Raw genomic sequence first — 56,900 nt, forward strand, 5'->3', positions numbered from 1 at the left:
GGGTTCAGGTCGTACTTCACCGCCTGGCTGTTGAGCGCGCTGACCGTCGTGGATACCGACGCGATGCCCGTCGAGGCCGAGGTCGACAGCGAGGTGACGTTGCTGTTGGTGGTGGAGAGGCCCGTGGACAACGAACTCACACCAGTGGACAGCGAGCTTGCCGTCGTCGAGGTCGAGGTGGACAACGACGCCACATTGCTGTCCGTCGTGCTCAGGCCCGTGGACAGCGAGGCGACGTTGCTGTTCGTGGTGCTCAGCCCTGTGGACAGCGAACTCGCCGTGGTCGAGGTCGACGTGGACAGCGACGCCACATTGCTATCGGTCGTCGACAGACCCGTGGACAGCGAACTGATGCTGGTCGAAATCGAACCTGTCGCAGTCGACAGCGACGCCACGTTGCTGTTCGTCGTGGACAGCCCCGTCGATAGGAAACCAACGCCCGTGCTCAAGGATGCGATGCCGCTTGCGGCTGTAGACAAGCCGGTCGAAGTCGAAACGCTCAGCGAATTGACGTTACTGTTCGTCGTTGACAGGCCGGTACTCAGCGACGAAATGCCGGTTGACGCGGAAGTCGAAAGGGCATTTACCGCAAGATTCGTTGCGTTGAGTTGCGAACCATTAATGGCATCCGTGCTTGTTGCGCTGATGCGGCCAGCGGCCACATTCGTGATCTGACGTTCCTTGCCCGCGCTACCCACGCTTACCACGCTGGTCGGCGCCGTTCCTGCGAACGCATACGTCACACCGCCGATTACTGCACTTGTTGTCGGGTTTGCGGCCGCCGTGACCGAACCGTTTCCTAGTGCGACGCTATCGGCATTCGCAGCAGTCGCGGCGTTACCAAATGCCATCGAATTCGCGGCTGATGCAACTGCGCTCGTGCCAATTGCAACCGAATTTCCTCCCACTGCAGAAGCGGCATTGCCTAGAGCGATGTCATTGACGATCGTCGTGCTGCCGCTCACGCCGGCTACCGCACTCGATCCGCCCGCAAATGAATTTGTGCCATAGGCAGTCGAATTCAAACCATTCGTCAGTGAACGATCACCGATCGCCTTAGAGCCGCCCCCAACCGCCGTTGCAAAATCACCGCTAGCGCTGGCACCTGTGCCGACGACCACCGCGTTCACTCCAGAAGATTGGGCAGCGTTCCCAATTGCAATCGAACTTGTGTTACTCCCAACGGCGGAACTGCCGATTGCCATTGCACCGGAGCCGGTTGCTTTCGAATACGAGCCGATAGCCGTGCCGTTTGCACCGGAGGCGAGAGCGGTGGTTCCGAAGGCAGACGAATTTTGTCCGCTGGCCGACGCCGCTGCGCCGAGTGCCATACTCGCGGTTCCACTTGCAATCGCCGTATGCCCGAGCGCGATGGCATTTGTGTTCGATGCCGTCGAATCGGAGGCGAGAGCAATCGAATATCCGCCAGTTGCCGAAGCGGCATTTCCGAGCGCAACGTCATTGACGATTGTAGTGCTGCCTGCGATGCCTGCTATTGCGTTCGTGCCGCCCGCGAAAGAATTGACGCCGTTTGCGGTTGCGCCAAACCCTGCTGCCATAGCGCCCGCGCCTGAAGCAGTGGCCGATTCGCCCAGCGCAGCGGAATCGTCCGCCGCAGCATTTGCCAACCTACCAACGGCAGTGCTGCTGGTTCCGTCAGCCGCTGCATTCGCCCCCAGCGACGACGCGAAATTGCCGGTCGCGTGCGCTCCTGCACCCACAACCGCGGTAGCTTGGCCCGAAGCAGTTGAGAAAATTCCAAACGCCGCCGCATTAGCGCCGGAAGATGTGGCACGCGCGCCAAATGCCGCCGATCCCGTCACCCCTGACGCTACGGAGCTTGTTCCGACAGCCACACCATTAGCCGAAGATGCGTTTCCTAAAATCGCAATAGCGTTGGTGCCAGAGGCTACCGCGCCAGCGCCATACGCAGCGGACGAGTCGCCAGAAGCAAGGGCCGAAAATCCGACTGCTGTCGAGTGATCACCGGAGGCGGTCGTGAGACAGCCAATTGCTACACCCGACACGGTGCTCGCGAAGGCGTTGTTGCAACCTGAAAGTTTGGTTGCTGCTTGCGCGAACGCCACATCTGGCGCACTCAGCCCGGCGGCAACGGCGACTGCCGCGACGGTTATCACACGGAGTGCCGGCATGCCGTCCAAGAAGCCAGCACCCATGGCACCGATACTTGTACCCGGTGAACTGGTGACGACACTGCCGCCACTTTTGCCGCGCGCTGAGTCTAATTCAGACACAGCGACCCACGCGCCGAGAGCATCATTCCATATGGATCGATAGTTTTTATTCATTCTCTGATTCCTGTTGACGAAAATTGCGCGCGAACAGCAATGCGCCCCGGTTCTCTCCCCTGTACCCACGTCGCGCCAGCCGCTTTCGCTGAAGCGAATTGCGATTCCGACTGCACGCCCTCAACGACAACCGTATCGGCAATCGAAGCCGCCATCGAAACAATCCGCTTCAATCTGGCCTGTGCAGAAGCGTTGCCGTCGGCGGCAGTAACAAACGAGGCGTCGATTTTGATGATGTCGGGCGAACGAATTTCCATTGCCGTATCGACGCCATATCCGGCTCCGAAATCGTCTATCGCGACGAGACAGCCCGTCGCGCGCAATCGGTCGGCGAACACCCGCGCGCGGCCGCGCGCGACGGGTTCGGTTTCGGTAATTTCAACGACAAGCCGCGCGGCGATCGAAGGCTCGAAAGCGAGGCAGAGAAGCGCCGCTTCCCATATCACGTCCAATACGGCGCTGCGGCCCGAAATGTTCACGCCCAGGCGAATAGCCGCGGTTGACCGCAGCAGACCGATCACACGCCGCACGACATAACGGTCGTACGCACGAATCAGATCGAGCCTCTGCAATGCCGGCACAAAGGTCATGGGATCAATACGTCTACCTGTTGCATCGGTAACGTCAGTCAGGCATTCGTGGTAGAGCACCACGCTGCCGTCAACCGCGGAACAGACCGGTTCGAACCTCAATCTCACCCGGTCTTCTCGCATTGCGGCGAACACCGCTTCTGCCACTTCCGTGTCGGTCATTGCCCCCTCCGATTTATCCGACGCCACTCGTCCGCCTGCACTCACGGATGCTGTCAAAGCTCTTCTTCGGGGCGGACAAAAGGGAACCCTTGTGCCAAATTGCTAAAAAACTTGTTTCAAGACGTGAAAGCCATACTGGGCCGGGAAAGGAAGCGGTGAGAAAGGACCGGACAAAAGGGTTCCTTTTTGTCTAGTAGAATGCGACCAATCTTGCGATGTCTGACACTTTGCAATTCATGCCGCAAGCCAGAGACAGTCGACCTTCGAAACAAAAAACCGGTCGCTAGCAACCAATACAGTCGAGTTCCAGGAGCACGCTTTCCTTTCCGATAGGCGAAACGAAAACGGCTCATGGACAGCAAGCCCGAAACGCCTCCGAATGGCACGGATGCAACGCCACTCATGGTGTCGCCAACAGCACTCCCGGACTTATGCCGTACTGCATGCTTCTTTTTTTTCTTGATCGCGTAACCGCTCAACGGAACGGCAGCGGCTCACGTTCCTGTTCTGAAAGTGATTTTTTTTACTATCCGTACAATGTGCCGCCCAACACGAGGAGTCTTCTGTGAAAGTCGGATACGCGCGTGTTTCGACGGAAGAACAGAATCTGGCGCTCCAGAAAGACGCGCTAATGCGCGCCGGATGCGACAAGCTCTTCGCGGATCAGGGGATATCAGGCGCACAATTTTGCAGGCCGGGGCTGAACAAGGCACTGGCCACGATGTCTGCGGGAGATACGCTGGTGGTATGGCGGCTCGACCGTTTGGGGCGATCGCTCGGCAAGCTCATCGATCTGATCGGACAATTGGGGAAGCGAAAAATCGGCTTCATCTCCCTGAACGAATCGATCGATACGACATCCGCAGGCGGAGTGCTTATGTTTCACATGATGGCCGCGCTCTCCGAATTCGAGCGGCGCCTGATCAGCGAGCGCACGCGCGCGGGAATGGAAGCAGCGCGGGCGCACGGCAAGAACTTCGGTCGCAAGCCATCGCTTACGCCGGCGCAACGTAGTCAGGCCGTGGCATTGTTCGAGACGACGCCCATTAGCGAAATCGCGCGGAAGTTCAACGTGCATCCCCGCACCGTCAAGCGAGCCATAGAAACCAGCTCGGCAAGCGCCCCGAAGTCGCAATGCAACAATTAGGCCGTGGTGAACTTTTTGAACACCATCGACATGCGCCGATCGCAATGAGAAGTGAGAAACCAGATCGGCCGTTTACAAGCACGAACGGAGCATGGAAGATTGCGTTTTTTCTGGAGATAGGTCGATGAGCTCGTCCACGGTTTTGAGTTACTTCGTTGAGCGTTCGCCGCACAGCTACGCAAATCACCGGGAATACGCGTTAGCCAACGGATACCGCCATGAAGTCGTGGACGCCAGCGAGGGCCCCAGGGGCCCGCAGGTTCAGGCGTTGCACAAATACGAGGCATTGCTCGAAGCATTGCTGCGTGCCGAAGAGGGTCACTTCGTTTTGCTTCTCACCGAAAACGCCGCAATCGTCGACCCGGCGCCACTCGCGAATTTGATGAATGAGCGAGAGTACCTGCTTGTGAGTACATCAAGCGCATTGCCGCAGACCGACGCGCAAATCTGGCGCAGTAGTACGTGTTCGCGCGCTACGGTCCACGATCTCGTCAAGCAGTGCAAGCTTGGGGGAACGCCGTTTCCGGGGGAGGCCGAGGTGCTGGCTGCCCACGCATTCCAACCTTGGCACTCGCTCGTCAATGGAATGTGTCCGGTCATGCACACGGGCCCGAACGTCGACCCGCGCTGGAGTCTTGCCCCAACTTTTGCCATCAGCATCGACAAATCGACACATTCGCCGGTTGAAATGGGCATCGTGCCGGACTTTCGCAATGCGCTCTTTCGGCATGTGAACCATTGCAAGCAACGTGGAAAACGCTTTTTTTCCTTTGCCGATTCGCGTGCCGAAAGTCAGGGCACGCGGAGTTCGTTCAACCCCGGAAAGTCAATCGCGTTTGTCACCCTCTATACGCCGGAAATAGCGGCGTATGGCCGCATCGCCGAGCGCAATTTCAGGGAATATTGTGACCGGCACGGCCATACGCTGTACGTGCACCGCGAGATTCCGCCAGAAGTCGGACTGCGCGGCACAGGGAACTGGCTCAAGCCGTGGCTGCTGCATGCCTATTTGAACGATCACGACTGGATCGTCTGGCTCGACGCGGACGTTCTCTTTACCGACATGGCACGCCGTATCGAGCCGCTTCTGGAGCGTCGCGACCGGCTGTTGGCACGCGATGTCGGGCAGTGGCCATTCAACTCCGGCGTCATGGGTTTTCGCAAGACAGAAGCCAACGCCTCGATGCTCTACGGTCTGATGCAACGCATTGCCGGCCTCGCCGACCGGTCAACGGTTTATGCCGGCAATGGAGACCAGTTTCATTTCATCAATGCACTCAATGAACACGGCCTGCTTGCGGAGGCTGAGATTCTCAACCCGATGATTATCAACACGCCCTGGTTTCTGCGCCGTCCAGACAGCTTTGTCGTGCATTACCTCGGCATGTGGACCGAGATGCGGGCACTCATGATGGACCGCGATGAACGCGAGCGTATCGCCGGCACCGAAAAAAGTGATGACGACCTTGCACTTTCCGTGGAGCACATCCTATAGTGCCGCCCGGCAACTGCGCGGCATGTGCCGACAGTTCAGCCAGTTGCTGCGCCAGGGTTACCCTGGCGCTCCGGCTCCGTCAAATACGCTCTCTCTCGAGCTTTTCCAAACGATAACCGTAGCCGTAGATGGGCATGATGCAATAGCCGTTTTCGGGCCTCAGACGAAGCTTCACTCGTACCGCGGACATGTGAGTATCTAGCGTACGAGTCGGAATGTCCGCCGAGTGTTTCCAGATCGTCTCCAGAATATGCGCGCGGGAGAGTGGTCTCGCCAGGTTACGGAACAACAGAAGCGCCAGTTGGAATTCCTTTTGCGACAATGCAATTTGCTCGTCGCTCAAAAATACCCGCCCAGCCTGAGGTTCGAAAAGATAGTCGCCAAATTGCTGAGTGGCGGCAGCCGCATCCTGCCGATAGATTCGTTGCAAAAGCCGGTTGACGCGAGCGAGCAGAATGGGTGGGGGAACAGGCTTGACCAGGTAGTCGTCCGCTCCGGCATTGAGTGCATGAACAATGTCTGATTCGCGCCCCCGACACGTCATGAATAAAACCGGCAGATTGGCGTCGTAATTTTCGCGGATCCACGCAAGCACAACGTCGCCCCGCACGTCCCCGACATTCCAGTCGAGCGACACAAGATCGAACGTCTCTCGCTGCATTTTACGAATGAGCGCACGCCCCTCTTTGAATAGATAGCAAGTGTGCCCGGCCTGCGTCAAAACTGCATTAATGAACTCCGACTGCTCTGGGTCGTCCTCAAGAATGGCGATGCGCATGAAAAAATCCTGACATTGGATAATAGGAAGCCACATCTCCTATCAGGAAATGACTTCCCCTCTGCTCTTCCATATTGGAGCTACGGCGATTTAATAGACGGCCGCATTCCTCCTTGAGGAGGATCGCCAAATGACTAAAGAGCCGGTGCTTTTGCTATTGATCACATGTTTCATTCGATCAGCTTCAATCGACTAACGCATTGCAGTCATCGGATGATCCGCCGCTGCAAGCGTTCTTCCTACCAAACTTGCCAGCATTGCCGGCCTCGTGGGCCGCTGCGGGTTACATTTTTTAACATTCTAGCAGCACATCTTTCAACTGTCATACGATGTCACATTAATTATCATTAATCGTAATTGGGGCAGATACAAATCGTATTGCGTTACCTCAAGGTCCGAGGCACCTAGCCTCTGAAGAGAGCAACGCACTTCTTCTCGCGACAGCCGCTATCAATTCGAGTTGGGAGCACGTGCCGCGGTGAGAGCTTCGCGCCGTCTCTTCCTCGGTGAACCTCTACCCGGCTTAGGTTGTTGCTAATGCGGCCCATGGGTTTCGTTCGTACAGAGGTGTAATTGAAACTCAATAGCGCTCTGTCACTCGCCGTCGCGTGCTACGCGCGCGATGCCAAAGTTGAGTCCGAAGCCGAAAGTGCGGCCGTGATCGCAGCATCAGCGTTAATCGACGGTGCCCGCGCTGCCTTGTTTAGATAGCGCCGAAGCGTTCGAGGGTGAACGCTGAAGCTCTTCGCGACGAACGCCTGGGAGTGGTGCTTCAGCATACTGCGCGCCTGTTCGCACTGGTGAGTGCTTAACGCACCCGGTCGCCCGATACTGCTGCCGCGTTCACGTGCCGCGGCCATTCCGGCACGCGTGCGTTCGCCAATAAGGCCACGCTCGAATTCCGCAATCGCCGCCAGCATGTGAAAGGTAAAGCGTCCGCTCGACGAGCGCGTATCGATGTATTCCGTGAGCGAAACGACGCGCACCTTCCTTTTGTCGAGGTCACCGATAATGCTGGCGAGATGTCGCAAGGACCGCCCCAACCGGTCCAGCCGCCAGACAACCAACGTGCCGCCCTGCTGGACCGCCTCCAATGCCTGCTTCAAACCGGGCCGGTCGAAACGCGCGCCCGATAAGCCCTTGTCTGAAAAGATGTGGCTACAGCCGTAACTCTCCAGCGCCTTCAACTGCATATCGAGGTGTTGCTCGTCGGTTGACACACGTGCGTACCCGACCTTGATCTTCTCGAATGGCATTTCTTTCCCCGTAAAGCCTGTTGCTATCTTTTCCGCTTGCGAAACGTTATCGACGAAGTCGTGGTGTCTGGCGACTCGCGATGTACGGATACACGATCACGAAGAACCCCTTTCGCGGAGTCGAGGCGGTAACGAGTACCTGTATCGCAGGCTCATTCGACGTCATGTTCATCGCGCTACCGCCGGTCCTTTCACCGAGACTGGAACGGATTGTGTGGCACCCGGAATAAAGACAATGTCAGAGAAGGTCATGGTCGTACGGCATTTTTTTCGAATTTTTTGGCTAATTTGATAAATGAAATTTTCATATTTGCACGGCTATCATCGTTTTGCATGGAGCGGACGCGGCGATAGTTGTGCATGTCGCGAGTGAGCCGTTACGCGCCGCGGCAGGCACACATTTCCGGTAATGCACAAGGAAGAAAGCCACGTGAGCTTCAAGCAGCCCGGAGAGATGTTCGTCGACGTGGTAATCGATAGCGTTTAACGCTTCGACCATTCGCCGTGTCGCCCGCGCTCACTTCCTTCCTGACAGTCCCTGACCATTGCCATTTATGAACTATCGGAAAATCCGTACCAGGTTGGGTGGCCGCATCATCATCGCGGCAACGTTTACTGAGAACTTAAATAAGAACCGTCCAGGCTAACGATTGGCATTGGATGTCGATATACGTCCCGGTCTGTCGAGGAACCATCGCTCATGCACATCGCCATTTTTAATAATGATCCGGCCGAATTGCGTTTCGTAACCGACACGCTCATGTCAGCCGGTTATAGCTGTCAAACCTTTTCGGAAGTGAGATCGCTGCTTCACGCTTTGCAGCACGGGACTTTTGATCTTGCGATCTTCCGTTGGGACGCTGATATAGAAGTGGTCGCCATGCTCGCAGGCATTCGCCATCATTGCGACACGGAGCTCCCGATACTGGTTATCTCATGTCATTTGCGCGAGCGTGATGTCGTCGACGCGCTGAACGCCGGCGCCGACGACTTTCTCGTTCAACCAATTGCCGCTCCGATTCTCCTCGCCCGAATCACCACGCTGCTACGCCGCTGCGGTCAGCGCGCATCGGCCGTCGCCAGGCAGCAGCAGTTCGGCGAATATCGCTTCGATCTCCAGGAAGGCCGCGTATCCTGGCGGGGCGAGCGCATCGCTCTTTCACAGAAGGAATTCCGGGTCGCCTTGCTGCTATTTCAGAATCTCGGCCGGCCGCTTTCTCGTGCCAGTCTCATCGAGAGCGTGTGGCGACATTCGGCAGACGTGCCCTCCCGCACGCTCGATACACACGTTTCCTCGGTGCGGACGAAACTGCATCTGCGTGCGGAGAACGGATATGTGCTTATTTCGATCTACCGCTATGGGTATTGTCTTCAGGCGGCCGCGGAGGGTGCGCAACGATCGTCGGTTCATAGCGGCCAATGCGGAACGCGCGCTAACGGAGAACATCTTGCGGAAGTCGCCGCCGCATAAACCTGGTTCTGTCGCGATGTGGAGAGAACCAGGCGGACGAATCAATTGCTCGCAATGCCGTAGCGTGACCCTATACGTGAGCGCTTGAAGAGTAGGCGCCCTCCTTTCGTATGACGTAGGTTGGATTGCGCAGGAAACTGCCATCTCATCGCAATCTCGTGCAGGTGCAAATTCAGGCGTATGATACTGTATGCATATACAGTGTTCACGCTCATGTCGTCTGTCACCCTCCCTACCGCCGATATCCACCTATCGCTCTGGCACGCAACCCGGCTTGCCCGCGTGAACAGCGCACTATCGGCACCGGCTCTCCACCGTAACCGCGCTGCTCAAAAAGAGCAGCGCGGGTTCCCGCACGGCCTGTCCGGATGACGCGCAATGGACACGACTTTCACCGCGCTACCGGCCTACGCCGAGCTGTTCTGCTTTTCGAACTTCACGTTCCTGCACGGCGCCTCGCATGCGGAAGAACTCGCCGCACGCGCGTCGCAACTCGGTTATGCGGGGCTCGCCGTCACCGATGAATGCTCGCTTGCGGGCGTCGTGCGCGCGCACGTCGCGGCGAAGGAAATCGGGTTGCCGCTCATCATCGGTTCGTATTTTCAACTGCGCAATGCCGACGGATCACCGGCGTTCGGCTTGATCCTGCTCGCGCAGAATCGCGAGGGCTACGGCAACCTGTCCGAATTGATTACGCTCGCGCGCACGCGCGCGCCGAAGGGCGAATATCGTCTGACGCCGCACGATCTGTCGCGCCCCGATCGCGACTACGCGCATTTGCGCGGCATGCCCGATTGCCTGGCGATCCTGGTGCCCGAATTTCCGGCAAAAGAAGAAACGCTCGAAGCGCAACTCGAATGGCTCGACGACACGTTTCCCGCGCGCGCGTGGTGCGGCCTCGTGCTGCATCAGCGGGCAATGGACGACATCCATCGCGGCGCCGTCGAATACACCGCTGAGAGGCATGGCATACCGGTCGTCGCGCTCGGCCACGTGGTGATGCACGTGCGCTCGCGCAAACCGTTGCAGGACACGTTGACGGCCATCCGCGTCGGCAGGCCGGTGCATGAATGCGGCTACGACCTCGCGCCGAACGCGGAGCAGCATCTTCGCTCGCGGCTGCGGCTCGCGAACCTCTATCCGGAATACGCGCTTCGCGAGACCACGAACATCCTCGCGCACTGCACGTTCTCGCTGGATGAACTCCGGTACGAGTATCCCGATGAACTGGTGCCGAAAGGCTTCACGCCGGCGACTTATCTGCGGCAGGAGACGTACATCGGCGCGCAGCGACGCTTCCCGTCAGGCATTCCGTGCAACGTTCAGACGCAGATCGAACACGAACTCGAACTGATTGCGGACCTGCAATACGAGCCGTACTTTCTCACCGTTTACGACATCGTGCGGTTTGCGCGCAGCCAGCACATTCTCTGTCAAGGCCGCGGCTCGGCCGCCAATTCGGCGGTCTGCTATTGCCTGGGTATTACGGAGGTCGACCCTGCGCGCGGCAACATGCTGTTCGAGCGTTTCATCTCCAGGGAGCGCGGCGAGCCGCCCGACATCGACGTCGACTTCGAACACCAGCGGCGTGAAGAGGTGATCCAGTACATCTACTGCAAATACGGCCGCGATCGCGCGGCGATTGCCGCGGCCGTCTCCACCTATCGTGCGCGCGGCGTGCTGCGCGAAACCGGCAAGGCGCTCGGTGTCGACATGCAGATAGTCGATGCGGTGGCGAAATCGCATCACTGGTTCGATAACAGCGCGGACCTGCTCAAGCGCTTCGAGGAATCGGGGCTGAATTCGCAGACGCCCATCATCCAGGCGTGGGCGTCGCTGGCCGCGCAACTGTATGGCTTTCCCCGGCACCTGTCGCAGCACTCGGGCGGCTTTGTCATCAGCAGGGGAAAACTCACGCGCCTCGTGCCTGTTGAAAACGCCGCCATGCCGGAGCGCAGCGTTATCCAGTGGGACAAGGACGATCTCGAGTCGCTGGGGCTGCTCAAGATCGACGTGCTCGCGCTCGGCATGCTGTCCGCTATCCGCCGCGCCCTGGACCTCGTGTCGGCGCAACGCGGCGAGCGCTTCGAGATGCAGGACATTCCGGCGGAAGACGCCGCGACCTACGAGATGATTTCGCGCGCGGACACCGTGGGCGTGTTCCAGATCGAATCGCGCGCGCAGATGTCGATGCTGCCACGGCTGAAGCCACGCATCTTTTACGACCTCGTTATCGAGGTCGCCATCGTCCGCCCCGGACCGATTCAGGGCGGCGCCGTCCATCCGTACCTGCAACGCCGGCAGGGATTCGAGCCGGTGACTTACCCCAGCGAGGCGCTGGAAACCGCATTGGGCCGCACGCTTGGCGTGCCGATTTTCCAGGAGCAGGTCATGCAGGTCGCCATCCTGGCGGCGGGCTTCTCGGCCGGCGAAGCGGACCAGTTGCGAAGAGCAATGGCGGCATGGAAGCGCAAAGGCGGCCTTCAGAAATACTACGACCGCATCGTCAACGGCATGCTCGAACGTGGGTACGACAGGGCATTCGCGGACGGCATCTTTCAGCAGATTCTCGGTTTCGGCGAGTATGGCTTTCCGGAAAGTCATGCGGCCAGCTTCGCGCTGCTCGTGTACACAAGCAGCTGGCTGAAGTGTCATGAGCCGGAAGCGTTTCTCGCCGCAATGCTCAACAGCCAGCCGATGGGCTTCTATTCGCCGTCGCAACTCGTTCAGGATGCGAAGCGCCACGGCGTTCAGGTGCTGCCGGTGGATGTCACGATAAGCGGCTGGGATTCGTCGCTCGAACAGATCGACGGTGCGGCGCGGCCTGCTGTCAGACTGGGTTTGTCGCTGCTTCGAGGCATGCGCGACGGCACCGCCGAACGTATCGAGAATGCGCGAGCCGTGCGTCGATTCACGGCCGTGTCCGACCTCGCGCGGCGCGCGCAACTGGACCGTCGCGACCTGCAGGTGCTGGCCGCGGCCAACGCCCTGTCCTCGCTTGCCGGCAACCGGCGCGAGGCGCTGTGGCAGTCGGTCGCGTCCATACCTGACAAGGACATGCTCTCGATCGCGAAAGTCGAAGACGAAACGCCTGAACTGGGCGCGCCGTCCGAGGCGGACGATATCGTCGGCGACTACCGGTCGATGGGACTGACACTGGGCCGGCATCCCCTCGCGCTACTGCGCCGACATTTGCTGGCCGGCAAATGGATGCCGGCATCCACGTTGCAGACCTACCGCAACGGCCGCCTCGCGCGCGGCTGCGGCATTGTTACGGTGCGCCAACGGCCCGATACCGCGAAGGGCGTCATCTTCATCACCATCGAGGACGAGACCGGCAATGTGAACGTCATCATCTGGCCCAAGGTGCTCGAACAGCAGCGCCGGGAGGTGCTTGGCGCGTCGTTACTCGGCGTGCTCGGGGTGTGGCAGTGCGAAGGCGAGGTGCGCCATCTGGTGGCGCATCGTCTTGTCGATATGTCGCATCTGCTGGGCGGGCTGGTGACGGCGAGCAGGAATTTTTGTTGAGTCATTCACGTTGAAGCGTCATGAAGTGCGTCTCGCAGCGACGCGTGTGCGCCGAGGATTCCGTTTGGCTAAACGCGCGGCGGGAGGGCCGCGGCAAAAAAGTCCGTCACGCGACGCACGCGTGCCGGTACAAACCGACGCCTTGGCCAGATGACGCTGATGTCTCTCACGTCGCCTATAAAGTCCTCGAGAACGGCGATCACGTCCGGATGCCGGAGTTCGTCCGCAAGCGACACTCGGGCAAAGAGGCCGATTCCAACGCCGTCCAGCACACCCGCCCGGATCGTTTCGACGCTGTTCGACGAAAGATTGCCGCGAACGGCCACGCTGAATGGACCGTCCGGCCCAACGAACGGCCAGTTCGCCGACTCCGTCAGACCGCCATATAAAAGGCAGTTGTGGTCGACGAGCTCGGCGGGTGTCCTGGGTATGCCGTGTTGCTCGAAGTACCGACGCGATCCGACGCACACGAGCGGCGTGGTCGCCACGCGCCTGACGACCGCATCAGGATCGTTGACGGGGCCTACCCGGATCGCCAGATCGATCCGGTCTTCCACCATGTCGCGCACGAGGTCCGAAAGAACGAGATCGACCTGAAGGCCGGGATTGAGCGACAACAACTCAGGGATGAGCGGCAAGACGTGAAGGCGACCGAACGTGGACGCTACGGCGATCCTGATCAAACCGGAGACATCGAGCGTGCTGCTCGTCAGTTCGCTGTCGGCTTCATCCATCTCATCGACGAGCGGCCTGGTCCGATCGTAGTACCGCTGCCCCTGATCCGTGAGGGTCACGTTGCGCGTGCTGCGGTTGAACAACAGCACGCCAAGGCGCTTCTCCAGCGTCCCGATGGCCTTGCTGATGGCGGATTGCGATTCTCCCGTTCTACGCGCCGCAGCCGAAAAGCCACCCGCCTCGGCCACGGCGATGAAGGCGTTCAATTCGTGAAACCGGTCCATTGCCGTCGTCCCCAAGCGTTCCAGCTATTCCCCAAGAGAATAGATCTTATGAAAATTCCCCGCATTATCATTCCCGCCGGCCGCAATTACCATCGTTCTGTCATTCACGAACAGATACAAGGTTTCGATGTCCACTCTCGCAGGCAAGACCGCCGTCATTAGCGGCGCAACGACCGGTATCGGTTTGGCGATCGCCCAACGCCTGGTGGCCGAAGGCGCGCATGTCTTTATCTTTGGTCGCCGGCAGGCGCAGCTCGACGAAGCCGCCCGACTGATCGGCCGCAACGTCACCGCTATCCAGGCTGACGCCGCGAACCTCGATGATCTCGATCGCGTCGCTGCAACAGTCAGGGAAGTAAAAGGTGCCGTCGACATCGTCGTGTCGAACGCGGGCTTTACGGAGCAGGCTTCGATCGACACCCTCACGCCCGAGCATTTCGACAAGGCCTTCAACCTCATGGCTCGCGGCCCGGTCTTCCTGGTTCAGAAGCTGTTGCCGCTGATGACAGCGGGCGGATCGATCGTTCTGGTCTCCTCGGCCATGCACGGCATGGGCATTCCCGGCCATACGGCCTACGCGGCGACCAAGGCGGCGCTACGTTCCTATGCCCGCACGTGGGCCGCGGAATTCAAGGATCGCGGCATTCGCGTCAACCTGCTCAGCCCTGGCGTCACCGATACTCCCATTCTCGATTCTCAATCGGCGACGCGCGAGGAACTGGTGAACATGTACCAGAGCATGATCCCGATCGGTCGACTCGCGCGGGCCGAGGAAATGGCCAATGCGGCGCTCTTCCTCGCGTCCGACCAGAGTTCCTATGTGACGGGTGCGGATTTGATGGCCGATGGTGGTGTCGGTCAGGTCTGAGAAGCGACGCTCGCTGACTCGATCTCCACGCATACGGGCCAACGACGCCAACGACGCCTCGGGGCGGAACGTCACCGGCACGATTGAAAGCATCGCGTTTCAGACCAATATTCTTGCGCTTGATGCTGAAGTGGAGGCGGCACGAGCGGCAGAGGAAGGACGCGGCCTCGCCGTGGTCGCCTCTGATTCGTATGCACTCAATCAGTGATACGTCGTCGTCGACGACTGCAGCTTCGTCAGCACGCCGCGCTTGAATCGGAACCAGCCTTGCGAGCCGTGCATCACGACTTCATCGCCTTGCCAGAACACGCGCCTGACCGTCATGCGAATACCGGAGCGCTGCACAAGCGGCGGACGGCGGCGAAAGTCGTACAGCACCGGGCCGGAATCGGTCTGCACGAGCGTGCGCGTGACCGTGTCGTTTGCGTGGCCCACGTCATCGAAATGCGTGAGCGTGTTCGCGCCGAAGCGATCGAAAACCTCGTTGTCGAGCATCGCCGTCCAATCGTGGTCGGCGCGCACGAATTGCAGTTGGCCCGAGGGCGTGCCGAGCGGGCCGGACGCGTTGCTTTGCGCATGAACGCAAGTCGCGAAAGAACTCGCCGCGAGCGCTGCGACGAACAGTCGTCCGAGGTTGCCTTTCAGGTTCAGCGGCGTCTGCCGCAACGAAGCGCGACCCGCCATCGTTCGTTGGAACATTGTCATCGATCTGGTCCACACCGTCATTGTTATTAACGAAGCGGCGATGGTACTTCACCCGGCAATCGAAGGCGACGCGAAGCGGCTACTACCCCACTCCTACTCCGCCCCCATCCGCGTCCCGTCCACGAATCTTTCGGTGGCGTCGTCGATCCGGCGCCCTCGGCGTCCCGTCGGCCCATAGACATAAATCGATTTCACGTCGACCCGCTCGTCCGTCACGGCGGGCGGAGGCGACATGGCATAACGCACCATGCGTGCGTGGTCGCCGAGTTGCAATCGCGGATCGAAAACGGAATCGAATTTCCACAACATCCGCACGAAGTTGGTCTGGCCGCGCAGCAACAGCTTGCACGCCTGCCCCGTCGCGCCCCGCAATGCGGTCCAGCCCAGGTGCTTGCGATTGAGTACCTGCTGCGTGCGCACCAGTTCCGTGTAGAACTCATCGAGCGGCAAACGGGTCGGCAAAACCGCATGCTGTATGTCATACAACCGATAATCCAGGCTGGTCAGCCTGCGTTGCTCGCGCAGCCAGATTTCGGTGCCGGGATAAGGCGTGTTGACGCTGATATTGACGATCTCCGGTATCTCCAGGCACCAACGCCGGATGGTTTCGAAGCGCTCGCGGTCCCAGTCGGGGTCGGCAATCAGATTGATCGCGACGGTGATCCCCAGCGAGCGGGCAAACTCCAGCGCCTCGAAGTTTTTGTCCAGCGTGATGCGTTTGCGGAACGCCTTCAGGCCCTCCGCATCGATCGCCTCCATGCCGATGAACATGTACTCCAGTCCGAGGCGGCGCCAGAATCGAAACACGTCCTTATTGCGCAACAACACATCGCCGCGTGTCTCCAGGTAATACCTCTTTCGAATTCCCCGGCGCTCGATCGCCTCGCCGATCTGCATGCCGTGCTCGGCATGAACGAACGCCACGTCGTCGACGATGAATACGCCCGGCTCGCGTATCGTCGCCAGTTCGGCGACGACCTGTTCCGGGTTGCGCGCGCGGTAGCTGCGGCCATAAAACGTCCACGCGCTGCAAAACGCGCAATCCCAGGGGCAGCCTCTCGCAAACTCGATCGAGGCGCAGGGGTCCAGCACGCCGATAAAATATTTTCTCCGATGCCGCAACAGATCGCGCGCCGGGCGCAGCGTATCGAGCGACTGCGCGAAGCACGGCGGCGGCCCTTCGCCATCGCGCGTGACCACGCCGGGCACACGCAGCAGATCGCCGCCGCGGGCAACCGTCTCCAGCAAGGCGGCGATCGAGGCCTCGCCTTCGCCGCGGAGCACGCAGTTCACCGCGCCATCGGCATGCCGCAGCAGATCGGCCGCGACAAACGAGGCGCTGTGTCCGCCGACCAGCACGAAACACTGCGGCAGCGCAGCCTTGATCGCTTTCGCGAGATCGATGATTTCGGGGATGTTGGCGAGGTAGTTGCCCGAGAAACACACCGCGTCGGGTTGCCAACTTCGTATCATGCGGTGCAGGTCGCGGTGCGTCTCGGCCTGCAGGTCGATGAGGCGGACCTCGTGGCCGGCGTCCCGCGCGACGGCCGCCACATACTCCAGTCCAAGCGGCTCCAGACGCAGGAACACGCGCGTGTACATCAAACCGCTGGGATGAACCGCAAGCACCTTCATGAAAATCTCCCGCAAGAGATAAACCAGCGGTATTGCGCCCCCAGACGGCCGCGCGCGCCCTCAAGCGTGCGTACCCGCCCCCGCGGATCTTCGATCATCACGCGCCGGTTGCGCGGCACGCGGCTTTGCCGATCGCCGCGGCAATCCCGGCCAGCCCCGATCTCGACGATGCCGCGCGCGCCACGCTCGTCGCCGGCCAACGAGACGTCGCCGGCCGGGCATTCACGATTGCCCAGCCCCGCGCAGATGCTTGATAAACAGGATTGCCGCGGCCGGCACATGAACAGTGCCGAACGCGACGACGAACACAAGCCACCGGGACTCCGCGAGTCCCGGCACCAACACGCTGACGACACCGCAAGCACCGCCCACCAGTATCAGGACGCCATGCGCGATTACCCTGTGCCCGGCGCCGCGGGTGAACATCGGGATTGCGTAATGCACGTAACAGACGACGCCGATCAGAACCAGGCCAATAACGAGCATCGGCGCCACGCCGCGCCTCCCGGAACCTGCATCGCGCCGCGCCGGCGCGACTCCGATCCCTTACTGACTGGCGCCCGAAGCAGGCGCCATCGCCGCCGGACCGCTCGCGGCGCCCGGCACGCCGGCGGTATTGTCAGCCCGCTTGCAACCCGCCGCACCGAGTATCGTCGCTGCAATCAACGCGCCCATCCAGAATCTCTTGGTACCAGGCTTCATCGCTCATCTCCTGTTTTGCCGCTGAGGCGCCTACCCGCTTGCATGGTCCGTACCCAGTGACGCGCGACTCACGTCCAGCCTGCGTTTCAGGCAGGTATCGCCACGCCGTGGCGTCGCGGATTGCTGCAATGCCCCCACGGGCAACCGTTCGGAATTTGTAGTTGTTGCCTACCGGCTTGCACATCTGACCGATGCGTGAACGCCCGCGCGACGGCAAGCCACTCCGGTACGCAGCATGGAACGCACGATGCTTGCCACAAGGGAAATGGCCGGTCACTGGCCTTCACACTCCAGCGAGTTGTGGCAATACGCGAGGCCTGCTTTATGTCATCGAACCCGTCATCGAACCCGTCATCGAATCCGTCATCCAATTCGTCATCCGATCCGCCGATCCCCGATCAACCCGCGATTCCCGATGCACCGAGCCCGGGCAAGCCCACTGATGTACCCGACGTCGGCGCGCCTGAACCGGAGCCGGATCAGACACCCGACTCGGCCCGGCGCGGTTAGGTTAATAACGCAGGCGGCGAATCTGGACGACCGGGTCGCGCGCGGGGTGCGCGCGGGGTGAGCGATAAGCATGACGCTGTCGCGGTAATGGCGCTAATGGCCCTAACGCCGCGTTCGAGTGCAACCGGTCATTCAATGTGGAAGCGCACACCATGCAGTTGCAAGCTTCGGTGCTCGCCGCCTGCATGGCGGCGGTTGCGGCGGCTGGCGCCGCCTGGCTCGCGGTGCGATGGCGACAGCTCAAGCACACCCCGGCGCTGACCGAAACAAGCCGCCGCGCCGGCATCGACGGTGGCTACGTGCAAGCGGGAGCGTTCCGCATGTTCTACCGCTTTCATCGCGGACCGCCGGATGCCGCGAACCATGCGCCCGTGGTGCTGGTTCATGGCCTCGTCATTTCGAGCCGCTACATGGAGCCGCTCGCCGGCGTGCTCGGCCGCCGGTTCCGGGTATTCGCGCCGGATTTGCCGGGCTTCGGCGAAAGCGCGCGCGTTCTGTCCGCGCGCCGCCGTGCGCTGTCGATTGTCGAACTCGCCGACGCGCTGCATGCATGGATGCACGCCTGCGGGATCGAGCGCGCGATGTTCATCGGCAATTCGTTCGGCTGCCAGATCCTCGCGGAATTCGCGATCCGCTTTCCCGAAGCCGTCGAGCGGCTGGTCATGCAAGGGCCGACCACCGATCCGCGTGCGCGCACCTTGCCGATCCAGGTTTGGCGCGACTTGCGCAACGGTCGCCGCGAACAGCCGCGCTCGCCGGCCCCGATCGGGCGCATCGACTATGCGAAAGCCGGTCTGCCGCGTGCGATCGCGACGATGCGCATCCTGATCCGCGACCGGATCGAAGAGCGGCTGCCGCGCGTCGCGGCGCCGACTCTGGTCGTGACCGGCACGCGCGACCCGGTCGCACCCTGCGCCTGGGCGGCGCGCGCCGCGCGGCTGCTTCCGCACGGCACGCTGCTCATCGTCGACGGCGGCACGCATACGCTGAACTACGTGTACCCGCACGCGTTCGCGCTACTGATCGCGCCGTTCCTGTGCGGCGACGCGAGACCGGTCGCGCGCGATCTGGAGAACGCTCGATGAACCGACCCCCGCGCGGCCTCGCCCGCTTCGATTCCGCCGCCGGCATGGCGCTCGCGCTGGCCGACTATCTGCACGGCCGGCCGTTCACCAGCCCGAGCCAATCGCCGCTGCTCGACCATGTGATGCCCGCGTTCAATCTGCTGCCGCGCCGCGCGCGCGAATGGGCGTACTCGATCGGCGGGATGACCGAAGGCATCGACGCGCGGCGCGCGCGCCACTTCGATATGGAACGGGTCGCCGAGTGGCTCGTCGGGCTCTATCCCGAACGGCCGTACCCGGCGGTGTTCGTCGGCTCGTCCAACGGCGCGCTGACTCATCTGGCCGCCGCGCTCGGCGTGCCGTGGCTGCCGCAGACGTTCCTCTGCCCCATACGCGCGCCGTTCAGCGATCCCGACGACGCGCAGCGCGGCTTCGAGCAGGGTCGGCCCATTGTCGACGCGCTGCTCGCGGCCGACAGCCGGATCGCGGTGCATCACATGCAGGATCCGAATCAGGACCGGCTGATGTTGCGTTCGATGAGCTATTTCCGGTTGAAGTACCGCGCGCTTCCGCTCGGCTACCGGGAGTTTTTGCTACGCAATCTCCCCACGCGGCGCAACGATCTACGTCGACGCCTGTTCGCGTTCGTGGCCGGTCACGCGCACGAGCGAACGATCGGTGTACCAGTTCGGCGCGACGGGCGGCGCGACCGAGGACGAATACCTGCATGGCGGCGCGCGCGTGCGCGAGTATCTGGCCCGCTACGGCCGCGCGCGAACGCACTGGCGGCCGCCCGAGCCGAACGACGTGTCGCCTGAGGCGGAGTGGGGATTCGACACGGCGCTAGCCGACGACGTCGCCGCGCTCGCGCGGCAGATGGACTGGCGCGTCGTCCGAATCGACTTTTACGAACCCGAAGCGTTGAGCTTCGCCGCCGCCGCCATCCATCGCGAGTGGTATCGCGACGCGGAAATCCGGCCCACGCGGCTCATCGTCGATTCGTTTCTGCTGATGGACCCGCTGACAACGCTCGAACTGCACGCACTGCCGTTCTGGCTGCTGTTCTGCGTGGAGCCGTCGGCCGATGCGCTGCAACGCTTTCTCGATGCCGAAGGACCGTTCGACGAGATCGACCTGATGCTCTTCTCGCACGGCACCGAAAGCATCGGGCTCGCATCGATCGAACGATGGCGCGCGCTGCTGGACAAGGCGACCCGCAGCGGACGTTTCATTGGCGTCGATACCGCGCGCTATCCGCGGGACTTCGCGACGTTCGTTCAGTTCGGCCGCGCGCTTGCCCGAATGCAACCTCGCTCGGCGGTGCCGCCGGCCATGACACTGGCGCGCTTCGAAACGTTGCTGCGGCAGCATGGCCCCGCGTATGCCGTGCATTGCGCCGAGCTTGCGCCAAAAACGCGCGTGCCGACATGAGGGGGCATTCGGAATGCTCGTGAGTGAACAGGCTTGTCAACGGACGCAAAGGAGGCAACATGAGAGCGCTTTTACGATCTATCGCCGCTGCCGCGCTTGGCGCAGCGGCAATGTACTACCTCGACAACAACTCGGGCCGCCGGCGCCGGGCCATGTTGCGTGACAAGCTCGGCTCCACCGGCAGGCGGATCGTGAAGCGGTCGCGCTCACAGGCGAGGCGGGTGGCCGGGTCCGCCTACGGCATGCTGCATCACGCGGTATCGAGCGCGCCGACTTCCGATCAGCAATTGACCGAGCGCGTGCGCGCGCGCCTCGGTCGGACCGTACGCACGCCTGGCGCGATCGACGTGACGGTGGACGGCCATGTCGCGTGCGTCGGCGGCCATGTGCTGGCCGACGAGCACGACAAGGTGATTCGCGAGATACGCGGAGTGCCGGGCATCGAACGCGTCGACGACCGCTTGTGCGTGCATCAGCAGCCGGGCAACGTGCCCGAGCTACAGGGCGCGGTAAGGCACTAATAGGAGCGACGCGCCATTCGCGCGTGCGTGCGAAGGTCGGCACGACGCGCGACGCGTACTCGATCGATCACGCGGTGTTGGCTCGCGCTCGGGCTTCACCGCGCATCCCGTCGGCGGGCGGCGTGCATCGAATAGCACGTCGACGCCGCGCTCCGATCCACTGAAATTCGATCCGCGTGACGGCGACCGGCTCGCTTGCGGCCCCATGCCGAAATCCTTACAAATCCATTAATCCATCCGCACGGTTATTCAATAGCCGGCTTCATGAATGAATTCCCGACTCTCGGCAATCCGCCTCGGCCCACTTCATGGGATGGAATTGAAATTCGTAAAGCCATGCGCTTTCTAATTGCAGCAATTGTTAAACATAGCAATGCTCGGTCCTGACCTAGGGGTTTTAGTAGACAAACCAAAAACCATATGCGAGAGTTTCGCTTAACACTTACTGGAACTTTCCGGCTTGCGCCAAGTCAAGAAACGCCCACTTCGAGGTCAAGATTTGCGTGGTCGGTTCACCCGGTGCGGAACATGTTCGGAACAGAAAAAAATGGCGCCGGGAGCGCATGCATGGGCGTTTTCCATGTAGCGCCGGCATGATCGCAGCACTTCATTGGGGCCGGTCACTATGAGCATTCCGGGTAGAACAATTCAAGGAAAACGTTTGGCACGCCAACGACCCCGCTCAGCCAGGCAATTGACGCCCCTTCACGCAATTGACATCAATATGCCGTTGCCTCTCGGACCTTCATAAGCTGATGGTCCGCCGCATTCCGCATCGCAATGCGAATGCAGAAAAAATAGAAACTGTCTAGCCGTTTTTTATCCATACCTTCCTTCTGTGAATTTAACAGTCAGGAGGATGGCGCACGTCCGCTTTTAGCATCTCCAAGCATCAAATATTGAATAAATAAATACAGCTCCCGTTAATAACGCGACGCAGCGCCGAGGTCTTTTCTTTCGATTCATGCATGTCCTCATTCGAAAGGAAGGTGGAAACGCGCGGGCGCAAAACATCGAACAGGAAAAACATGAACAAGGCATATCGGACCATCTGGAACGACGCATTGGGCAGCTTCGTGGCCGCGTCGGAATTCGGCAAATCGCGCGGCAAGGGGAAATCGGGTGCCGGGGCCGCCGTCTGTGACGGCCGTGACGGCCGTGACCTACATGACGGGCGAAGCAATCAGCGCGACAGGCACGGCGCCAATCCGCGCGCCGTCACTTTATTGTTGTTGATGGGCCTGGGTGGATGGGGTGTACAAGCGCAGGCGCAGGTGAGCTGCTCTGGCGCACCCTACTACTTCTTTAGCGGCAGTGCGTCGTGCATGGGCGTTCAGTCCTCAGCGACCGCCGGCGGGGCCACTGCGGTAGGTTATGGCGCCAGCAGTAGCGGACTCAATGGCGTCGCCGTCGGCTTTCAAGCCATTGCCTCCGGCGTCAACTCGATTAACGTGGGCGCGCGCACCGCTCCGGGTACCGGCGCGACCGCACAGGCGGCGATCGCTATCGGTACGGACGTCACCGCTAACGGTTCGTCGGCCATCGGTATCGGCCTGCAAGCCGTCTCTAGCGGCAACGTGTCGACTGCCGTCGGCCCCTCGGCGAAAGCAACCGGAGACAACAGCGTTGCACTGGGTGCGAGCGCCAGCGCTGCCGCGTCGGGCGCGGTGGCACTGGGCAGCGGAGCCATAGGTTCGCAAGCCAACGGTTTAGCCGTGGGTTCGGGAGCCAATGCCACGGGTGTCAACGCCATTTATCTGGGATCGCGCACCGGCGCGGGCACCGGTTCGTCCGGCACGTCGTCCATTGCGATTGGCACCGACGTCACCTCCAACGCCGACTATGCCAACGCGATCGGCTTTCAGGCGGTGGCCGGCGGGCCCGCCTCCATCGCGATGGGTTATACCGCCAACGCCTCCGGCACACATGCCGTCGCGCTCGGCTTTCAGGCCATCGGCAGCGGCCTCAACTCGGTGTATCTGGGCGCGCGTACCGTCGCGGGCACGGGCGCAACGGCGGACGGGGCCGTGGCCGTCGGCACGGATGTGAAGTCCAGCGGGCTCTCCTCGCTGGCCGCGGGCACGATCGCCGTCGCCTCGGCGCAGAATGCGGTGGCGCTGGGGGCGGGAGCCCACGCCACCGGCCTCAACGCGCTCGGCATGATGGTCGGCTCCAGCGCCAGCGGCGCAAACTCCATCGCGCTGGGTGGGTCCGATTCCGTCGCGGAAGGCGGTTCGTCGGCGCCAGCGGCGGTGGGCGGCGCGGCGGCGGCGGGCATTCGCGCCATTGCGATTGGCGCGGGCGCCAGTTCGGCGGGGGCCTCGTCCATCGCGATCGGCGATTCGGCTCAGACGGGAGCCAATCCCAACGCCATCGCCCTGGGCACGAATGCAACCGCGTCGGCAGGCAGCGCCGTCGCGTTGGGCAATCAGACGGTTGCGAGCAACGGCAATGCGACGGCGGTTGGCTTCACGTCGCAAGCCCTCGCGGCGTCGACCGTGGCGATCGGCGACAGCAACACGGTCGCAGCCGCAGCCGGCGCGGGTTCGTTCGCCGGCGGACAGAACTCGCAGGTGCTCGGCGGCACGGGCGCTGTGGCGCTCGGTCAGGCGCAAACGGCGAGCGGCAACGGCGCGGTCGCGATCGGCGATCCCAATAGCGCGGTCGGCAACGGCGCAATCGCAGTGGGCGCGAACAATACGGCGACAGGCGATGGCGCGGTGGCCGAAGGCAACGGCAATATCGCCAACGGCCAGGGCGCGGTCGCGCTCGGCAACGCCAGCAACGCGAGCGGCGCGAGCGCGCTGGCATTCGGCGATACGGCGGTGGCGAATCAGGCCAATGCGATCGCGCTGGGCGCGGGCGCATCGGCCGGCAATGCGAACGCGGTGGCGCTCGGCTCGGGCAGCACCACGGCGACGGCGGTGGGGACGAGCAGCATCACGGTGGGCGGCATCACGAGCGCCGTGGCGGGCACGACGCCTGGCAGCACCGTGAGCGTGGGTTCGGTCGGCAGCGAACGCACGATCACCAACGTCGCGGCGGGCCGCGTGAGTTCGGGCAGCACCGATGCGGTGAACGGCAGCGAGTTGTATGCGACGAACCTGGCCGTCAACAACCTGACCAACGGCGCCACCGGCCCGTTCGTGTCGAACAATTCGGTGACGTCGGTACAGCCCGTATCGTCGGGCGCGAACGCCGCCGCCGGCGGCTTCGGCGCGTCGGCGACGGGCGCCGCCTCGCTGGTGGTCGGCAATCAGGCAACGGACAATGGCGTCGCCAACTCCACCGTGCTGGGCCAGGGCGCGAGCATCGCGAGCGGCGTGAGCGGCTCGAACGTGGCGCTGGGTCAGGGCTCGTCGGTCACCACCGCCGCGGTGCCGACGGGCAGCGGCGTCATCAACGGCACCACGGTGACCTACGCGGGCGGCACGCCCGCCGGCACGGTCAGCGTCGGCACGGCGGCCGCGCCGCGTCAGATCACCAACGTGGCGGCCGGCCAGGTGAGCGCGGCGAGCCTGGATGCGGTGAACGGCTCACAGCTCTTCGCCACCAATACGGCGATCACGACGGTCGGCACTCAGGTCACGAACCTGGGCAACAGCGTGGCGTCGAGCCTCGGCGGCGGCAGCACCTACAACAGCACGACGGGTGCGCTGACCACCAGCCTGAGCTACGGCGGCAACACCTATACGTCCGTGCAGAGCCTCGTCAACGCGTTCACCGGCGGCGGCACGACGCCGGGCATCAAGTATTTCCACGCGAACTCCACCGCGCCCGACAGCCAGGCGCTCGGCGCCGACAGCGTCGCGATCGGCCCGAATGCGGTTGCCAACAACGCAGGCGATATCGCGTTGGGCTCCGCCTCGCAGACCACCGCGGCAACGCCCACCCCGAGCACGACGATCAACGGCACGGTCTACGGCTTCGCGGGCGCCGCGCCGACCAGCGTGGTGAGCGTGGGCGCGCCAGGCGCCGAGCGGCAGATCCAGAACGTCGCGGCGGGTCAGGTGAACGGAGCCAGCACCGATGCGGTGAACGGCTCGCAGTTGTACGCGACGAATCTGGCGGTGGACAACCTCGCCAGCGTCGTGACGGCCAACAAGACGCACTACTACAGCGTCAACGACGGCGGCACGCCAGGCGGCAACTACAACAACGACGGCGCCAGCGGCAGCAACGCGCTGGCGGCCGGCATCGGCGCGACCGCAACCGGGGTGAGCAGCTTCGCCGGCGGCAACGGCGCTGCGGCGCAGGCGGACAACGCGCTCGCGCTGGGCGCGCTGTCGAACGTCTCGGTGACCGGCGGGGTCGCGATCGGCTCCGGCGCGATCTCCGATCGCGCGGTGCTCTCGGGCGTCGGCTCGATCGCCAACGGCACGCACGCGATTCCGTTCAACACGTCGGATCAAACCTTGCTCGGCGCCGTGTCGTTCGGCAGCGCGGCGGGCAACACCTATCGCCAGTTGACCAACGTCGCGGACGGCACGCAGGCGCAAGACGCCGTCACCATCAGGCAGCTTGCCGGCGCGCTGTCGTCGTTCGCCGTGACCGGGCAGTTGTACTTCCACGCGAACTCGGCCGCGGCGGATTCGCTCGCCGTGGGTGCGGAGTCGATCGCCGTCGGTCCGACGACGGTGGTCAACGGCGACAACGGCGTGGGCATCGGCAACGGCGCGATCGTCGATGCGACCGCGCCGGGCGGCGTCGCGATCGGCCAAAGCGCGAACGCGGCGCAGGCGGACGCGATCGCGCTCGGCAGCGGCTCGATCGCCAGCGGCGCGCAATCGATCGCGCAAGGCGCGAGCGCGAGCGCGGCGAATGCAGGCGGTATCGCGATCGGCTCGGGCGCGCAAAGCAGCGCGATCGACGCGCTCGCATTCGGTTCGGGCGCGCAGAGCAGCGCGACCGGCTCGGTCGCGCTCGGCTCGGGCGCGAGCGCGTCGATGGCGAACAGCGTCGCGCTGGGTGCGGGATCGGTGACGACGGTCGGCGCGTTGAGCAATTACATCGCGTATGGCTTGAGCAGTCCGCAGTCGTCGGCGGGCGAGGTCAACATCGGCAACCGGCAGATCACCGGCGTCGCGGCCGGCAAGGCCGGAACCGATGCGGTGAACGTGTCGCAACTGGATGCCGTCTCGACCCAGTTGACCTCGCTGATCAACCAGCGGACCAGCAATACCGGCGGCAGCTTCACGTCCACGCCGGGCACGCCGGCGCCGCCGGCCTCCAGCGGCTCGAATTCGTCGGCGGGCGGACAAGGCGCGACGGCTTCCGGTTCGAACAGCACGGCGGTCGGCAACAGTTCGCAAGCCAGCGCGACCGGCGCGACCGCGGTCGGCGTGGGCGCGGCCGCTACCGGGAATAACTCGGTGGCGCTCGGCGCCGGCAGTACCGACGAGGGCCGCAGCAACGTCGTATCCATCGGCTCGACTTCCGATCCGCGGCAAGTGGTGAACGTGGCCGCGGCAACCCAGGGCACCGACGCGGTCAATCTGAATCAGCTCAATGCCGGGCTTGCGCAAGCGAATGCCTATACCGATCAACGGATCAATCAACTGCAATCGGGCGTGAACTCGGTCGCGCGCAACGCCTATTCCGGCATTGCCGCAACCACTGCCTTGACGATGATTCCCGAGGTCGACAAGGACAAGACCTTGTCGTTCGGCATCGGCACGGCGGGCTTCCGGGGTTATCAGGCGGTGGCGCTCGGGGGCACCGCGCGCATCACCGAGAACATCAAGATGAAAGCGGGTGTCGGCATGAGCCCTGGCGGCACCACCTTCGGCATGGGTGCGGCCATGCAGTGGTAACGCGCGGACCGTCATCGCTCGAATGCGAACGCGATCGTGCGTTCGCAACGCAAGCACGAAACAACAAGTGTGGAGAACAACATGAAGCAGCTTTCTGGATGGGGCTTATCGCTGAGCCTTGCTTTTCTTGCCGGATGTTCGGCTGCCTCCGGGCCGACCTTCAACGCTTATACCCTCACGGCCGAGGACGGTTCGAAGCTTCATCAGGTCGAATGTCATGGTCTTTTCGAGGGGCCCGCGACCTGCATGAAGGTGGCTCAAAAGATCTGCCGCGGAGAACCGGTTCGCGCGGTGCAAAAGGTGGGGGCCCTGCAAGCGGACAATGAGGAAACCGATGTCACGCGGCGACTCACCTTCGCGTGCGGTGCCGCGCCGGGTGCCGCGCCCGCTGCGGCTTCGCAGCCCGCCGCAGCCGGGCCGCAAACGGTCGCCCGCTTCGCCTTGCAAACCGATGCGCTGTTTGCCTTCGGACAGTCGAGCCTCGCTTCGATCTCGCCTGGCGGAGCGGCAGGCCTCGAACAGGTCGTCACGCGTATCAAGCAGTTGAAAGGGGTGGAGTCGATTTCGGTCGTGGGCCACACGGATCGCATCGGGCCCGAGACGGTGAATCAGCGGTTGTCGCTGGCACGCGCCGAGACGATACGTGAATACATGATCGATCACGGACTGAACGGCGAAACGATTCACACGGCGGGAGCGGGTTCACGCGAGCCGACAAGCCAATGTCCCGCCGGCGAAAGCCGCGCGGTTATCGCTTGCCTTCAACCGGACAGGCGCGTCTCGATCGAAGTACGGGCGCAGTGAACGCAGTGAAATGACTCAGGACTCAGCGCCGAACGGACTCGCGATGAACGCGCGAGCCGCCAGCGCTGATCGGAACGGCCCGGCTTGCGCGCATGCGACGGGCCACTGAAGCGGCCTGCCTGCGTTGGCTACAGATGGCGCAACGCGAGCCGCAAGGCCGGCTTACTTGACTGTCTGCAGCACTTCGAAGCCTTCGAATTCCGGGTGGCCGAGATACAGCGATCGGGTGCCGCCGCCGGCGTTCCGGTGCGCAGCGCGGAATGCCTCGGATTGCGTCCAGCCTTCGAACGCCGCATGGTCCCGCCAGATCGTATGGCTGGCATACAGGACGTGGTCTTCTCTTTGAGGGCCCTTCAGCAGATGAAACTCCACGAAGCCCGGCACTTCCTTCAGATGCGTGTCGCGGCTGGTCCACAACTGTTCGAACTCGGGTTCAGCCCCGAGCGCCACCTTGAAACGGTTCATGGCGATGTACATGTCCGATGTCCTTTGACGAAATGATGCGATGCTGGATGCACGACGATGACCGCCTGATTCTAATCGGTCTTGCTAGCCGTTGAGGCCGTGCGTCCAGCATGAGCGCATCAAGGCGCGCCTGCGCGCCACGCGCTCAGGTTGCGCCAGGACAATCGGATGGCACCTGTCCCCTGTCATCCAATCCCGACATTGGACGGGCGATGCCGTGGGAGCCGCCGATCCCGCCGTGCCGGATTCACATCGTCCTCGCCGAGATGGGCGTACCGGCCGTGACGCGTGCCCTTCTGTATGACCTCGTCGGAAAGGGACTGCGCGATCAGCCACGTGGCCAACGCACCCGCAAAAATTGCCGCCATTGAAGCAACGATCAGGTTTTCCATGCCGAACCCCCGTGAACTTTCAATCGATTGTGGGCGCGCTTGTCTATATAGTCCAAGACGCGTTTAGAATGGATTCGATAAGCAAATCTTATGGGCCGCGCATGATACTCCGCCACATCCGCTATCTGCTCACGGTCGCCGACTATCGCAACTTCACGCGCGCGGCCGACAGCCTGCATATTTCGCAGCCGGCGCTGTCGCAGCAGATTCGCCAGTTGGAAAACGATCTCGGCGGTCAGTTATTCGACCGCAGCGGCCGTGTGGTGCGGCTGACGGATTTCGGCGCCATCTACGTGGAATATGCGCGCCGCGCGCTGCTGGAACTGGAGGCCGGCCAGCGCGCCTTGCATGACGTGCGGGACCTGTCGCGCGGACAACTCAGGCTCGCGTTCACGCCCACGTTTACCGAGTACCTGGTGGCGCCCGCCGTCGACCACTTTCACTCCACGTATCCCAACATCGTGATCGACATGATGGAGATGTCGCTCGAAGCGATCGAAAGCGGATTGAGTGAGGACCGGATCGACCTGGCGATCGGATTCACGGACCTGCGTTCGGACGATATCGAAACGCAACCGTTGTTTCTGGAGCGGATCACCCTGGTCGTGAGCGACCGGCATCCCGTGGCCGCACAGCATGCCCCCGTCGAGCCGGCGCAACTGGCCGCGCTGCCTCTCGCGCTGTTGGGCGGCCAGTTCGTTTCGCGCTTTTATATCGACAGCTATTTCGAGTCGCAAGGGATCAAACCCAGCGTTGCGTTGCAGGCGAATTCGATCAGCGCGCTGCTGAAGATCGTGCGCGGCGGGAAGGTTGCCACGCTGCTTCCCGGTGCGCTGCGCTACGAGCATCGCGATCTGAAGTACATCCCGCTCGAACCTGCATTTCCCGCTCGAACGGTAGCCTTGCTCACGCGCAAAGCCGCCTATCGGACAGCGGCGGCCGCCGCGTTCTCCGACACATTGAAAGCGATGCTGGAAACGGGTGCATTGTCGTCGCTGCGTGCCGAATAGAAAGCGCGCCGCCCGCTCACGCATAGCGCGCAAGAAACATATCGGCCGCGGACTCCGCGACATCCTTCTGTTCCCGTTGACTCAGACGCGGCTGCCCCATCGTCACCTGCGGCCAGAACGCGAACGCCTTCACGAGACCTTGCAACTGCTGCGATGCGAATTGCGGGTCTGGCGTTTTCAGTCGGCCGTCCGCGGCGGCGGCGCGGATCCATACCGTCAGATCTTCCTCGCGCTCGCCCATGCGCGCCACCATGTCGCGTGCTCGCTCGGGCGAATGAATGCCCGCCGCGATCGCCACCCGCGCGAGCGACAGAAACGCGTCGTCGTTCAACAGGCTCAGCTTGCGCGACAGCAGCCGCAGCAACTGCGCGCGCAAGGGCTTGTCGGCGCGATAAGCGGGCGCCTCCACCGCGTCGCTCGCATTCCATAACTGTTGAAGGATCGCCGCGAACAGCGCTTCCTTGCTTTCGAAATGGTTGTAGACCGTGCGCTTCGACACGCCCGCGCGGGCCGCGATGCGATCCATGCTGGTCGCGTCGAAGCCGGCGGCGAGAAATTCCTCGATAGCCGCGGCGATGATGGCCGCGCGCTTGCGATCGGTCAGGCGTTCAAGGGAGAGGGAGGCAGCGTCGTTCATCGCTAAATTTTACACCGGACGGTTTACTTTTCTCTGAAATAAATTACACTGACCAGTCTACTTTTGGCGGATGGACATTTCTATGACCTCGATTACCGGCTTCCTCGACCGTGCGTTGGGCCTGAACGCGGCGCGACGCGGGCGTGAATTGTCGCGCTCGTCGCCGCAACACGATGGCGAGCGCTTTCGCAACGTGAAGCCGCGTCCGGTTGAAGGCATCGGCAAGACCTTGAAGATTGCGTGGAACGTGCTGTTCCGCAAGCCGGACGGCACGGTGCCGGCAGGCACGCTGCCCGTCGACGCGCTCACGCGCGAGCAGCTCGAGGCCGCGCCCGACCGCAGCCTGTACCGTCTCGGGCACTCGACCATGTTGCTCAAGCTGCGCGGCCAGTTCTGGCTGACCGACCCGGTTTTCGCCGAACGAGCGTCGCCGTTCCGGCGCTTCGGCCCCAAGCGTTTTCATGCGCCGCCCATCGCGCTCGCGGATTTGCCGCCGCTGCGCGGCGTGATGCTGTCGCACGATCATTACGACCATCTGGATCGTGAGACCGTGCTCGCGCTCGCCGCCACGACCGGCGTGTTCCTGACGCCGTTGGGCGTCGGCGACCGGCTGATCGAGTGGGGTATCGACGCCGCGAAAGTCCGTCAGTTCGACTGGTGGCAAGGCGTCGACATCGACGGCCTCGCCTTCACCGCAACTCCCGCGCAGCACTTTTCCGGGCGCAGCCTGTTCGACGGCAACAGCACGTTGTGGGCTTCATGGGTCATCGTCGACGACGATCTGCGCGTGTTCTTCAGCGGCGATACCGGTTACTTCGACGGTTTCAGGACCATCGGCGAACGGCTCGGCCCGTTCGACGTCACGCTGCTCGAAACAGGGGCCTACGACGCGCAATGGCCCTATGTGCACATGCAGCCGGACCACACGGTCCAGGCGCACGTCGACCTGCGCGGCCGCTGGCTCGTGCCGGTTCACAACGGCACCTTCGATCTCGCGATGCACCGCTGGCAGGAGCCGTTCGAGCGCGTGATGGGGCTCGCCGCCGCGCAGGGCATTCCCCTCTCGACGCCCCGCATGGGCGAGCGGCTGGACCTCGCCTCGCCGCATCGCGGAGAGCGGTGGTGGCGCAATGTCGTCGAGGTTCTGGATGCAGCCGGCACGCCCCGGCGACGGTTCTCCTGCCGCAATGCGGGCGAGGCCAGGCTTCAGGACTAGGTTCAGGACGGGATGCGCGTTCGTATAAGCGCGCCTGCGTTGCAATCGTCCAATCAGGAAGCCGCCGCCCGCGCGAGCGGCGGCGGCGGCTCAACGTAGAACGCGCGGCATCCGGTAAGCTGTCGCAATGGCGCCGCGCGTCGATTCAGCGGCGCGCGGTTGGGAGCATCCGCATCGTCATGCCGGAATCCCGTTACCAACTCGAACGTCTCGCCGTTCCGGGAACCTGGCGGTGCGCGTTCGCAACGGTTCTTAGCTGCACACGGCCGCCGGTTTTCCCGAACGAATCGAGACCGATGGAAACACTCAATGATCAACTATCTGGATCCGGTATCCGCACTCACGAACGCCGGCTCCCTGCTGTCAGCCGATGACAGCATCGTGGCGTCCTACGACCTGGAAATCGACGGCGCGCCGGCCGAGGGCTACCGAAGCCTGACCTGCGATCCGGCAATCAGAAACGCCAACGCCGCGCCGTTCGAAATCGACTACGCGCGCGTCGCGAGACTTCACGTGATCAATGGAATGGGCGTCACGCTCGGCGACTCGATCATCGGCCTCACCGCGCTCGCCGCGATCAAACGCGCGCATGCGGGAATCTCGATCAGCCTTTATCGCCCGCACAAGACGCCGGATTACGTGAAGCAACTGTACGAACTGGCCCAGCCGGTGATCGGACAGACGATCGACCTGCCCGTGCCTCTCGCGTCGATCCCCGACGACGAACTACGGATCGATATCGGCAATCATCTGTTCTGGCCGAACTTCTCGCGGATGCCGATGATCGACTTCTTTTTCTGGTCGTTAGGCGTTTCGCCAGACAAGGTCGATGCCCATGCACGCTCGAATGACTGGCTCAGGGAAGTTGCGCTGCCTTCGTTGGAAAAAGACGCGCAGCCCGGCAAGTACGTGCTCTTTTGTCCCGCGGCCAGTACGCCGGTTCGAAGTATCCCCGAGCCGGTTCACGCGGAACTCGTCGAGCGGATGTGGCGGAAATTTCAATTGCCGGTGCTGGGATTCGGACGGGTCGAGCACCCTCGCTACACCGACATCACACACCGCTCTGCAAACACCGCCGCGTTTCTCGCATGGGTGAAGGGCGCGCGATTTCTTCTGACATCGGACACGGCTGCGGTGCATATCGCGGCGGGCTTCGACGTTCCCACCGTTGCGTTCTTCACGACGATCCCGGCGAAGATGCGGGTTCGCGACTATCCCCACTGCGTTCCAGTGGATCTGCCGCTTCCTGAACTCGCGGGCATCCAGGCAAGCGGACGGGAGGCCGACCTCCAAAGCGTGAAGCAGGCATATCGTGCGTTGCTCGATACGCACTGGGACCTATGAACGACAACGGACCACGGCGAGCGCTGGTACGCCGTGGCCCTCGAGCGGCTTACTGCTTCAGCAATTGACCGTAGGCGACCAACGAGTTGTCGGTTGCCTTGATCAGATACATGATTGTCCGCTGGTACAACGTCGTGCTGCCGGAAACCGGCAGGAACGTGATCGCCGCATTACCCGTATAGGTCACGCCCGAAGCCAGCGTGCAGGTGCTCGTCGTGCCGGTCGTCGTCATCGTGTAAAGGTTCTTGTTCGAGCCTGGCGTGGTCAACACCAACGTGCCCGAGACACCGCAGCCGAGCAGGTTGCCGGTGAAGCCGCCCGCGTCGTCGATGGTCAAGCTCGTCGTGTTTTGCGCCCACGTGCCCGACACACTCGACTGCGTGACCGCGAGCGCGTTCGCCGGGTCGTAGTTCAAGGACAGGTTCACGGTGTTGCTGTTCGCGACGTAGCTGCCGGTCAGGGTCTGATTCGCGCTGAACGTGCCGCTTCCCGACGTAGCCGTAAAGCGCAGGCCGCCGAAAGTCTCGAAGCCGCTCGTCAAGGTCCAGTTCGGCGCAGCGGTCGTTGCCGTGCCGAAGAACGTCGACGTGACGACGTTGAACAGGCCGCTCGTGTACGAGAGGTTGTTCGCCGGGTCCACAAAGGCCGCCGTGCGGGACGACGACGATTGCGTCCAGATGCCTTCGAAGCCATTGCCCGTGGCGGCAGTCGAACCGGACTGCGGAGCCGTCAGGCTCGGCAGTGTCTCGCCCGAGACGACGGGCGTCGACACGGGCGCCGAGGCCGGCGCCGGTGCGCTGGCGCTCGAGGCCGGCGCAGCGGCGGACGACGAACTGTCGCCCCCGCCGCACGCGGCGAGTGCGAATGAACCCAGCAAGGAAATTACTAAAGGTAGTCTTTCTTTCATTTTCATTATGGTATTTAGCGTGCGGATTGTTAATCCGGCAAAATGATTGTTCAACTCTCGATATGCCCGCGCAAAATCGCGCTGCCGTTTAAACGGCAGGAAAATAGAAATCTTTAGCGTGGGCTGAGGAAATATTCTCTCAGCGGTGCTGGTCGGATCTTCGCGGCCCGATGGACGTGTGCCGGCATTGAATGCGAACTGCATAAAACGTTTGCACGCGTTTTGAATAAACAGCCCGGTATAACGGGTGAAACTCCTCATCGGACGGCATGAGGTTTCGGGAAGGCGCGGGCGACACGCCACCGAAAACCGATAATCCTTGCCTGGACGAACATCAAAAATCTTGTAGAACCTGCGACACGGATGTAGTTTACGTCACATGACTACACTCACCACCTGGTCCCTGCTGGTTCTCACGCTCCCTACCGAAAACGCCACGGCCCGCATGCGTTTCTGGCGCGCGCTAAAAGCGAAGGGATGTGCCGTGCTACGCGACGGCATCTATCTGCTGCCTTATACCGAAGAGCGCGAGCAGATGCTGCGCGAGCTGGCGAGCGCCATCGCGGACAGCGGCGGCAACGCGTATCTGCTGCGCGCGCCGAGCCTCGATGCCGTGCAGGAAGCGGAATTCCGGGCGCTTTTCGACCGCGCTGAAGACCACGCGGCGTTCATGCGTTCCCTGAAAGACGCACGCAAGACGATCTCGGGCCAATCCGCAGCCGATCTCACCCGGTTGCGGCGACGCTTGCGCAAGGACTACGAGACCATCGTCGCGACCGACTACTTCCCGGGCGACACCGCAACGCGTGCGCAAGCCGCGTGGCAAGACTTCATCGGGCTGGTCGACACCGTGCTTTCGCCGGGTGAGCCTCGTTCGGCCGAGCAACCCATTCGAAGCCTGTCGGCCAGCGACTATCAAGGACGCACCTGGGCCACGCGGCAGCATCCGTGGGTCGATCGTGTCGCGAGCGCCTGGCTGATCCGGCGCTTCATCGATCGCGACGCACGTTTCATCTGGCTCACATCACCCAGTGCCTGCCCCGCTGACGCACTCGGTTTCGACTTCGACGGCGCCGCGTTCACGCACATCGGCGAACGCGTGACGTTCGAGGTGCTGGTCGCGAGCTTCGGGCTGGAGAAGGAGCCCGCGCTGCGGCGGATCGCAGAGATGGTTCACGCGCTCGACGTGGGCGGCGCCGCCGTTCCCGAGGCCGCCGGTTTCGAAGCCGTGATGGCCGGCGCAAGCGAACGCGCGGCGCACGACGATCAGTTGCTCGATGAAATGAGTCGCGTGCTGGATTCGCTCTACACGCACTTCACATCGGCCGCGAAAAGCCGGGACGCCGGAGGACGATCATGACTACCACGACGGTGACGGCGCCGGGCTACACGCTCGGCCAGTTGGTGCTGTACATGCTGCGCCTTGGCGCGTTCGGGTTCGGCGGACCCGTGGCGCTGGTCGGTTACATGCACCGTGACCTGGTCGAGGAAAAGAACTGGATCAGCGAGTCGGATTACCGCGAGGGACTGGCGCTCGCGCAGATGATGCCGGGGCCGCTGGCTGCGCAACTCGGCATCTATATGGGCTACGTGCACTATCGGATCGTGGGCGCGACGCTGGCCGGCATCGCCTTCATCCTGCCGTCGTTCCTGATGGTGGTCGGCCTCGGCTGGGCCTACGCCCACTTCGGCGGACTCTCGTGGATGCAGGCCGCCTTCTACGGCGTGGGCGCCGCCGTGGTCGGCATCATCGCGATGAGCGCGTACAAACTCACCACCAGGACCATCGGCGGAAACAGACTCCTGTGGGCGATCTACCTGACGCTCGCGGCGGTAACCGTCATCACCGAATCCGAGATCGCGTGGCTTTTCATCGCGGGCGGCGTCGTCAACTGGTTCGTCGCGGCTCCCCCGAAATGGCTCCGCAAGGGCGGCCTGAATGTCGTTGCCGCCACGCAGTTGCCGGCCGCAAGCGGTGTTCTCAGCGGTATCGACTGGCCTCTGCTCGGCCAGATCGGGCTGTTCTTCATGAAGGCGGGCGCGTTTGTGTTCGGCTCGGGACTGGCGATCGTGCCGTTCCTTTACGGCGGCGTCGTCACCGAGCATCACTGGCTCAACGACAAGCAGTTCGTCGATGCCGTGGCCGTCGCGATGATCACGCCGGGACCCGTCGTGATCACGGTTGGATTCATCGGCTATCTGGTCGCGGGACTGCCGGGCGCCTGCGTGGCGGCGCTCGGCACGTTCCTGCCTTGCTATCTCTTCACGGTGCTGCCGGCGCCGTACTTCAAGAAGTACGGCAAGCTGCCCGCGGTCAAGGCCTTCGTGGACGGCATCACCGCCGCTGCCGTAGGCGCCATTACGGGCTCGGTGATCGTGATCGCACGGCGCTCGATCGTCGACTGGCCGACTGTTCTGCTCGCGCTCGCCACCGTCCTGCTGCTGTGGCGCTTCAAGAAACTGCAGGAGCCGGTCGTCGTCATCGCCGCCGCGCTCATCGGTCTTGCCGTGTACCCGCTGATTCATTCGCACGCCATTTGAGCGCGCGCGCGGACACCCGCGAGGACGACATTCATGGTCACGCGTACGGCGATGAGAGGACTCAGGGCACGGCTGTCCGCCTTGCTCCTTCCCGAAGGCATCGAGCGAGGCGCTTCGATTCTGCTTGCGGCTCGCGCCTTGCGCGGCATCTGCGACGGTTTTATCGCGGTGCTGCTGCCCGGCTATCTGCTGGCGCTCGGCTTTGGGCAACTGGCCGTCGGTCTCATCAGCACGACCACCTTGTTCGGGTCCGCCATCGCAACGGTGCTGGTGGGTTTCGCGGGCAATCGCTTTACGCAGCGCGGCCTGTTGCTCTTCGCGGCGGCGCTGATGATGGCGACAGGTCTTGCTTTCGCAGGCGTGTCTTCGCTATGGCCGCTACTCGTGGTCGCGTTCGTCGGCACGCTGAACCCGAGTTCCGGCGATGTCAGCCTGTTTCTTCCGCTCGAGCATGCGAGGCTCGCCGAGTCCGCAACGGGAGACGCACGAACCGCCCTGTTCGCACGTTATAGCCTCGTCGGCGCGCTCTCCGCGGCAGTGGGCGCACTCGCGGCTGGCCTGCCCGAGTCGATCGCCGCAGGGTCGGCTGCTTCTCCGCTCACGGCGATACGGGCGATGTTCGTCCTCTATGCCATCGCGGGAGCCGTGATCTGGTTCCTCTACCGACGCCTACCGGCGCGCCGGTCCAGGCCCGACACGCCGCGCGTGCCGCTGGGTCCCTCGCGGGGAATCGTCGCGCGCCTTGCCCTGCTCTTTAGTGTCGATGCGTTTGCAGGCGGACTTCTCGTCAACTCGCTACTGACCTTGTGGTTGATCCAGCGGTTCGGACTGTCGCTTGCCGCGGCCGGCCAGTTCTTTTTCTGGGCGGGGCTGCTGAGCGCGGGCTCTCAACTTGCCGCCGCACCGTTGTCACGCCGGATCGGCCTGCTCAACACCATGGTGTTCACGCATATCCCTTCGAGCCTATGCCTGATTGGCGCGGCGTTTGCGCCATCGCTCACGCTGACCCTGGCGCTTCTGCTTGCACGCAGTGCGCTATCGCAGATGGATGTGCCCACGCGCAGCGCCTACGTGATGTCGGTGGTGACGCCCGGCGAGCGTCCCGCCGCGGCCAGCTTCACGGCGGTGCCGCGAAGCCTGGCAGCCGCGCTCGCGCCCACCCTCTCAGGGGCACTGCTGGGCCTTGGGTGGCTCGGCGCCCCGCTTGTCGTGTGCGGCGCGCTGAAGATCGCGTACGACCTGTCGCTGCTCGCCGCATTCCGTCACGTCAAGCTCGACGGAGGTTCATCATGACCGATCGTAATGGCATGGGTCGCCGCTGCTTTGCCTCGTTGTTTGCCTCGTTGTTTGCCTCGTTGTTCGCGGTGGTCTCGATGGCCGCGGTCGCGGCGCTTATCGTCCATGACAGCGCGGCGGCTCATGACAAGCCGGCGGCGACGACGCTGCCGCTGACGCACGTCGCCGACATCCCGCTACCCGGCCGCGCCTCGCGCCTCGATTACGCGAGCTACGACCCGGCCCGGCACCTGCTCTTCATCGCGCACCTCGGCGACAGCGAAGTAATTGTCTTCGATACGCAGACCTCGCGTGTCGTCGGCCGTATCGGCAACATCGCCGCCGTGCACGGCGTTCTGGTGGTGCCCGAGGAGTCGCGCCTCTACGCGTCCGCAACGGGCACGAACGAGGTCGTCGCCATCGACGAGGCCACCCTGAAAATCACCGCGCGCATGCCGGGCGGCGTCTATCCGGACGGAATGGCCTATGCGCCGGAGAACCGGAAACTCTATGTGTCGGACGAGACCGGTGAAACTGAAACGGTGATCGATACCCGGTCCAATCGCCGCATCAACACGATCGCGTTGGGGGGCGAAGCCGGCAACACCCAATACGATGCCGCGTCCCGTCATATCTTCGTCAATGTTCAGACCCGACGGCAACTCGTCGAAATCGATCCGGCGAACGACGCGATCGTCGCGCGGATCGATCTGCCGGGCGCGCGAGGCAACCACGGCCTCCATATCGTTGCGCAATCGCACCTCGCCTTTATCGCGTGCGAAGGCAACGACAGATTACTGACGCTGAATCTGCTCACGAGGCAGGTTGTCCAGTCATTCGAGGTCGGCGGCGATCCCGATGTGCTGGCGTTCGATCCCGGACCGGGCACGCTTTACGTTGCTGGCGAAGCCGGGATCGTATCGATGTTCGCCGTTGGCGCTTCAGCCGTGACGAAAATCGGCGAAGGTCGCATAGGGCCGAACGCGCATGTGGTCGGCGTCGATCCATCGACGCATCGCGTGTATTTCCCCCTGAAAAACGTCGACGGGCATCCCGTACTGCGCGTGATGGCGCCCCGTTGAGGTGTTGTTTCGAAGGAAAGCGATGACAGGCGACTCGCTGATCCGCACCGGGGCATCCTGTGGTCGGCAGTTAATCGCGCTCACTTCCCCGCACCCGTCGCCGGCACACAAGTCAGCATCAACGCGCTCCCGTTGCCCGCTTCGGCACTTAGCATCGCGCGATGAAACTCGCGGTGATCGCATGACCATTCGGCGATGAAGTCCGCGGCACACGACGCATGGGGCGTGCGAGCGGGCCTGGCCTTCACCACGTAGCGGCATGTTTCGCGTTCGTTGCAGCGCCTCGCGAGATCGCGCGTGACGTTGCCCGTTGCCGCGCCGCAATTCGCGCCATAGGTTGCCGATTCGACACGTATGTGCTGCGCCTGGCCGGCCTGCGCGGCGATGCCGAGCGCGGCCGCACTGACGATTGCAATACGCCCAGGAATGTTCATGCTTGCCTCCCGCATCGGGACGTTGCGTTCGACGGCGCTGCAATGATCGGCGCGCCAGATCGCACTACCGCTACGCGCAAAAGGCAACGCCGGCGATGCCGGCCCGGCGTTCGCGGGTCGCCGCCGTGCATGCGGTAAACGTTAGCGTGGATCGCGTATTCGCGAAAGCGCGAAGTAATCCATCGCTACGGACCCCTGCGCGGAAACCCAAATTCAAATCCGGAACGGGGCATCGACACGCGACATCTAAGTTCATATCCGCGTCGCTGTTTCGTCATCGACGACACCAACCGACGCGACGTGTCGTTATCACCGGGAGAATTCGTATGAGCATCATCAAGACGGGATGGGTCGGCGCGCTGGTCTTGTCCAGTTTCGCTGCGTGGGCGCAAGGCGCCGGGCCAACGGACCCGCAAATCGCGGCGATCGTCGTTACCGCAAACCAGGTCGATATCGACGCCGGCAAGCTCGCGCAGTCGAAATCCAGCTCGAAAGACGTGAAAGCCTTCGGGCAACAGATGGTCACCGACCATGGCGGCGTCAACAAGGCGGCCGTCGACCTGGCGCACAAACTGAACGTCACACCGGAGGAGAACGCAACGAGCCGGAGCCTCAAGCAAGGCGGCGAGGACAATCTCGCGAACCTGAAGAAGCTCGACGGCGCGGCGTTCGACAAGGCGTATATCGATCACGAAGTCACCTATCATGAAAACGTACTCGATGCGCTCGACAAGACCTTGATTCCGAACGCACGGAATGGCGAACTGAAGGCGCTGCTCGTCAAGGTGCGGCCGGCCTTCGTCGCGCATCTGGACCATGCGAAGCACTTGCAGGCTTCGCTGGGCAAGAGCGGTGGCTGAGCGCATGAGTTGGCATGCCGCGAACTTGCGTCGGCGCGGCGGTCCACGCATCGGACCGGCCTGGCTCGCGGGCGCGTTGCTGGCAAGCGTCTGCTTCGCGGCAACGGTCGATGCGAGCGCGTCGCCCAGGACTTATGTCGTCAGCATCGAAGGCATGCGCTTCGATCCGCCGAGGCTGACGGTGCATCGCGGCGACAAGGTCGTCTGGACCAACCGCGATCCGTTTCCGCACACAGTGAGCGCAAGCTCCCATGCCTTCGATTCGCGGAGCATCGCTGCAAACGCATCGTGGACCCACGTCGTGCGCCGATCGGGCAGCTACCCTTACCTATGCCGCTTCCATCCCACGATGCAAGGCACGCTGACCGTGCAATGAAACGGCTGACTTCAGGAGCCATCATGACGAATCCCGCAGCGCGGACGGCGAACCAGGCAGACGACGACCCATCGATCGCCCGTCGCATCGCGGCAGGCGACCGGTCGGCGTTCGAACTGATGATGCGCCGGTACAACCGGCGCCTGTTTCGCCTCGCGCGCGCCGTGTTGCCATGCGACGCCGATGCGGAGGACGCGCTACAGGACGCGTATCTGTCCGCCTATCGGGCAATCGGACAGTTTCGCGGCGACGCCACGCTCTTCACGTGGCTTTCGCGGCTCGTGCTCAACGAATGCTTCGGTCGGGTGCGCCGGCATGCGCGGCGTCAAAACATCATCCCGCTGGTGGACACGAACCCCGATACCGATACCGATACCGAGGCCGATGCGATGGCTGAGCACGATCACGATCCTTCCTATCATGCCGCGGCACGCGCCGAGGTCCGGGTTTTGCTGGAACGTAAACTGGACCGGTTGCCCGCCGCGTTTCGCATCGTATTCATGCTGCGTTCGGTCGAGGAAATGAGCGTCGAGGAAACCGCGTCGTGCCTCGATATTTCCGAGGCGACCGTGCGCAGCCGGCATTTTCGCGCGCGGAGCATGCTGCGCGAATCGCTCGCGCGCGACCTCGATCTGGCCGAGCGCGATCTCTTCGAATTTGGCGGCGGTCATTGCGACCGGCTGGTTGCCGCGGTGCTGTCGCGCCTGGAGAGCGGCGAGAACGGCTGACCTTCGAGCCATGCCGTGCTCGTTGTCCTGCTCATTGCCCTGCTTTATCCGGCGTTGGATTGGGAGCTACATCATGGAACCCGCATTGGTATTGAAAACGGCAACGGTATTGCTCGCGCTGGGCGCGCTCGGCGGGCTCGTCATGGCCGGCATGCGTTTCGCCGGCCAGCCTCATCCGCCGGCATGGCTTGCCATGCTGCACGGCTCGGTCGCCGCCGCGGCGCTCACGCTATTGATTTATGCGGCCGCCACGGTCGGATTGCCCGCGCTCGCGCTTGGCGCACTGATCCTTTTTCTGATCGCGGGCGCGGGCGGCGCAGTGCTGAATCTCCGCTATCACTGGAAGATGCTCGCGTTGCCCAAGTGGCTGATCGTGGTTCACGCGGGCGTCGCCGTGTTGGGCTTCGCGCTATTGGTGATCGCGGCGTGGGCCGCGTCCGGCGCATAAGCGGCTCTGGATGCCTGCCGGAGCAAGTGCGCCGCTCGACCGCCGTGCGCCGGTTCAGAAAGAAAGTCAGCGCACGGGTTGACCGACAATCCACGCCCATGCCGCCCGCAGGCGTCGCGCGCGGTCTTCGAAGAGATACGACGCGGCCAGCGCGAATAGCGCTGAAGCCACCCCCGTCAACACGTGCTCGACAATGGGAATGCGATAGTGACTCGCATGCGAATAGGCGTCGCCTAACGTCGTCAGAAAGCCGACCATCAGCGCATTGCTATATCGGTGCGCGAAGAATTTCGCCGCGGGCGTGAACGTCAGAAGTATGGCGAGGAGTCCGGTGAGCAGCCCCGTCTGGAACGCGATGGTCCAATGAGCAAGGCTCATGACATTGCCCCAACTCCCCGGCATGCAGGTCATGCACGCACTGGTCGGCTGCCAGAAACGCTGAATAAACAGCCTGACGCGGCGCTTCCATTCGCTTGACATGATGTATCCCCGTCGAGCCTGCGCATCCATGCGGACATGCTGGAATACTACACCGCGATTGCCGCCGTCCAGACCCGGACCGCCCGCCAATTGTCCGGCTCCAGATGCCATGCGCGGCAGGCGCTTCACGCCGATCAGCCGTGAGTAAAAACGCGGGCTTGAATAGCGGCTCTGCATTGTTTATCGGCTTCGCAATACTTTCGCAATACCTTCGCAATACCATTAATTTCAGCTTTTTTTTCGGTTTTTGTTCTTAACCGCGGAGGTAACATCGTCGCAGCCTGAAAAAGAGGGGCAACCCATGACGATGACCTTGACTCCGCCGGCGTCCGCGAAAATAAGCAAGTCGTTGAAAATAGACGCCATTCGATTCCTTGCGGCGTTCTGGGTCCTGATGTATCACTTTCGTCCGCCCCTCTTCAAGGAGCTTTTGCCGCATCGGCTCGCTTTTTTAGGCGGCGCGTTGTGGTCGGGATCGACCGCGCTGTTTGCGGGTCCGGCAGCCGTCATCGTGTTCTTTGTCATTTCCGGCTATTGCATCCACAACGCGTATCAGAAGGATGTCGCCCTCAAGCCGATCAACTATTACGCGTCCCGATTCGTCCGCATCGGATTGCCGCTCGCGATCCTGCTATGCCTCGTTCAACCTTTGCCGACGGGGCAGAATTATCTCGAGTCCGTGTTGTGGTCGCTTTACTGCGAAATGGCGTATTACGCCGTTTATCCCATCTTGCGCCCGCACTTTCGCTACATCGGCGAAATGATCGTGGGCAGTGCAATGGCGGCCGCGGTCATGGTGACGGTGGTTCGCCAGTTCGGGCATCCCGCCTGTTACGGCTGCGTCTATGAGACGTATCGAATTCCGGGTACGGCTTTACTCTATGCATCGGGATGGATTTTCGGCTGCCTGATCGCGGAAACGCAGCGCAATGCGGAGCAGTTCCAGGTTCGCAGCGCGTATTCGCCGCTCACGATGATGATCAAGAACGGGCTTGATCGGACCACGCATTACCTGGCGAACTACCTGATTGCGCTCAGAGTGGCGATTGTCGTGGCCGGCGCGGCGATCATGATCCTGCTCTCCGAATCGAATCTCAAGCCGGCGATCGTGCCGTTGATTACGCCTGATATCACGCTTCCGCTATTTCAGTTTCTCGCGGCAATCTGGATCGCGACGGAAACCGCCACGCCTTCCAAAGCCGGCATCTGGTCCACCCTCGCGGCTTTCGGGGCGTGGTCGTATAGCCTTTATCTTTGCCATAAGATGGCGCTCGCATTGCTGGAAATGAGCGGCTTCGACGGCACGTCACGATTCGCGTGGTTCGTACAGGTGCCATTGGCATTCGCCATCAGTTACGCGTTCTACCGGATGATCGAAAGGCCCTCGCATACGGTTTCGCAACGGCTGCGCAAATACACGCCGAATTCGCCGGCCGCGCCCGTGGCCTGAGCCGCCGAGCCGAGCTTCGACACCGCTACGTCTGCCCCAGCGTCCGATACAACTCGTTCGCGCGATTCAGATGCGCGCGCATCGCTTCGGCCGCTCCGTCGCCGTCGTGTCTGGCAATCGCGTCGACAATTCGCTGATGCTCCGACAGCGTCAACTCCTCCGCGCCGGGCGCGCGCACGAGCGGCCGGTAGTACTCGCCCGCCCAGCGAAACAGCGATTCGACAATCGACGGGAAAATCGGATTGCCGCTGATCAACGCGATCTCGCGGTGAAACGCCATGTCGCGCTCGATGAACTCCTCCAGATTGACCATCGAGGCACGATGCCGCGCCACGCTGAGTTGCAGACGCGCCACGTCTTCCTCGGTCGCGCGCTCCGCCGCCATGCGCGCGGTGCCCGTTTCGAGAAAAACCCGCGCCTCTTTCAGATGAGCCAGCATGTCGGGATGACTGCGCAGCAGGTGCATCGCGCCGCCGGCGATCTGCGCGATCAACCGGTCGGCCGTGGGCACGACGACTCGCGCGCGCTCACCGTGCACGATTTCGACAATGCCGGAGCGCTCCAACGTTTGCAGTGCCTCGCGAATGGCGGGCCGGCCCACGCCATAAATTTCCATCAACTCCCGCTCCGACGGAAGCTGCGCGCCGGGCGCGATTTCGCCCGAACGGATGCGTTCCATGAGCCGGTCGACAACTTCCTGATACAGCTTTCGGCGCTGAATGATCTCAGCCATGACATGTCCGCGTAAAACCAAGTGGTGTAATGACCTTACCACGGACACGCCGCCCGATGGAAGGGCGCGAGGACAGCGCGGAGCATGATCCGGCGAGAGCGGCAGCCTGCGACGCAACCGCTCTCTCGCTCGACACGCGCCCGAACGTTATATCGCCGACACGCGCCCTTCCCTGACCGCGCCGAAGAACGCGGCATCGCCGATCTGCCCGCCTTTCAGCACGATTTGCAGACCATCGCGCCGCGGCTCGGCCGACCATGCGCGGCACAGCGGCGCGCCAGGCGCGAGCCCTGCCACGACGCTCAGCGCATCGATACCCAGCGCGCTCGCCACCTCGCCGGAACTGTCGCCACCCGCGACCACCACGCGCGTCAGCGCGACGCTATCGAGCAGGCGCCGCATCACCTCGGCCAAGGCACGCCCGACCTGGCGCGCCGCATCGTGCCGCGCGAGTCCGGCGGCGCACGCAATGGCGTCGAAGCCGCTTACCGCCGGATCGTCCGGCCCTTCGGCGCTATGCACGATCACGCTGACGCCACGATTCAACGCCTGCGTGGCCGCCATCACGACGCGTTCGATCTCGGCGGCGCCGTCGCGCGAATCGAGCGCCCTCGGCAAATCGAGGCGCTCGGTGTGAAAACCGTGCGCGCGCGCCCAGCCGATTTGCGCGGCCGTCACCGGCGAGCAACTGCCGCTCACTGCCGCAATCGCCTGCACGGGATCGGCGACCGGTAGCGACGGCGTCGGCGGCAACAATCCACACGCGCGCCAATGCGCCGCCAGCGCGTATTGCAGACCCGACGACGACGCCGTGAATATCCCGCCGCCACGCTGCTCCCAAACCAGACGCCCTGCCGCAGCCAGGGTCGCTTCGTCGAGCACGTCGATCAGGACGACCGGCGTGTCGGGCGCACTCAGCGCTCGCACTCGCGACGCGACATCGGCGCCGCGCAGTTGAAGCATGTCGATCAGTTCGATGCGCCGCGCCGTTTGCCTCGCGAGATGCAGGCGAAGATCGGCCTCGTTCATCGGCGTGACGGGATGCCGCGACATGGTCGGATGCCGGTCGAGCCGGTAGCCGACGCCATCCACGGCGGCGAACAGGTTGCCGAACATCTGATAACGCTTCAGGCGCGGTGCGCCGATCACCATCGGCGACCAGTGGCCGGGGCTATGCCTGACGCCGATGTCGATCGCGCGGCCGATCGACCCGACCTCGGCGGACGAATCGAAGGTCGAGCACACCTTGTATTGCAAAATCGGCGCACCGAGCGCGGCGAGGCTTGCAAAGGCATCCGCAAGCTCGTCGTCCATCCATGCGCTCGAACGTCCACGCGACGAACCCGCCATGCCCACGCAGCGCACTTCGGGAAAACGCGCCAGCAACTCGCGCGTCGGCTTTTGCAGACACAGCACGGTCGGCACGCCGGCGGCTTGCATGGCTTCCATCGCGTCCGTCGAGCCGGTGAAGTCGTCGCCGTAATAGGCGAGCAGCAACCCCGCGGGCCACGCTGTCGCGTTCGTCGCGTTCGTCGCGTTCGTCGCGTTCGTCGCGTTCGTCGCGTTCATCGGCTCGGTCCCGTTCATTTCCAGAACTCCAGCGCGGCGTTCAGTGCCGGATGCCTCGAAGCATGCTGCCTGAGCGGCACGCCTTCGATCGCCGCGACCCACGCCTCGCGCAACGCCTCGACGCCCGCCGCCACGCCGCCCGGATGACCGAAGATGCCGCCGCCCGCCGTATGAATCAGATCCGCGCAGCCGATCGCGGCGTAGGTGTCCGCGGCCTGCAAGCCGGTCTGCCCCGAACTGAACACCGGCATCGCGGACATCGGCGCTTCGGGCATCACCGGCGCGAGCACCGCGCGCGCGGCGGCGATCACGCTGTCGTCGGGCTCGCTGAACTTGTTGCGCAGCCCGTTCACATGCAGATGATCGGCGCCCGCAAGACGCCAGATCATTTGCCACGGCGCGTAGTCCCAACCCAATTCGGCGCAGCGCGACAGATAACCCCAGCCGGCGCGATGCGCGTGAATCGGCAACTGCGCGTGTCGCCGCAATTCATGCATGCCGACCAGACCGATCGAGTTGAGCACCGCCATCACGCAGGTGCCGCCCTCGGCCAGCACGAGATCATGACGACGACGCATCTGATCGAGATCGCCCGTCAGGTTGAACGCGACCATCGCCTTCTTGCCGGTGCGATCCGCTTCCGCGTTGACCACGCGCATCACGGCCCGCACCCGTTCGTCGAACGGACAATGCGGACCGTCGGCCTGCAATTCATCGTCCTTGATGAAGTCGATGCCGCCCGCGACGAGTTCACGCACCTGCTGCGCCGTCTGCTCCGGCGACAAGCCGACGCTCGGTTTGATGATCGTGCCGATCAACGGGCCGCGCGTGACCCCGCTCAGCCGCCGCGTGCCTTCGATACCGAACGCGGGCCCCGGATACGCGGAGGCGAACGACGGCGGCAATGTCAGCCCGGTCAGGCGCAAGCCCGACACCTGCCGCAGTTCGAACAGATTGCCCGCGATGGTCGACAGCAGATTCGGCAAGGACGCACCGAGGTTTTCGATCGGCCACGACAGTTCGAGCGTGCAACGCGTATAGCGCTCCGACACGATTCCGCCGGCGAGACTCGGCCGACCGACCGTCTCCAGCACCGTCAAACCTTCGACGCGTGCGCCCGAGCGCGCCTTCAGTTCGGGCGTTTCGTTGGGCAACGCGACAAAGGTGCCGCTCGACTGCTCACCCGCGATCACGTCGGCGGCGCGTTGTGGATCGTCGCCGGTTTCGAGCCAGTAAGTGGCGTGGATGCGTTCGCTCACGATATCAATCCCTGTTTGGCAATCGGCAAGAAGGCACACGTTTTCATGTCAGGTGATCCGGCGAATGCTCTCGGCGATCTCCGCGCGGTCGAACACGTTCTTCCAGTCGTCGCGCATCAGCCGCGGCTTGCCGAATTCGATCGCCTTGTTGCACGCATCGGAGAACGCGCCTGGAATTTCGTTGAAGATCACCGCGCTCAGGATGTTCATGTGCCCGAGCAGAAAATCGCGCGCCGCCTCTTTCGGCACGCCCCGTTTCACGGTCTCGTCCATCGCTTCGCGCATCACGTACAGCAGCGTCGCGCAAATCGTTTCCGACAGGCCGGGTTCGAGCAGCGCCATCTGGTCGACGCTCAAACGATACGACCGCAGGATCGGCGCGTAGATCACCTTGGCCACGTCTTCACCGAGGTCGAACGCTTCTTCCGGGCCTTGCATCAGCGCGCTGGTGATCGACTGCTTCGCGTATGCGCCGCCGAAGAAATCGCGCCGCGCCTTCGGATCGGCTTCGTCGTTGAAAATCAGCGGATGACACGGATGCGCGACGAAATACGTGAGGTCGTCGCGCTTGGGCAGGTGGCCGGCGAACGGCGCGGCGGCGTCCAGCGTCATCACCATCGTGCCGGCCGGCAGCTTCGGCGCGATCTCGTGACTGAGCTTGCCGATCAGCGTGTCGGGCACCGCGAGGATCACCACCTGCGCGCCGTCGAGCGCGGCATCCGTTGACACGCAGTCGACGTTCAGTTCTTCCTTGAGACGCTTTTGCCCCGCCTCGCTCACCTCGACGTGCGCGACGCGGTAGTCGGACTTCAGCAGATTGCTGGTGAGGCGAAAGCCCATCTTTCCGCCGGCGCCGAACAGTGCGATCTTTTCTTTCATGGTGCGAACTCCTTGCATGGATTCATTGAAAAATTGGTGGCGATCAGCTCGAATGCGATTGCGGCTCGAGCGTGACGGGCGCGATGCCGTCGCCGGGTTTAGGCAGGCGCGCTCTGCTGCAGAACGCGAAGGCAAGCCCTGCGCTCATCAGCATCAGCACGCCGACCACGAACATCGGCGCGTGATACGAGCCGGTCGCATCCTTGACGGCGCCCGTGACATACGGCGCCATGAAGCCGGCCAGATTGCCGATGGTGTTGATCAGCGCGATACCGGCCGCAGCGGCCGCGCCCGAGAGAAAACGCGCGGGCAGCGCCCAGAAATTCGGCAGCGCGGAAAAGATCGCGCACGCGGTGACGGTGATCACGGCGACGGTCGCGGCCGGCGATTGCATGTACAGCGCGACGGGAATGCTCGCCGCGCCGATCAGTGCGGGCACGCCGATGTGCCACGCGCGCACGCCGTGCTTCGTCGCATTGCGGCTCCACAGATACAGCGCGAGCGCGGCGGGCAGATACGGAATCGCGGTGATCAAACCCTTCTGGAACACGTTGAAGTGCGTGCCGAACTGGCCTTCGAAGCCGCCGATGATCGTCGGCAGGAAAAAGGCGAGCGCGTAGAGTCCATAGATCAGGCCGAAGTACATCAGCGCGAACATCCACACGCGGCCGCTTCTGAATGCGGCTCGCGCATGCATCGAATGCTGTGTCGACGCATTGGCGCGGGCCCGTTCTTCCGCTTCGAGTTCGGCGGTGAGCCAGGTTTTCTCGGCGGCGGTCAGCCAGCGCGCCTGTGAGGGCCGGTCGGCGAGATAGAACCACGCCACCACGCCGACCACGATTGCGGGCACCGCGACGCCGAAGAACATCACGCGCCAGCCGGCCAGCCCGAAGAGGCCATGCGCCTCGATCAGCAACGCGGCCACGGGTGCGCCGATCACGATGGTCAGCGGCTGCGCGAGATAGAACAGCGCGAGAATATGGCTGCGATAGCGCGACGGCACCCACATGCTGAGGAACAGAATCGCGCCCGGGAAAAAGCCCGCCTCCGTCACGCCGAGCAGAAAGCGCAGCGTGTACAGGCCGGGAATGCTGCTAACCCACGTGAACAGCAACGCGACGATGCCCCACGACACCATGATGCGAGCGAGCCAACGACGCGCGCCGAACTTGTGCAACGCGAGATTGCTCGGAATCTCCAGCACGATGTAGCCGATGAAGAACACGCCGGCCGCGAGACCGAATTGCGCGGCGCTCAGCGCGAGGTCCTTCGTCATGCCGTTCGGGCCGGCAAACGAGATTGCCGTGCGGTCGAGAAAATTGATGAAAAACATCAGCGCGACGAACGGCACGAGGCGGATCGACACCTTGCGGATAGCCGATCGTTCGATGGGGTCCACGGTTACGGTTTGCATCTCACATCTCCTATCGGTCGCGGGCGGCAGGCATCGGCTGCCCGAAAGGTGTCGGCCCGGAAGCTATCTGCATGCAGGCGAAGGGTTTGAGCGATAACACGCTGTCGCTCACGAGGCTCAGACGGTCCACTGGAATTCGCCCGTCTTGCGCCGCGTCGAACGACGCTTCGTCGAGCGTGGATAGGCTCATGTCAGCCGCCACGCTGGCGCCGCTGAACGTCAAGCACACCGTGCGTTGATCCGCGGTGAGGTTGGCGACGATCAGGCGCATGCGTCCCTGCGCATCCCGCGCGCCGAAACACGCGACCTCACGAGGACTCGCCGCGCGGCATGGCAAGCGGGTCGCTCCGGCCATCCGCGCCATCGCGGCGGCGACATGAAACATCGGATAGCGCGCTGGAGCGGACGCGGCATCCACCAGGCCGCGCGGCCCCGTCAGCGCGCCGAGGGTCAGGCATTCGAGCGCCGCGCCTTCGAGCGCCGTTGCGTAACCGGCCAGCCACGCCGCGCCGAACAGACCGCGCTGACGCGGGTCGTCGCCGGCCATCGCCACGCGCTCGCCGCGCGGATTCGGCATCACGCGCGAACCGTACGGGTTCTGCCGCATGCCGATCGAGACCGGGCCGATCGCATACGGCTGCGCGCCAATCAGCGCGCGACAGGAACGCGTGATGTGCGGAATCGCTTCGAGCGTTTGCATGACGCTGCGGTCGTCGGCTGCGTGAACGATGGGACAGGTTGCATGCGTGACCCAATCGACCCGTTCCAGCGGCGGGCGCTTGCGATTGAGTTCCGTGAAGTAGCTCAGCATGCCGCCGCCTAGACGCAAGCCGGGAAACGCGCGGCGTGCCGCGCGGTAAACCTCGTCGAGCGGCGGGCACGGCGGGCTGATGCTCCCCGGCGGGTTCGACTGCCGGTGCACGGACGGACTAACGACAATGCCTGTCAACTCGAGTCCGGCTTCCTGAATCCGCGCCGCGATCCATTGCAATTCCTCTTCAGGCGCGGCCACGCCGGGCAGCGCGCATTCGAGCACCGCGGGGATTGCGGCGCGGCGTTGCAGTTGCGCGAACCGCGCGAATTCGGCGGCACCGTGACCGGCGACGGGATCGAAGTGCAGCGTCAGGCGCTGCGGCGCGAGTTCGGCCAGCAATGACAGATTGGCAAGCGTCGCGTCGATCTCGTCGGGCGCTATCGCCACGCCGAGTTTGGGCATCGGCTCGTCGATGCCGCGCAAGTCGATCAGGATTTCGCCGTGGCGTGGCGACAGCGCCGCTACCGCGTTCAATTGGGGCGGCGCACCGTCCACTTCGACACGTATCGACTGCTCGCTCGTCGAGCCCTTTTCGATCGTATAGGGCCACGGCAGTTCGAGCGGGCGCGAGTAGGTCTTGAACGATGCATCCGACCAGTTGCGTTGGTCCTCCATCTCGAACACGTCGCCGGTGAAAGCGCAGCGCACCGTTGCGCCGGACGCAAGCGCATTTTCGATCGCGCGGATGTGCTTGAACGGTTGCCACGGATCGATCGACGCGGGGAACGACGATGTCTCGATCGTGCCGTCGTCGTGCGTGACGCGCGCCGCCGCGCCCGCGATGCCCTCGATCGGATGCAGAACCACGAAGCCGCAGCGCGCCGCGAGAAAGTCCGTTTGCGCGGTGGCCCGGGCGCTGCATTCGAACGCAGCGTCGGCGTCGCATGCAATCAGGACCGTGTAGGTCAGTACATGGCCTTCGGGATTGACACAGCGCGCGGCGTACGAGACACGGAAGCCCCGCGCATGCGAGTCGATTTCGACGTCGCGAATCTCCGGCCGGCAAGTGCCCCAATCCCGATCGCGCACGAGCCAGCTAATCGCACGAACGACTTCGGTGCCGCCGTGGCGAATCTCGCGCAACGCGCCGTCGATGAAAAGCGCCGACCACGGGCCGGCCGTCAGCGTCTGCGCTGTTGGCTCGATCTGCGAGGTGCCGTAGTAAATATTCGCAAGCGTGCGATCACGGCTATTCATCGCGGCACCGCATCGGAGGAACTGAACGTGAGCGCATGCGCTGCCTCGTCGAGCGAATTCAACGCGACCGTTCGGCCTTCACGCGCGGAAAGGTATGCAGCCTCGACGAGCGCAAGCGTCTTCAGATTGTCGCGGCCGCTCGTTTGCGGTTCGCTTCCGTTGTTAAGGCACGCGATCCAGTGACGCTGAATGTTCAGCACGCTGCCCTGAATCGCCTCCCACGGCGCGCTGGCCCAGGCCAACGGCGGCGGCGCCACCGTTTCGGTGCGCGTGCCGTCGCGGTTGTGAATGTCCAGCCGGTAGTCCGCCGACAGGCGCAGCGTGCCGTCCGCGCCATCCACTTCGATCAAGGTCTGCGGAAACAGCTCGCGCGCCTGGCGCGACGCGTAGCTGCAATCCACCACGCTCGTCACGCCGCTTTCGTGTGTGAGCAGCATGGTCGCGACGTCTTCACCGGCAATCGCCGGGTTCACGCGCGAGGTCGCCGCGGTGAGACGCGTTGCATCGCCGAACAGAAAGCGCGCGATGTCGAGAATATGAATGCCCAGGTCTTCCACGATGAAGCGTTCGTTTCGCGCGAGATACGGTTGCCCGCTGAATACGTCGAACGCTGAACGAAACGACACGCGGCCCCAGAACGGCGCGCCGATCGCACCGTCGCGCAGCGCGCGGCCCACGGCCTGAATCGCCGGCTGCCAGCGAAAATTTTCGTGGACCATCAGCGGCACGCCGGCGCGCTCGCATGCGGCGACCATCGCGCGCGCATCGGCGAGCGTCAATGCGAACGGCTTCTGGCAGATCGCCGCGACGCCCGCTTGCGCAGCCAACTCGACGAGCGAACGATGACTCGGCGCAGTCGTCGCGATGTCGACGAAATCCAGTTGCTCGGCGCTGAGCATCGCCGCGGCGTCCGTGTATAGACGCTCGATGCCGAACGCTTGTCCTGCCGTGTTCAGCCGCTCGCTATCGGCGTCGCACAGCGCGACGATCTCCACGCCGTCGATGTCCCGCCATGCGTGCAGATGATTGCGCGAGAAGAAGCCGCATCCGATCACCGCCCCTTTGAAGCGCTGTGCCGTTTTGTTCATTGCGTCCGTTGCATTCATCGCTCACGCTCCCGTCGCCGCCTGCTTCTGCAACGCGAAGCGCTGCTGCACCCGCCGCTGGATCTGATCGACCACCACCGCCGCGACGATCACCACCCCCTTGATGACGGTCTGCCAGAACGAGCTGACGCCCATCATCACGAGCCCGTCCGACAGAATGCCGATCACGAACGCGCCGATGATCGTGCCGCCGATCCTGCCGCGCCCGCCCGACATCGACGTGCCGCCCAGCACGGCCGCGGCGATCGCGTTGAGCTCGAACGTCTCGCCGCTCAACGGATGCGACGCGACCAGTTCCGACGAAATGATCAGCCCGACAATCGCCGCGCAAAAACCCGAGAACATATAGACGAACATCTTCACGCGATTCACGCGCACGCCGGAGAGTTGGGCCGCGCGCTCGTTGCTGCCGATCGCGTAGATCTGCCGCCCGAGCGGCGTGCGTGCCGCGAGATAGGCCGCGAATGCGCCGACCACGACGAGCAGCCAGATCGTGAGAGGCATGCCGAGAAGGGATGAACTGCCGAGAAGCGGAAAGCCGGTGGTGCCGTAATCCGGATTGCCGGTCAGGTTGGGGAACGTCTCGCCGCCCGACGACAACAAGGCCGCGCCGCGCGCGATATACAGCGTGCCGAGCGTGGCGATGAACGGCGCAACGTTCAGCCGCGTGATCAGCAAGCCGTTCACCGCACCGACCGCGACGCCCGACAACAGCACGACGCCGATCACCTCGGGCACGCTCAGATAGAGCGTGTAGCTGCTGCCGAGCGGAATGCCGTTGAGAATCAGCCCGCCCGCGATCATTCCCGACAGGCCGACGATCGAGCCGACCGACAGATCGATGCCGCCCGCCACGATGACGAAGGTCATGCCGATCGCGAGAAACGCGTTCAGCGCTACGTGACGCGACATGATCAGCAGATTCTCGATGCTCAGAAAGTTGTGCGCCGCGAACGAAAAGAAAATGACGACGGCAAAGAGCGCGATGAACGTGCGCAGCTTGAGCAGCAGTAAAAGCGGCGCTTCACCGAGGGTCGCGCCGGGCGCGGCGCTTTTGATCGCTACGGTCATGAAAAAGGTCTCCAGTCGTTCGGTCGGGCCTGCGTGTCTGGTTTGCATCATCTGCGTCACAATTCGCGTCATGCAGCGGCCAGTTGTCCGCTTGCATGCGCGTCGACGCGGTGTCCAATCGCCGATGCCGCGACGAGCGCATCCTGCGTGGCTTCGCTTGCATCGAATTCGGCCGTGATGCGCCCGTTCGACATCACCAGAATGCGATCGGACAGCGCCATCACTTCTTCCAGGTCGGACGTGACGAACAGAATGCCGAGCCCCTTCACGGCGAGATCGCGCATCACCTTGAAGATGTCCGCCTTCGCACCCACGTCGATGCCGCGGCTCGGCTCGTCCATCAGCAAGACCTTGGGCGCCGTCATCAACGCGCGTGCGATGACGACCTTTTGCTGATTGCCGCCGGAGAGCGAACTGACCGGCAGATGCCAGTCGGCCACCTTGATCGCCAGATCGCGGATGAAACGCGTGACGGCGTTGTGCTCGCGCTGCCGCTCGATGTGAAAACCCCGCGCGAAATCGGCGAGGCTCGACAGTGTCATGTTGCTGCCGATCGACAGGATCGGCAGCAACGCATCGGCCTTGCGGTCCTCGGGAATCAGCGCGAGACCTTGTGCCACGCGCCTGGCTATCGGCTTGCCGTTCAGCGGCTTGCCGGCGAGCACGACATCGCCCGTTGCATGCGGATGACAGCCGAGAATGCATTCGAAGAGTTCGGAGCGCCCGGCGCCCATCAGCCCGTAAATGCCGACAATCTCGCCCGTGTGCAGCGACAGCGAGACGTGATCCACGAGCAGGCCGGCTCCCTTGCGCGGCAGCGATACGTCATGCACGCGCAGCACTTCGGCGCCGCGTTCATGTCCGATGGGGCGCGAAAAATCCTTCGTCTCGCGGCCGACCATCTGCCGCACGATCCACGGCACGTCCACCTCGTTCATCGGTTGATGACCGGTAATGCGGCCATCGCGCAACACGGTGATGTAGTCGCCGATACGGATCAGCTCTTCGAGCCGGTGCGAGATATAAACAATCGCGACGCCATGCGATTTCAGATCGGCGATCACCTGAAACAGCACCTCGACTTCGGCCGCGCTCAACGCCGAGGTCGGCTCGTCGAGAATCAGGATGCGCGCGTCGTGCGCGAGCGCCTTGGCGATTTCGACGAGTTGCTGCTGACCGATGCGCAGATCCTCGACCAGCGTGTCGGGGCTCACGTCGAGTTCGAGGCGTTCGAGCAGTTCGCTCACTTTGCGGCGCTGCGCGCCGGCGTCGATGTCGATGCCCGCACGCGTGATTTCGTGCGCAATGAAGACGTTCTCCGCGATCGACAGATTCGGGAACAGGTTGAGTTCCTGAAACACGATGCCGATGCCGTGACGCAGCGCATCCGAACTGCTCGCGAGTTCGATCGGCTGGCCGTCGAGAAGCAAGCGCCCCGTGCTGGGTTGCTCCGCGCCGGCAATGATCTTCATCATGGTCGACTTGCCCGCGCCGTTTTCTCCGACGAGCACGTTGACCGCGCCGCGCCGCACGCTGAAGCTCGCTTCCTTCAATGCGACCGTGCCCGGATACACCTTCGTCACCGCCTCGACCTGAAGGATCACGTCGTTGTCCACGGCGGCCGCGCTCATGGCTTGCTCCCGAGCGCGAGGGCGAGCGGCACCACTTCCGGCTGCTCGCTCGCGCCGTCGTAGGAGAACGCGCCGGTGACCGTGATCGGCTGCCCTTTCAGGTCGGCGCGCGGCAACGGCTTCATCACATGCGCCGCCGCGTAGGCATTGAGCGCGGTGCCGAACCGCGCGTATTCGATCTGGTTGCGAAAATCCGCGAACGAGACGAAGTCGAGCGAATCGCGCAGCGTCGTACCCAGCACCGTCGGGCCGATATCGACGATCACGTCGGCCTTGCCGTCGCCGTCCGTATCGACGCCGACGGTGCCCTGACTCGAATCCGTATCGACCGACACGATGGTGCCTTGCACCCTGGTCGGGAAATTCCAGGGCGCGCTATCGTCCTTGCCCCGGTAGCCATATTTTTTGCCGGCCGCGTCGGGGTCGGCCTTGATCGCGTCGAGCAGCACCTTGATATCGGTCGCGCGCTTCTCGACGCTCGGCACCACTTTCGTGCTCCACATGGAGGCCACCATCGCGTTCGGATCGTAGCCCGCCGACGCGTAGGCATCGCGCGGCGCCTTCGACGCCTGGGCATCGTGCTTGACGAGTTTGCAGCCGGACAGCGCACCGCCCGCGACCAGCAGAATGGCCGCGTATACAGAAGCTCTCATGGGTGTCCTCATTCCACGCCGGAGGAAAACCGGGGGACGTGTCGCCCCCGGCAACAGGCTTTAGCGCAGCGCGAACATGTCGAGCTTGCCGGCGTTCGCCTTGGTAATCAGCGAGCAGTTGATCAACTGCTTTTCGGGCTTGCCGGTCGAACCGGTCTTCATGTATTTGTCGGCCTGCTCGACGGCTTCCGTCGCCGCCTGCGCCGCGGGTTGCAGCACCGTCGCGCGGATGTCGTTGCGCATGATCGCGTCGCGCACGTCGTTGCTGCCGTCGAAGCCGACCACGATCACGTCGCTGCGTTTGGCCGCCTTCAATGCCGCCGAGGCGCCCATCGCCATCGTATCGTTGCCCGCGATCACGCCTTTGATATCCGGGTGGCTCTGCAAGATGGTCTCCATCACGCGATACGCCTCGGTCTGACTCCAGTTCGCCGACTGCCGCTCGACCATCTTCATGTTCGGGAACTGGTCGATCACATCGTGATAGCCCTTCGAGCGGATGCCCGCGTTGATGTCGGCTTCACGTCCGACGAGTTCGACGTAGTTGCCCTTCTCGCCGAGCGCCTTGACGAACGCGCGGCCGCCGAGCTGCGCGCCCTGGTAGTTGTTCGACACGATTTGCGACACCGCGATACCCGTCGCGTTGATTTCGCGGTCGATCAGGAAAGACGGAATGCCCGCGGCCTTCGCCTTGCGCACCGCCGCGATCGACGCCTCTGAACCGGCGTTGTCGAGAATGATCGCCTTCGCGCCGCGGGCGATCGCGGTGTCGATGAGATTGGACTGCTTGTTGGCGTCGTCGTCGTGCACCAGCACGATCGTGTCGTAGCCGAGCGCCTTGGCGCGCGCGTTGGCGGTGTCCGCTTCGGCCTTGAAAAATGGATTGTCGTGCGAGGGGGTAATGATCGCGATCAGGTTGGCCGCGTGTGCGGCGCCCGTCGCGGTGAAGAGCGTAATCGCGGCAGCGGCGAGCGCGACCCAGCGTTTTGAGGCCTTCATCGTCTGTCTCCTTTTATGTACGTCTGTGCACTGCAAAACCAGTCGCGGACGATGCGTTCTTATCTTTTTCGCGCTCGTCACTTATGCCGTCATGAGGTCATCATACCAGCTAGATTTGCCGTTGGAATGATGATCTCGCCAGGGGTTTTCGCCAGGATTTGCAGGGCTTGGAGGGAATGCCG

Annotated in this window: 49 protein-coding genes and 3 pseudogenes; 25 read left to right on the forward strand and 27 right to left on the reverse strand. The window is 63.2% G+C overall.

Annotated features, from left to right (window positions below):
• Positions 1 to 851: pseudogene (locus tag BUE39_RS36055) on the reverse strand (adhesin); the annotation flags it as partial.
• On the opposite strand from BUE39_RS36055, the gene BUE39_RS36140 reads away from it, so the two are divergent.
• On the forward strand, positions 784 to 1,011 hold the full coding sequence (locus tag BUE39_RS36140; RefSeq protein WP_159442567.1) for a hypothetical protein: 228 nt from the start codon (positions 784 to 786) through the stop codon (positions 1,009 to 1,011). The pseudogene BUE39_RS36055 and the gene BUE39_RS36140 overlap by 68 nt on opposite strands.
• A gap of 83 nt (positions 1,012 to 1,094) precedes the next feature.
• On the opposite strand, the pseudogene BUE39_RS36060 reads toward BUE39_RS36140, so the two are convergent.
• Positions 1,095 to 2,309: pseudogene (locus tag BUE39_RS36060) on the reverse strand (ESPR-type extended signal peptide-containing protein); the annotation flags it as partial.
• On the reverse strand, positions 2,306 to 3,061 hold the full coding sequence (locus BUE39_RS13545) for an EAL domain-containing protein (protein WP_073429177.1): 756 nt from the start codon (positions 3,059 to 3,061) through the stop codon (positions 2,306 to 2,308). The gene BUE39_RS13545 and the pseudogene BUE39_RS36060, both read right to left, overlap by 4 nt.
• Positions 3,062 to 3,626: 565 nt before the next feature.
• On the opposite strand from BUE39_RS13545, the gene BUE39_RS13550 reads away from it, so the two are divergent.
• Both BUE39_RS13550 and BUE39_RS13555 read left to right on the forward strand, forming a co-directional pair.
• The gene (locus BUE39_RS13550; protein WP_073429178.1) at positions 3,627 to 4,208 is read left to right on the forward strand and encodes a recombinase family protein; all 582 of its coding nucleotides are present in this window, start codon (positions 3,627 to 3,629) and stop codon (positions 4,206 to 4,208) included.
• A 124-nt stretch (positions 4,209 to 4,332) separates the two neighbouring features.
• On the forward strand, positions 4,333 to 5,703 hold the full coding sequence (locus BUE39_RS13555; protein WP_073429179.1) for a glycosyltransferase family protein: 1,371 nt from the start codon (positions 4,333 to 4,335) through the stop codon (positions 5,701 to 5,703).
• A 79-nt stretch (positions 5,704 to 5,782) separates the two neighbouring features.
• Here BUE39_RS13555 and BUE39_RS13560 read toward each other — a convergent pair whose 3' ends face one another.
• Both BUE39_RS13560 and BUE39_RS13565 read right to left on the reverse strand, forming a co-directional pair.
• Positions 5,783 to 6,481: a response regulator transcription factor gene (locus BUE39_RS13560; RefSeq protein WP_073429283.1), complete on the reverse strand. Its 699-nt coding sequence runs from the start codon at positions 6,479 to 6,481 to the stop codon at positions 5,783 to 5,785.
• A 611-nt stretch (positions 6,482 to 7,092) separates the two neighbouring features.
• Positions 7,093 to 7,737, reverse strand: a complete 645-nt coding sequence (locus BUE39_RS13565) for a recombinase family protein (protein WP_073429180.1) — start codon at positions 7,735 to 7,737, stop codon at positions 7,093 to 7,095.
• A 700-nt stretch (positions 7,738 to 8,437) separates the two neighbouring features.
• Here BUE39_RS13565 and BUE39_RS13570 point away from each other — a divergent pair.
• Both BUE39_RS13570 and BUE39_RS13575 read left to right on the forward strand, forming a co-directional pair.
• On the forward strand, positions 8,438 to 9,208 hold the full coding sequence (locus BUE39_RS13570) for a response regulator transcription factor (RefSeq protein WP_073429181.1): 771 nt from the start codon (positions 8,438 to 8,440) through the stop codon (positions 9,206 to 9,208).
• A 378-nt stretch (positions 9,209 to 9,586) separates the two neighbouring features.
• Positions 9,587 to 12,736 carry an error-prone DNA polymerase gene (locus BUE39_RS13575; RefSeq protein WP_073429182.1) on the forward strand — a complete coding sequence of 1,050 codons (3,150 nt, stop codon included), beginning with the start codon at positions 9,587 to 9,589 and terminating at the stop codon, positions 12,734 to 12,736.
• A gap of 68 nt (positions 12,737 to 12,804) precedes the next feature.
• Here the strand turns inward: BUE39_RS13575 and BUE39_RS13580 are convergent, their stop codons facing one another.
• Entirely contained in the window at positions 12,805 to 13,695 is an 891-nt protein-coding gene (locus BUE39_RS13580) for a LysR family transcriptional regulator (RefSeq protein WP_073429183.1), read from the reverse strand.
• A gap of 127 nt (positions 13,696 to 13,822) precedes the next feature.
• On the opposite strand from BUE39_RS13580, the gene BUE39_RS13585 reads away from it, so the two are divergent.
• Positions 13,823 to 14,563, forward strand: a complete 741-nt coding sequence (locus BUE39_RS13585) for an SDR family NAD(P)-dependent oxidoreductase (protein WP_073429184.1) — start codon at positions 13,823 to 13,825, stop codon at positions 14,561 to 14,563.
• Positions 14,564 to 14,603: 40 nt separating this feature from the next.
• Positions 14,604 to 14,768: pseudogene (locus BUE39_RS35440) on the forward strand (methyl-accepting chemotaxis protein); the annotation flags it as partial.
• Here the strand turns inward: BUE39_RS35440 and BUE39_RS13595 are convergent.
• The 4 genes from BUE39_RS13595 to BUE39_RS34855 all read right to left on the reverse strand — a co-directional run bounded on the left by BUE39_RS13595 (position 14,765) and on the right by BUE39_RS34855 (position 17,605).
• Complete coding sequence (locus BUE39_RS13595) at positions 14,765 to 15,247, reverse strand: hypothetical protein (protein WP_073429186.1); 483 nt, start codon at positions 15,245 to 15,247, stop codon at positions 14,765 to 14,767. The pseudogene BUE39_RS35440 and the gene BUE39_RS13595 overlap by 4 nt on opposite strands.
• Positions 15,248 to 15,361: 114 nt before the next feature.
• Entirely contained in the window at positions 15,362 to 16,903 is a 1,542-nt protein-coding gene (gene hpnR, locus BUE39_RS13600; RefSeq protein WP_073429187.1) for a hopanoid C-3 methylase HpnR, read from the reverse strand.
• 222 nt (positions 16,904 to 17,125) lie between these two features.
• Positions 17,126 to 17,398, reverse strand: coding sequence for a hypothetical protein (locus tag BUE39_RS13605; RefSeq protein ID WP_143031942.1), 273 nt, complete (start codon positions 17,396 to 17,398; stop codon positions 17,126 to 17,128).
• 51 nt (positions 17,399 to 17,449) lie between these two features.
• The gene (locus BUE39_RS34855; protein ID WP_159442568.1) at positions 17,450 to 17,605 is read right to left on the reverse strand and encodes a hypothetical protein; all 156 of its coding nucleotides are present in this window, start codon (positions 17,603 to 17,605) and stop codon (positions 17,450 to 17,452) included.
• Between the two features lie 662 nt (positions 17,606 to 18,267).
• Here BUE39_RS34855 and BUE39_RS13610 point away from each other — a divergent pair.
• From BUE39_RS13610 to BUE39_RS13630, 6 genes are all read left to right on the forward strand, one after another.
• Positions 18,268 to 19,200 carry an alpha/beta fold hydrolase gene (locus tag BUE39_RS13610; RefSeq protein WP_073429189.1) on the forward strand — a complete coding sequence of 311 codons (933 nt, stop codon included), beginning with the start codon at positions 18,268 to 18,270 and terminating at the stop codon, positions 19,198 to 19,200.
• Between the two features lie 44 nt (positions 19,201 to 19,244).
• Entirely contained in the window at positions 19,245 to 19,997 is a 753-nt protein-coding gene (locus BUE39_RS35445) for a hypothetical protein (RefSeq protein ID WP_235004873.1), read from the forward strand.
• The gene (locus BUE39_RS35450; RefSeq protein ID WP_235004874.1) at positions 19,987 to 20,610 is read left to right on the forward strand and encodes a hypothetical protein; all 624 of its coding nucleotides are present in this window, start codon (positions 19,987 to 19,989) and stop codon (positions 20,608 to 20,610) included. The genes BUE39_RS35445 and BUE39_RS35450 overlap by 11 nt, the downstream gene beginning before the upstream one ends.
• 59 nt (positions 20,611 to 20,669) lie before the next feature.
• Positions 20,670 to 21,131 carry a BON domain-containing protein gene (locus tag BUE39_RS13620; RefSeq protein WP_073429190.1) on the forward strand — a complete coding sequence of 154 codons (462 nt, stop codon included), beginning with the start codon at positions 20,670 to 20,672 and terminating at the stop codon, positions 21,129 to 21,131.
• A 1,028-nt stretch (positions 21,132 to 22,159) separates the two neighbouring features.
• Entirely contained in the window at positions 22,160 to 26,944 is a 4,785-nt protein-coding gene (locus BUE39_RS13625; protein ID WP_073429284.1) for a YadA-like family protein, read from the forward strand.
• Between the two features lie 81 nt (positions 26,945 to 27,025).
• The gene (locus BUE39_RS13630) at positions 27,026 to 27,748 is read left to right on the forward strand and encodes an OmpA family protein (RefSeq protein ID WP_073429285.1); all 723 of its coding nucleotides are present in this window, start codon (positions 27,026 to 27,028) and stop codon (positions 27,746 to 27,748) included.
• A gap of 162 nt (positions 27,749 to 27,910) precedes the next feature.
• Here BUE39_RS13630 and BUE39_RS13635 read toward each other — a convergent pair whose 3' ends face one another.
• On the reverse strand, positions 27,911 to 28,225 hold the full coding sequence (locus BUE39_RS13635; protein ID WP_073429191.1) for an antibiotic biosynthesis monooxygenase family protein: 315 nt from the start codon (positions 28,223 to 28,225) through the stop codon (positions 27,911 to 27,913).
• Positions 28,226 to 28,398: 173 nt separating this feature from the next.
• A complete protein-coding gene (locus BUE39_RS13640; protein ID WP_073429192.1) occupies positions 28,399 to 28,605 on the reverse strand; it encodes a hypothetical protein in 207 nt (68 codons plus the stop codon).
• 101 nt (positions 28,606 to 28,706) lie between these two features.
• Between BUE39_RS13640 and cynR the strand changes: the two genes are divergently transcribed.
• Entirely contained in the window at positions 28,707 to 29,615 is a 909-nt protein-coding gene (gene cynR, locus BUE39_RS13645) for a transcriptional regulator CynR (protein ID WP_073429193.1), read from the forward strand.
• A gap of 16 nt (positions 29,616 to 29,631) precedes the next feature.
• On the opposite strand, the gene BUE39_RS13650 is transcribed toward cynR, so the two are convergent.
• On the reverse strand, positions 29,632 to 30,252 hold the full coding sequence (locus BUE39_RS13650) for a TetR/AcrR family transcriptional regulator (RefSeq protein ID WP_073429194.1): 621 nt from the start codon (positions 30,250 to 30,252) through the stop codon (positions 29,632 to 29,634).
• Between the two features lie 82 nt (positions 30,253 to 30,334).
• Here BUE39_RS13650 and BUE39_RS13655 point away from each other — a divergent pair, with 82 nt between their 5' ends.
• Together BUE39_RS13655 and BUE39_RS13660 are read left to right on the forward strand one after the other, a co-directional pair.
• Positions 30,335 to 31,468 carry an MBL fold metallo-hydrolase gene (locus BUE39_RS13655; protein ID WP_073429195.1) on the forward strand — a complete coding sequence of 378 codons (1,134 nt, stop codon included), beginning with the start codon at positions 30,335 to 30,337 and terminating at the stop codon, positions 31,466 to 31,468.
• A 309-nt stretch (positions 31,469 to 31,777) separates the two neighbouring features.
• The gene (locus BUE39_RS13660; protein WP_073429196.1) at positions 31,778 to 32,812 is read left to right on the forward strand and encodes a glycosyltransferase family 9 protein; all 1,035 of its coding nucleotides are present in this window, start codon (positions 31,778 to 31,780) and stop codon (positions 32,810 to 32,812) included.
• Positions 32,813 to 32,861: 49 nt separating this feature from the next.
• Here BUE39_RS13660 and BUE39_RS13665 read toward each other — a convergent pair whose 3' ends face one another.
• On the reverse strand, positions 32,862 to 33,725 hold the full coding sequence (locus tag BUE39_RS13665; protein WP_073429197.1) for a hypothetical protein: 864 nt from the start codon (positions 33,723 to 33,725) through the stop codon (positions 32,862 to 32,864).
• Between the two features lie 373 nt (positions 33,726 to 34,098).
• On the opposite strand from BUE39_RS13665, the gene BUE39_RS13670 reads away from it, so the two are divergent.
• Genes BUE39_RS13670 through BUE39_RS13685 form a run of 4 tightly spaced genes read left to right on the forward strand, consistent with a single transcriptional unit; the run spans position 34,099 to position 38,617 of the window.
• Entirely contained in the window at positions 34,099 to 35,079 is a 981-nt protein-coding gene (locus BUE39_RS13670) for a chromate resistance protein ChrB domain-containing protein (RefSeq protein WP_073429198.1), read from the forward strand.
• Positions 35,076 to 36,260: a chromate transporter gene (locus BUE39_RS13675; protein WP_073429199.1), complete on the forward strand. Its 1,185-nt coding sequence runs from the start codon at positions 35,076 to 35,078 to the stop codon at positions 36,258 to 36,260. The genes BUE39_RS13670 and BUE39_RS13675 overlap by 4 nt, the downstream gene beginning before the upstream one ends.
• Before the next feature lie 33 nt (positions 36,261 to 36,293).
• Positions 36,294 to 37,553 carry an MFS transporter gene (locus BUE39_RS13680; protein WP_227470422.1) on the forward strand — a complete coding sequence of 420 codons (1,260 nt, stop codon included), beginning with the start codon at positions 36,294 to 36,296 and terminating at the stop codon, positions 37,551 to 37,553.
• Between the two features lie 14 nt (positions 37,554 to 37,567).
• On the forward strand, positions 37,568 to 38,617 hold the full coding sequence (locus BUE39_RS13685; RefSeq protein WP_090518785.1) for a YncE family protein: 1,050 nt from the start codon (positions 37,568 to 37,570) through the stop codon (positions 38,615 to 38,617).
• 80 nt (positions 38,618 to 38,697) lie between these two features.
• Here the strand turns inward: BUE39_RS13685 and BUE39_RS13690 are convergent, their stop codons facing one another.
• A complete protein-coding gene (locus BUE39_RS13690; protein ID WP_073429200.1) occupies positions 38,698 to 39,051 on the reverse strand; it encodes a hypothetical protein in 354 nt (117 codons plus the stop codon).
• 326 nt (positions 39,052 to 39,377) lie between these two features.
• Here BUE39_RS13690 and BUE39_RS13695 point away from each other — a divergent pair, with 326 nt between their 5' ends.
• From BUE39_RS13695 to BUE39_RS13710, 4 genes are all read left to right on the forward strand, one after another.
• The gene (locus BUE39_RS13695) at positions 39,378 to 39,911 is read left to right on the forward strand and encodes a DUF4142 domain-containing protein (protein ID WP_073429201.1); all 534 of its coding nucleotides are present in this window, start codon (positions 39,378 to 39,380) and stop codon (positions 39,909 to 39,911) included.
• Positions 39,912 to 39,915: 4 nt separating this feature from the next.
• The gene (locus tag BUE39_RS13700; protein ID WP_073429202.1) at positions 39,916 to 40,287 is read left to right on the forward strand and encodes a cupredoxin domain-containing protein; all 372 of its coding nucleotides are present in this window, start codon (positions 39,916 to 39,918) and stop codon (positions 40,285 to 40,287) included.
• Positions 40,288 to 40,310: 23 nt separating this feature from the next.
• On the forward strand, positions 40,311 to 41,015 hold the full coding sequence (locus BUE39_RS13705) for an RNA polymerase sigma factor (protein ID WP_073429203.1): 705 nt from the start codon (positions 40,311 to 40,313) through the stop codon (positions 41,013 to 41,015).
• A 73-nt stretch (positions 41,016 to 41,088) separates the two neighbouring features.
• Positions 41,089 to 41,463: a hypothetical protein gene (locus BUE39_RS13710; protein WP_073429204.1), complete on the forward strand. Its 375-nt coding sequence runs from the start codon at positions 41,089 to 41,091 to the stop codon at positions 41,461 to 41,463.
• A 66-nt stretch (positions 41,464 to 41,529) separates the two neighbouring features.
• On the opposite strand, the gene BUE39_RS13715 is transcribed toward BUE39_RS13710, so the two are convergent.
• Positions 41,530 to 41,943: a hypothetical protein gene (locus tag BUE39_RS13715; protein WP_073429205.1), complete on the reverse strand. Its 414-nt coding sequence runs from the start codon at positions 41,941 to 41,943 to the stop codon at positions 41,530 to 41,532.
• Positions 41,944 to 42,292: 349 nt separating this feature from the next.
• Between BUE39_RS13715 and BUE39_RS13720 the strand changes: the two genes are divergently transcribed.
• On the forward strand, positions 42,293 to 43,393 hold the full coding sequence (locus tag BUE39_RS13720) for an acyltransferase family protein (protein ID WP_235004875.1): 1,101 nt from the start codon (positions 42,293 to 42,295) through the stop codon (positions 43,391 to 43,393).
• A 25-nt stretch (positions 43,394 to 43,418) separates the two neighbouring features.
• Here the strand turns inward: BUE39_RS13720 and BUE39_RS13725 are convergent, their stop codons facing one another.
• The 11 genes from BUE39_RS13725 to BUE39_RS13775 all read right to left on the reverse strand — a co-directional run bounded on the left by BUE39_RS13725 (position 43,419) and on the right by BUE39_RS13775 (position 56,718).
• A complete protein-coding gene (locus tag BUE39_RS13725) occupies positions 43,419 to 44,126 on the reverse strand; it encodes a transcriptional regulator NanR (protein WP_073429207.1) in 708 nt (235 codons plus the stop codon).
• A gap of 147 nt (positions 44,127 to 44,273) precedes the next feature.
• Positions 44,274 to 45,713, reverse strand: a complete 1,440-nt coding sequence (gene oiaK / locus BUE39_RS13730) for a 3-oxo-isoapionate kinase OiaK (protein ID WP_412534862.1) — start codon at positions 45,711 to 45,713, stop codon at positions 44,274 to 44,276.
• Positions 45,710 to 46,954 (reverse strand): ribulose-bisphosphate carboxylase large subunit family protein, encoded by a 1,245-nt coding sequence (locus tag BUE39_RS13735; protein ID WP_073429208.1) that lies wholly within the window; start codon positions 46,952 to 46,954, stop codon positions 45,710 to 45,712. Before BUE39_RS13735 ends, oiaK begins: the two co-directional genes overlap by 4 nt.
• Positions 46,955 to 47,002: 48 nt before the next feature.
• A complete protein-coding gene (locus BUE39_RS13740) occupies positions 47,003 to 47,833 on the reverse strand; it encodes a phosphogluconate dehydrogenase C-terminal domain-containing protein (protein WP_073429209.1) in 831 nt (276 codons plus the stop codon).
• Between the two features lie 43 nt (positions 47,834 to 47,876).
• Positions 47,877 to 49,247 carry an MFS transporter gene (locus BUE39_RS13745; RefSeq protein WP_073429210.1) on the reverse strand — a complete coding sequence of 457 codons (1,371 nt, stop codon included), beginning with the start codon at positions 49,245 to 49,247 and terminating at the stop codon, positions 47,877 to 47,879.
• Between the two features lie 10 nt (positions 49,248 to 49,257).
• Positions 49,258 to 51,258: a D-apionate lactonase gene (gene apnL, locus BUE39_RS13750; protein ID WP_073429211.1), complete on the reverse strand. Its 2,001-nt coding sequence runs from the start codon at positions 51,256 to 51,258 to the stop codon at positions 49,258 to 49,260.
• The gene (locus BUE39_RS13755) at positions 51,255 to 52,346 is read right to left on the reverse strand and encodes a Gfo/Idh/MocA family protein (protein ID WP_073429212.1); all 1,092 of its coding nucleotides are present in this window, start codon (positions 52,344 to 52,346) and stop codon (positions 51,255 to 51,257) included. Before BUE39_RS13755 ends, apnL begins: the two co-directional genes overlap by 4 nt.
• A gap of 21 nt (positions 52,347 to 52,367) precedes the next feature.
• On the reverse strand, positions 52,368 to 53,435 hold the full coding sequence (locus BUE39_RS13760; protein WP_073429289.1) for an ABC transporter permease: 1,068 nt from the start codon (positions 53,433 to 53,435) through the stop codon (positions 52,368 to 52,370).
• 68 nt (positions 53,436 to 53,503) lie between these two features.
• A complete protein-coding gene (locus tag BUE39_RS13765) occupies positions 53,504 to 55,066 on the reverse strand; it encodes a sugar ABC transporter ATP-binding protein (RefSeq protein WP_073429213.1) in 1,563 nt (520 codons plus the stop codon).
• Positions 55,063 to 55,719, reverse strand: a complete 657-nt coding sequence (locus BUE39_RS13770; protein WP_073429214.1) for a DUF2291 family protein — start codon at positions 55,717 to 55,719, stop codon at positions 55,063 to 55,065. Before BUE39_RS13770 ends, BUE39_RS13765 begins: the two co-directional genes overlap by 4 nt.
• A gap of 60 nt (positions 55,720 to 55,779) precedes the next feature.
• Positions 55,780 to 56,718 carry a D-ribose ABC transporter substrate-binding protein gene (locus tag BUE39_RS13775; RefSeq protein WP_073429215.1) on the reverse strand — a complete coding sequence of 313 codons (939 nt, stop codon included), beginning with the start codon at positions 56,716 to 56,718 and terminating at the stop codon, positions 55,780 to 55,782.
• Positions 56,719 to 56,900 lie beyond the last annotated feature (182 nt).

This window comes from Paraburkholderia terricola (genome assembly GCF_900142195.1).
In the GTDB taxonomy this organism is placed as follows: Bacteria; Pseudomonadota; Gammaproteobacteria; order Burkholderiales; family Burkholderiaceae; genus Paraburkholderia; species Paraburkholderia terricola.

What these genes read in the sequence shown, in the direction of transcription:
- BUE39_RS13675 (WP_073429199.1), top strand. Translation starts at nt 35,076, where the DNA reads ATGACTACCACGACGGTGACGGCGCCGGGCTACACGCTCGGCCAGTTG.
- BUE39_RS13715 (WP_073429205.1), bottom strand. Translation starts at nt 41,943, where the DNA reads ATGTCAAGCGAATGGAAGCGCCGCGTCAGGCTGTTTATTCAGCGTTTC.
- BUE39_RS13700 (WP_073429202.1), top strand. Translation starts at nt 39,916, where the DNA reads ATGAGTTGGCATGCCGCGAACTTGCGTCGGCGCGGCGGTCCACGCATC.
- BUE39_RS13565 (WP_073429180.1), bottom strand. Translation starts at nt 7,737, where the DNA reads ATGCCATTCGAGAAGATCAAGGTCGGGTACGCACGTGTGTCAACCGAC.
- BUE39_RS13620 (WP_073429190.1), top strand. Translation starts at nt 20,670, where the DNA reads ATGAGAGCGCTTTTACGATCTATCGCCGCTGCCGCGCTTGGCGCAGCG.
- BUE39_RS13705 (WP_073429203.1), top strand. Translation starts at nt 40,311, where the DNA reads ATGACGAATCCCGCAGCGCGGACGGCGAACCAGGCAGACGACGACCCA.
- BUE39_RS13670 (WP_073429198.1), top strand. Translation starts at nt 34,099, where the DNA reads ATGACTACACTCACCACCTGGTCCCTGCTGGTTCTCACGCTCCCTACC.
- BUE39_RS13585 (WP_073429184.1), top strand. Translation starts at nt 13,823, where the DNA reads ATGTCCACTCTCGCAGGCAAGACCGCCGTCATTAGCGGCGCAACGACC.
- BUE39_RS13770 (WP_073429214.1), bottom strand. Translation starts at nt 55,719, where the DNA reads ATGAGAGCTTCTGTATACGCGGCCATTCTGCTGGTCGCGGGCGGTGCG.
- BUE39_RS13695 (WP_073429201.1), top strand. Translation starts at nt 39,378, where the DNA reads ATGAGCATCATCAAGACGGGATGGGTCGGCGCGCTGGTCTTGTCCAGT.
- BUE39_RS13745 (WP_073429210.1), bottom strand. Translation starts at nt 49,247, where the DNA reads ATGCAAACCGTAACCGTGGACCCCATCGAACGATCGGCTATCCGCAAG.
- BUE39_RS35445 (WP_235004873.1), top strand. Translation starts at nt 19,245, where the DNA reads ATGGCGCTCGCGCTGGCCGACTATCTGCACGGCCGGCCGTTCACCAGC.
- BUE39_RS13640 (WP_073429192.1), bottom strand. Translation starts at nt 28,605, where the DNA reads ATGGAAAACCTGATCGTTGCTTCAATGGCGGCAATTTTTGCGGGTGCG.
- BUE39_RS13625 (WP_073429284.1), top strand. Translation starts at nt 22,160, where the DNA reads ATGAACAAGGCATATCGGACCATCTGGAACGACGCATTGGGCAGCTTC.
- BUE39_RS13650 (WP_073429194.1), bottom strand. Translation starts at nt 30,252, where the DNA reads ATGAACGACGCTGCCTCCCTCTCCCTTGAACGCCTGACCGATCGCAAG.
- BUE39_RS13555 (WP_073429179.1), top strand. Translation starts at nt 4,333, where the DNA reads ATGAGCTCGTCCACGGTTTTGAGTTACTTCGTTGAGCGTTCGCCGCAC.
- BUE39_RS13560 (WP_073429283.1), bottom strand. Translation starts at nt 6,481, where the DNA reads ATGCGCATCGCCATTCTTGAGGACGACCCAGAGCAGTCGGAGTTCATT.
- BUE39_RS13775 (WP_073429215.1), bottom strand. Translation starts at nt 56,718, where the DNA reads ATGAAGGCCTCAAAACGCTGGGTCGCGCTCGCCGCTGCCGCGATTACG.
- BUE39_RS13740 (WP_073429209.1), bottom strand. Translation starts at nt 47,833, where the DNA reads ATGAAAGAAAAGATCGCACTGTTCGGCGCCGGCGGAAAGATGGGCTTT.
- BUE39_RS13680 (WP_227470422.1), top strand. Translation starts at nt 36,294, where the DNA reads ATGGTCACGCGTACGGCGATGAGAGGACTCAGGGCACGGCTGTCCGCC.
- BUE39_RS13580 (WP_073429183.1), bottom strand. Translation starts at nt 13,695, where the DNA reads ATGGACCGGTTTCACGAATTGAACGCCTTCATCGCCGTGGCCGAGGCG.
- BUE39_RS13665 (WP_073429197.1), bottom strand. Translation starts at nt 33,725, where the DNA reads ATGAAAATGAAAGAAAGACTACCTTTAGTAATTTCCTTGCTGGGTTCA.
- BUE39_RS13760 (WP_073429289.1), bottom strand. Translation starts at nt 53,435, where the DNA reads ATGACCGTAGCGATCAAAAGCGCCGCGCCCGGCGCGACCCTCGGTGAA.
- BUE39_RS13755 (WP_073429212.1), bottom strand. Translation starts at nt 52,346, where the DNA reads ATGAACAAAACGGCACAGCGCTTCAAAGGGGCGGTGATCGGATGCGGC.
- BUE39_RS13710 (WP_073429204.1), top strand. Translation starts at nt 41,089, where the DNA reads ATGGAACCCGCATTGGTATTGAAAACGGCAACGGTATTGCTCGCGCTG.
- BUE39_RS13725 (WP_073429207.1), bottom strand. Translation starts at nt 44,126, where the DNA reads ATGGCTGAGATCATTCAGCGCCGAAAGCTGTATCAGGAAGTTGTCGAC.
- BUE39_RS13685 (WP_090518785.1), top strand. Translation starts at nt 37,568, where the DNA reads ATGGGTCGCCGCTGCTTTGCCTCGTTGTTTGCCTCGTTGTTTGCCTCG.
- BUE39_RS34855 (WP_159442568.1), bottom strand. Translation starts at nt 17,605, where the DNA reads ATGAAGCCTGGTACCAAGAGATTCTGGATGGGCGCGTTGATTGCAGCG.
- cynR (WP_073429193.1), top strand. Translation starts at nt 28,707, where the DNA reads ATGATACTCCGCCACATCCGCTATCTGCTCACGGTCGCCGACTATCGC.
- apnL (WP_073429211.1), bottom strand. Translation starts at nt 51,258, where the DNA reads ATGAATAGCCGTGATCGCACGCTTGCGAATATTTACTACGGCACCTCG.
- BUE39_RS13575 (WP_073429182.1), top strand. Translation starts at nt 9,587, where the DNA reads ATGGACACGACTTTCACCGCGCTACCGGCCTACGCCGAGCTGTTCTGC.
- BUE39_RS13630 (WP_073429285.1), top strand. Translation starts at nt 27,026, where the DNA reads ATGAAGCAGCTTTCTGGATGGGGCTTATCGCTGAGCCTTGCTTTTCTT.
- BUE39_RS13635 (WP_073429191.1), bottom strand. Translation starts at nt 28,225, where the DNA reads ATGTACATCGCCATGAACCGTTTCAAGGTGGCGCTCGGGGCTGAACCC.
- BUE39_RS13765 (WP_073429213.1), bottom strand. Translation starts at nt 55,066, where the DNA reads ATGAGCGCGGCCGCCGTGGACAACGACGTGATCCTTCAGGTCGAGGCG.
- BUE39_RS13545 (WP_073429177.1), bottom strand. Translation starts at nt 3,061, where the DNA reads ATGACCGACACGGAAGTGGCAGAAGCGGTGTTCGCCGCAATGCGAGAA.
- BUE39_RS13660 (WP_073429196.1), top strand. Translation starts at nt 31,778, where the DNA reads ATGATCAACTATCTGGATCCGGTATCCGCACTCACGAACGCCGGCTCC.
- BUE39_RS13655 (WP_073429195.1), top strand. Translation starts at nt 30,335, where the DNA reads ATGACCTCGATTACCGGCTTCCTCGACCGTGCGTTGGGCCTGAACGCG.
- oiaK (WP_412534862.1), bottom strand. Translation starts at nt 45,713, where the DNA reads ATGAACGGGACCGAGCCGATGAACGCGACGAACGCGACGAACGCGACG.
- BUE39_RS13690 (WP_073429200.1), bottom strand. Translation starts at nt 39,051, where the DNA reads ATGAACATTCCTGGGCGTATTGCAATCGTCAGTGCGGCCGCGCTCGGC.
- BUE39_RS13610 (WP_073429189.1), top strand. Translation starts at nt 18,268, where the DNA reads ATGCAGTTGCAAGCTTCGGTGCTCGCCGCCTGCATGGCGGCGGTTGCG.
- BUE39_RS13595 (WP_073429186.1), bottom strand. Translation starts at nt 15,247, where the DNA reads ATGGCGGGTCGCGCTTCGTTGCGGCAGACGCCGCTGAACCTGAAAGGC.
- BUE39_RS13570 (WP_073429181.1), top strand. Translation starts at nt 8,438, where the DNA reads ATGCACATCGCCATTTTTAATAATGATCCGGCCGAATTGCGTTTCGTA.
- hpnR (WP_073429187.1), bottom strand. Translation starts at nt 16,903, where the DNA reads ATGAAGGTGCTTGCGGTTCATCCCAGCGGTTTGATGTACACGCGCGTG.